49 protein-coding genes and 1 tRNA gene are annotated in these 57671 nt (G+C 69.4%); 25 read left to right on the top strand and 25 right to left on the bottom strand.

The annotated features are described in order from the left end of the window. Positions 1-97: 97 nt before the first annotated feature. A complete protein-coding gene (locus ABH936_RS10705; RefSeq protein WP_144707843.1) occupies positions 98-820 on the bottom strand; it encodes a hypothetical protein in 723 nt (240 codons plus the stop codon). Between the two features lie 181 nt (positions 821-1001). Here ABH936_RS10705 and ABH936_RS10700 point away from each other — a divergent pair, with 181 nt between their 5' ends. The 10 genes from ABH936_RS10700 (at position 1002) to ABH936_RS10655 (ending at position 12572) form a co-directional block, all read left to right on the top strand. Then, entirely contained in the window at positions 1002-1820 is an 819-nt protein-coding gene (locus ABH936_RS10700) for a rhodanese-like domain-containing protein (protein ID WP_338812294.1), read from the top strand. A 202-nt stretch (positions 1821-2022) separates the two neighbouring features. Further along, on the top strand, positions 2023-3795 hold the full coding sequence (locus ABH936_RS10695; protein WP_404603239.1) for an ABC-F family ATP-binding cassette domain-containing protein: 1773 nt from the start codon (positions 2023-2025) through the stop codon (positions 3793-3795). 62 nt (positions 3796-3857) lie between these two features. Then, entirely contained in the window at positions 3858-4031 is a 174-nt protein-coding gene (locus tag ABH936_RS10690) for a CsbD family protein (protein ID WP_006945671.1), read from the top strand. Between the two features lie 355 nt (positions 4032-4386). Then, on the top strand, positions 4387-5856 hold the full coding sequence (locus ABH936_RS10685; RefSeq protein WP_006945676.1) for an amino acid permease: 1470 nt from the start codon (positions 4387-4389) through the stop codon (positions 5854-5856). A 169-nt stretch (positions 5857-6025) separates the two neighbouring features. Further along, the gene (locus ABH936_RS10680; protein WP_404603238.1) at positions 6026-7543 is read left to right on the top strand and encodes an amino acid permease; all 1518 of its coding nucleotides are present in this window, start codon (positions 6026-6028) and stop codon (positions 7541-7543) included. A 187-nt stretch (positions 7544-7730) separates the two neighbouring features. Then, on the top strand, positions 7731-9206 hold the full coding sequence (locus ABH936_RS10675; protein WP_074040599.1) for an amino acid permease: 1476 nt from the start codon (positions 7731-7733) through the stop codon (positions 9204-9206). Positions 9207-9306: 100 nt separating this feature from the next. Further along, positions 9307-9663, top strand: coding sequence for a GntR family transcriptional regulator (locus tag ABH936_RS10670; RefSeq protein WP_404603237.1), 357 nt, complete (start codon positions 9307-9309; stop codon positions 9661-9663). Then, entirely contained in the window at positions 9660-10133 is a 474-nt protein-coding gene (locus tag ABH936_RS10665; RefSeq protein ID WP_404603236.1) for a hypothetical protein, read from the top strand. Before ABH936_RS10670 ends, ABH936_RS10665 begins: the two co-directional genes overlap by 4 nt. Positions 10134-10489: 356 nt before the next feature. Next, a complete protein-coding gene (locus tag ABH936_RS10660) occupies positions 10490-11542 on the top strand; it encodes an SAM-dependent methyltransferase (protein WP_404603235.1) in 1053 nt (350 codons plus the stop codon). 121 nt (positions 11543-11663) lie between these two features. Next, on the top strand, positions 11664-12572 hold the full coding sequence (locus tag ABH936_RS10655) for an aminoglycoside phosphotransferase family protein (RefSeq protein WP_242686772.1): 909 nt from the start codon (positions 11664-11666) through the stop codon (positions 12570-12572). Positions 12573-12702: 130 nt separating this feature from the next. Here ABH936_RS10655 and ABH936_RS10650 read toward each other — a convergent pair whose 3' ends face one another. Then, positions 12703-13398, bottom strand: coding sequence for an endonuclease domain-containing protein (locus ABH936_RS10650; protein WP_050786530.1), 696 nt, complete (start codon positions 13396-13398; stop codon positions 12703-12705). Between the two features lie 929 nt (positions 13399-14327). Between ABH936_RS10650 and ABH936_RS10645 the strand changes: the two genes are divergently transcribed. The 3 genes from ABH936_RS10645 to ABH936_RS10635 all read left to right on the top strand — a co-directional run bounded on the left by ABH936_RS10645 (position 14328) and on the right by ABH936_RS10635 (position 18211). After that, positions 14328-16166, top strand: a complete 1839-nt coding sequence (locus tag ABH936_RS10645) for a phosphoenolpyruvate carboxykinase (GTP) (protein WP_239303127.1) — start codon at positions 14328-14330, stop codon at positions 16164-16166. Positions 16167-16677: 511 nt separating this feature from the next. Next, positions 16678-17313 carry a nucleoside/nucleotide kinase family protein gene (locus ABH936_RS10640; RefSeq protein WP_239303128.1) on the top strand — a complete coding sequence of 212 codons (636 nt, stop codon included), beginning with the start codon at positions 16678-16680 and terminating at the stop codon, positions 17311-17313. A 271-nt stretch (positions 17314-17584) separates the two neighbouring features. Further along, positions 17585-18211, top strand: a complete 627-nt coding sequence (locus ABH936_RS10635; RefSeq protein WP_074045938.1) for a hypothetical protein — start codon at positions 17585-17587, stop codon at positions 18209-18211. Between the two features lie 486 nt (positions 18212-18697). On the opposite strand, the gene ABH936_RS10630 is transcribed toward ABH936_RS10635, so the two are convergent. The 5 genes from ABH936_RS10630 to ABH936_RS10610 form a co-directional block, all read right to left on the bottom strand. Next, positions 18698-19333 (bottom strand): RNA polymerase sigma factor, encoded by a 636-nt coding sequence (locus ABH936_RS10630; RefSeq protein ID WP_074039770.1) that lies wholly within the window; start codon positions 19331-19333, stop codon positions 18698-18700. A 249-nt stretch (positions 19334-19582) separates the two neighbouring features. Further along, positions 19583-20386, bottom strand: coding sequence for a ParA family protein (locus ABH936_RS10625; protein ID WP_006946687.1), 804 nt, complete (start codon positions 20384-20386; stop codon positions 19583-19585). A 118-nt stretch (positions 20387-20504) separates the two neighbouring features. Continuing rightward, positions 20505-22022, bottom strand: coding sequence for a glycerol kinase GlpK (glpK, locus tag ABH936_RS10620; protein ID WP_074045988.1), 1518 nt, complete (start codon positions 22020-22022; stop codon positions 20505-20507). Between the two features lie 58 nt (positions 22023-22080). Further along, positions 22081-22806, bottom strand: a complete 726-nt coding sequence (locus ABH936_RS10615; protein ID WP_006946749.1) for an MIP/aquaporin family protein — start codon at positions 22804-22806, stop codon at positions 22081-22083. A 194-nt stretch (positions 22807-23000) separates the two neighbouring features. Further along, positions 23001-23138 carry a hypothetical protein gene (locus ABH936_RS10610; RefSeq protein WP_006946717.1) on the bottom strand — a complete coding sequence of 46 codons (138 nt, stop codon included), beginning with the start codon at positions 23136-23138 and terminating at the stop codon, positions 23001-23003. Positions 23139-23455: 317 nt separating this feature from the next. Here ABH936_RS10610 and ABH936_RS10605 point away from each other — a divergent pair, with 317 nt between their 5' ends. Beyond that, positions 23456-25183, top strand: a complete 1728-nt coding sequence (locus ABH936_RS10605; RefSeq protein ID WP_006946713.1) for a glycerol-3-phosphate dehydrogenase/oxidase — start codon at positions 23456-23458, stop codon at positions 25181-25183. Between the two features lie 187 nt (positions 25184-25370). Here the strand turns inward: ABH936_RS10605 and ABH936_RS10600 are convergent, their stop codons facing one another. After that, complete coding sequence (locus tag ABH936_RS10600) at positions 25371-25850, bottom strand: hypothetical protein (RefSeq protein WP_404603233.1); 480 nt, start codon at positions 25848-25850, stop codon at positions 25371-25373. A 74-nt stretch (positions 25851-25924) separates the two neighbouring features. Here ABH936_RS10600 and ABH936_RS10595 point away from each other — a divergent pair, with 74 nt between their 5' ends. From ABH936_RS10595 to ABH936_RS10585, 3 genes are all read left to right on the top strand, one after another. Then, on the top strand, positions 25925-26650 hold the full coding sequence (locus tag ABH936_RS10595; RefSeq protein WP_062257047.1) for a response regulator transcription factor: 726 nt from the start codon (positions 25925-25927) through the stop codon (positions 26648-26650). Between the two features lie 153 nt (positions 26651-26803). Further along, entirely contained in the window at positions 26804-28312 is a 1509-nt protein-coding gene (locus ABH936_RS10590) for a sensor histidine kinase (protein ID WP_404603232.1), read from the top strand. Then, positions 28309-28839: a GtrA family protein gene (locus ABH936_RS10585; protein WP_074039765.1), complete on the top strand. Its 531-nt coding sequence runs from the start codon at positions 28309-28311 to the stop codon at positions 28837-28839. Before ABH936_RS10590 ends, ABH936_RS10585 begins: the two co-directional genes overlap by 4 nt. Before the next feature lie 208 nt (positions 28840-29047). On the opposite strand, the gene ABH936_RS10580 is transcribed toward ABH936_RS10585, so the two are convergent. Both ABH936_RS10580 and ABH936_RS10575 read right to left on the bottom strand, forming a co-directional pair. Then, on the bottom strand, positions 29048-30511 hold the full coding sequence (locus tag ABH936_RS10580; protein ID WP_253184065.1) for an NAD(P)/FAD-dependent oxidoreductase: 1464 nt from the start codon (positions 30509-30511) through the stop codon (positions 29048-29050). 367 nt (positions 30512-30878) lie between these two features. Then, positions 30879-30973, bottom strand: a tRNA-Ser gene (locus tag ABH936_RS10575). A gap of 214 nt (positions 30974-31187) precedes the next feature. On the opposite strand from ABH936_RS10575, the gene ABH936_RS10570 reads away from it, so the two are divergent. Then, the gene (locus tag ABH936_RS10570; RefSeq protein WP_006946746.1) at positions 31188-32714 is read left to right on the top strand and encodes an LCP family protein; all 1527 of its coding nucleotides are present in this window, start codon (positions 31188-31190) and stop codon (positions 32712-32714) included. A gap of 170 nt (positions 32715-32884) precedes the next feature. Here the strand turns inward: ABH936_RS10570 and ABH936_RS10565 are convergent, their stop codons facing one another. The 4 genes from ABH936_RS10565 to ABH936_RS10550 form a co-directional block, all read right to left on the bottom strand. Then, the gene (locus tag ABH936_RS10565; protein WP_006946709.1) at positions 32885-33088 is read right to left on the bottom strand and encodes a cold-shock protein; all 204 of its coding nucleotides are present in this window, start codon (positions 33086-33088) and stop codon (positions 32885-32887) included. A 312-nt stretch (positions 33089-33400) separates the two neighbouring features. Continuing rightward, complete coding sequence (locus tag ABH936_RS10560) at positions 33401-34351, bottom strand: DMT family transporter (RefSeq protein WP_404603230.1); 951 nt, start codon at positions 34349-34351, stop codon at positions 33401-33403. A gap of 84 nt (positions 34352-34435) precedes the next feature. After that, entirely contained in the window at positions 34436-36037 is a 1602-nt protein-coding gene (locus ABH936_RS10555) for a glycerol-3-phosphate dehydrogenase/oxidase (protein ID WP_404603229.1), read from the bottom strand. After that, positions 36006-36683 carry a TetR/AcrR family transcriptional regulator gene (locus tag ABH936_RS10550; RefSeq protein WP_165583802.1) on the bottom strand — a complete coding sequence of 226 codons (678 nt, stop codon included), beginning with the start codon at positions 36681-36683 and terminating at the stop codon, positions 36006-36008. The genes ABH936_RS10555 and ABH936_RS10550 overlap by 32 nt, the downstream gene beginning before the upstream one ends. A 103-nt stretch (positions 36684-36786) precedes the next feature. On the opposite strand from ABH936_RS10550, the gene ABH936_RS10545 reads away from it, so the two are divergent. Further along, entirely contained in the window at positions 36787-38487 is a 1701-nt protein-coding gene (locus ABH936_RS10545; RefSeq protein ID WP_165583801.1) for an FAD-binding oxidoreductase, read from the top strand. Further along, a complete protein-coding gene (locus ABH936_RS10540) occupies positions 38484-39380 on the top strand; it encodes a diacylglycerol kinase family protein (protein ID WP_165583800.1) in 897 nt (298 codons plus the stop codon). Before ABH936_RS10545 ends, ABH936_RS10540 begins: the two co-directional genes overlap by 4 nt. 20 nt (positions 39381-39400) lie before the next feature. Here the strand turns inward: ABH936_RS10540 and crtI are convergent, their stop codons facing one another. From crtI to ABH936_RS10500, 8 genes are all read right to left on the bottom strand, one after another. Beyond that, positions 39401-40882, bottom strand: coding sequence for a phytoene desaturase family protein (crtI, locus tag ABH936_RS10535; RefSeq protein WP_165583799.1), 1482 nt, complete (start codon positions 40880-40882; stop codon positions 39401-39403). Next, positions 40879-41598, bottom strand: coding sequence for an isopentenyl-diphosphate Delta-isomerase (idi, locus tag ABH936_RS10530; RefSeq protein WP_239303142.1), 720 nt, complete (start codon positions 41596-41598; stop codon positions 40879-40881). Before idi ends, crtI begins: the two co-directional genes overlap by 4 nt. A gap of 55 nt (positions 41599-41653) precedes the next feature. Next, positions 41654-42862 carry a polyprenyl synthetase family protein gene (locus tag ABH936_RS10525; protein WP_165583798.1) on the bottom strand — a complete coding sequence of 403 codons (1209 nt, stop codon included), beginning with the start codon at positions 42860-42862 and terminating at the stop codon, positions 41654-41656. Beyond that, entirely contained in the window at positions 42859-44604 is a 1746-nt protein-coding gene (locus tag ABH936_RS10520) for an FAD-dependent oxidoreductase (RefSeq protein WP_404603228.1), read from the bottom strand. Before ABH936_RS10520 ends, ABH936_RS10525 begins: the two co-directional genes overlap by 4 nt. Then, on the bottom strand, positions 44601-44918 hold the full coding sequence (locus ABH936_RS10515; protein ID WP_038566746.1) for a lycopene cyclase domain-containing protein: 318 nt from the start codon (positions 44916-44918) through the stop codon (positions 44601-44603). The genes ABH936_RS10520 and ABH936_RS10515 overlap by 4 nt, the downstream gene beginning before the upstream one ends. A gap of 1 nt (position 44919) precedes the next feature. Continuing rightward, a complete protein-coding gene (locus ABH936_RS10510; protein ID WP_040014990.1) occupies positions 44920-45390 on the bottom strand; it encodes a lycopene cyclase domain-containing protein in 471 nt (156 codons plus the stop codon). A 31-nt stretch (positions 45391-45421) separates the two neighbouring features. Next, positions 45422-46447 carry a DUF5914 domain-containing protein gene (locus ABH936_RS10505; RefSeq protein WP_062256476.1) on the bottom strand — a complete coding sequence of 342 codons (1026 nt, stop codon included), beginning with the start codon at positions 46445-46447 and terminating at the stop codon, positions 45422-45424. 79 nt (positions 46448-46526) lie between these two features. After that, positions 46527-47486: a phytoene/squalene synthase family protein gene (locus tag ABH936_RS10500; protein WP_404603226.1), complete on the bottom strand. Its 960-nt coding sequence runs from the start codon at positions 47484-47486 to the stop codon at positions 46527-46529. A 326-nt stretch (positions 47487-47812) separates the two neighbouring features. Here ABH936_RS10500 and ABH936_RS10495 point away from each other — a divergent pair, with 326 nt between their 5' ends. Further along, positions 47813-49027: a glycosyltransferase gene (locus tag ABH936_RS10495; protein ID WP_404603225.1), complete on the top strand. Its 1215-nt coding sequence runs from the start codon at positions 47813-47815 to the stop codon at positions 49025-49027. 37 nt (positions 49028-49064) lie between these two features. Continuing rightward, the gene (locus ABH936_RS10490) at positions 49065-50693 is read left to right on the top strand and encodes a hypothetical protein (protein WP_404603224.1); all 1629 of its coding nucleotides are present in this window, start codon (positions 49065-49067) and stop codon (positions 50691-50693) included. A gap of 115 nt (positions 50694-50808) precedes the next feature. On the opposite strand, the gene ABH936_RS10485 is transcribed toward ABH936_RS10490, so the two are convergent. Beyond that, positions 50809-51525 carry a DUF998 domain-containing protein gene (locus ABH936_RS10485; protein ID WP_241725151.1) on the bottom strand — a complete coding sequence of 239 codons (717 nt, stop codon included), beginning with the start codon at positions 51523-51525 and terminating at the stop codon, positions 50809-50811. 235 nt (positions 51526-51760) lie between these two features. Here ABH936_RS10485 and ABH936_RS10480 point away from each other — a divergent pair, with 235 nt between their 5' ends. Next, positions 51761-53176 carry a tryptophan-rich sensory protein gene (locus tag ABH936_RS10480; RefSeq protein ID WP_404603223.1) on the top strand — a complete coding sequence of 472 codons (1416 nt, stop codon included), beginning with the start codon at positions 51761-51763 and terminating at the stop codon, positions 53174-53176. Then, the gene (locus tag ABH936_RS10475) at positions 53176-53898 is read left to right on the top strand and encodes a CPBP family intramembrane glutamic endopeptidase (RefSeq protein WP_404603222.1); all 723 of its coding nucleotides are present in this window, start codon (positions 53176-53178) and stop codon (positions 53896-53898) included. Before ABH936_RS10480 ends, ABH936_RS10475 begins: the two co-directional genes overlap by 1 nt. Before the next feature lie 219 nt (positions 53899-54117). On the opposite strand, the gene ABH936_RS10470 is transcribed toward ABH936_RS10475, so the two are convergent. After that, positions 54118-54759 carry a DUF3253 domain-containing protein gene (locus ABH936_RS10470; RefSeq protein WP_404603221.1) on the bottom strand — a complete coding sequence of 214 codons (642 nt, stop codon included), beginning with the start codon at positions 54757-54759 and terminating at the stop codon, positions 54118-54120. 322 nt (positions 54760-55081) lie between these two features. Between ABH936_RS10470 and ABH936_RS10465 the strand changes: the two genes are divergently transcribed. Beyond that, the gene (locus ABH936_RS10465; RefSeq protein ID WP_404603220.1) at positions 55082-56266 is read left to right on the top strand and encodes a glycosyltransferase; all 1185 of its coding nucleotides are present in this window, start codon (positions 55082-55084) and stop codon (positions 56264-56266) included. A 208-nt stretch (positions 56267-56474) separates the two neighbouring features. On the opposite strand, the gene ABH936_RS10460 is transcribed toward ABH936_RS10465, so the two are convergent. Continuing rightward, entirely contained in the window at positions 56475-57536 is a 1062-nt protein-coding gene (locus ABH936_RS10460; RefSeq protein WP_404603219.1) for a lipid II:glycine glycyltransferase FemX, read from the bottom strand. Between the last annotated feature and the right edge of the window lie 135 nt (positions 57537-57671).

The following is a 57671-nucleotide window of genomic DNA, read 5'->3' as shown; positions in this document are numbered from 1 at the left end:
CGCGGCGCGCATCGCGTCAGCCGTCCGCCGCCTGAGCCACATGATGCTGCCCGAGTCAGTCAGGACTGACTCGGGCAGCGCCACGTGACGCGACTGATCAGGCAGCCTGCGCGCTCGTGCTCGACGAGGTGGGCGCCGTGGTCGACGAACTCGTCGAACCCGAACCACCCTGCGTCTGGCCGCTCGGCGCGCCATCGTGGCGGGGTCCGTCATGCCCGCCCGGCCCGCCGGGCTTGCCGGCCGTCACAGTCACGGTCTTGAGATCCTTGCTGACGTCGATCCGCACGTGCGCACCCGCCTTCGTGCCGAACGCGTGGTAGGTGCCGTCGCTCTCCTTGTAGACCTTCTCCACGGTGACGCCCGAGTCCTTCGCCTTGACGGCGTTCTTGACGCCGGTCAGGGCGGTACCCGTCACCTCGGTGCCGCGGTGGTGACCGTGGTGGCCGTGACCCCGGCCGGTGCGGACGGTGACCGTCTTGAGGTCCTTGCTCACCTCGACCATGACGCGCTTGCCGGACCTCGTGCCGAACGCGCGGTACGAACCGTCCGGCGCCTGACGCACGCCCTTGACGGTGATCGACGCGTCCTTCGCCTTCACCGCATTCTTGACGTTCGTCGCCGCGGTCCCCGCGACCAGCTTGTCGTGCATGCCGCGCATGCCGTGCCCGTCCTGGCCGGCGGCGCTGCCCTGCTGCGTCGTGGTGTTCGGGGTGGAGGTGCCGGTGCTCACCGTCTGCGAGCTCGCGAGCGCCGCCCCCGAGACCGCGAGGGTGCTCACTGCGCCGACGCCGGCGGCGATCTTGCGACCGTTCTTCGCCATGGTTGACTCCTTCATCCGTGGGCCTCGACCGTTCGTGGCCCGACGGATGCACGCTGACCGCCGCGGCTGTGATGAAGCTATGTGCACTACAAGGCGAGCCCATGCGTTCGCCTGCCGTCAGGTTCGAAGAAGCTGAGAGAATGCCGCCATGCCCGGCGCTCCCTCCGACGATCTCGCACCCATGACCTCTCCCGCTCCGTCCGCCCTCCCGTCGAGTGGCGATCACATCGCGTTCTATCGGTTCGTCGCGGTGCCCGACGTCGACGCCGCCGTCGTGCGGGTGCGCGAGCTGTGCGCTGCGCGCGAGGGTTTGACGGGGTCGGTCCTCATCGCGAGCGAGGGCGTCAACGGCATGCTCGCCGGAGCGCCCGAACAGGTCGACGCCTTCCGCGCGGCAGCGAGCGCCGACGCCGTCACGCGGGCCCTGTTCGACGGCATCGTCACCAAGCGCACCGCGTTCACACGTCCGCCGTTTCGCCGCATGATGGTCAAGGCGAAGCGCGAGATCGTGCCGCTGGGCGTCGACGGGCTCGACATGCCGAACCGCATCGAGGACGTGCGTGCCACCGACGTCGCGCCGCAGCGATGGCGCGAGCTGATCCGGCGCGACGACGTGATCGTCCTCGACAATCGCAACAGCTTCGAGTTCGGCGTCGGCCACTTCGAGGGGGCGATCGACCCGGGCGTCGAGAACTTCCGCGACTTCGCCGACTACGTCGAGGCGCACGCGCCTGCGTGGCGTGAGAGCGGGACGAAGGTCGCGATGTACTGCACGGGCGGCATCCGCTGCGAGAAGTCGAGCCCGTGGATGCAGGATCTGGGTCTCGAGGTCTTCCAGCTTCAGGGCGGCATCCTCAACTACTTCGCGCAGATGCCGGACGCCGACGTCGACTGGCGCGGCGAGTGCTTCGTGTTCGACGAACGCGTCAGCCTCGACACGCACCTGCGCGAGAGCGGCACGGGCGCCGCGGACGTCGACGAGCCCCGCCCCTCCGAGTGACGAGCGCGGGGCGCCTGCCCGACGGCACATGACATGTCGCCCCCGCTGACGAGTGCCCGCTGGGTCGTCGGGGCGTCGCGTCGTCGGGGCGTCGCGTCGTCGGGCCCACTGGCTGACGGACCGCCCAGCCCGCTGAAAATCGGGTGACGCCACCCCGCCGCGCCGCCTAGCGTGAGGGTGTTCCCACCACTCCAGGAGGCCTGTGTATTCATCGTCCTTGCCCTCGGCCGGCGGCTCGTCCGGCAGCCACCTGCGCGTCGACGGCGTGTCGAAGAGCTACCCCGACCGTCGCGTCCTGACGAACATCTCCTTCAGCGTCGCGGGGGGCGAACGCGCCGCCCTCATCGGCGAGAACGGCACGGGCAAGTCGACGCTTCTGCGCCTCGTCGCCGGCCTCGAGCGCCCGGATGCGGGCAGCATCACCGCGCCCGGCAGCGTCGGTCTGCATCATCAACAGGCGCCGTTCGCCCTGACGCTGACGGCGCAGCACGTGCTCGACGACGCCGCTGAGCCGATCCACGCTCTGGCGCGAGCGGTCGAGGTCGCGGGCGAGCGTCTCGCGCGAAACGCCGAGGACGCGCTCGCCGCAACCGAACTCGACGCGGCCCTCGCCGCGGCGGAGCGAGCCGATGCGTGGAACGTCGAGCACACGATCGACGAACTCGTCGACGGCCTCGGCATCGGCGCGATCGCGCGTGACACGCCGATGAACGAGGTCTCCGGCGGCCAGCTCGCCCGCTTCTCCTTGGCGTGGATGCTCATCCGCCGTCCGCAGACGCTGCTGCTCGACGAACCGACCAACCACCTCGACGATCGTGGCGCGCAGCTGCTCACATCGATGCTCCTGACGTGGCCCGGCCCGGTGCTGCTCGCGAGCCACGACCGTGCCTTCCTCGACGAGAGCGTCACCGACCTCATCGACCTCGACCCGCGGCCCCTGCCGCACCGGGTCGCCGCCCGCATCTCCGATGCCTCGGACGCCGGCGCCGCCCACGGCGTCACGCGTTTCACGGGCACGTTCTCCGACTACGTCCTCGCTCGCCACGACGAGCACGAACGCTGGGCGCGCCAGTACGAGGACGAGCAGGCCGAACTCAAACGGCTGCGCGCGAAGATGAGGGACGACCACACCGTCGGGCGCCCCGAACGAGGGCCCCGCACCGAGGCGCGCGGGGCGAAGAAGTTCTACTCGGACAAGAACGCCACCGTCGTCGCGCGCCGCGTCAACGATTCGCGCACGGCCTTGGAGCGACTCGAGAAGACGCAGGTGCGCAAACCCCCGGCCACGTTGCGGTTCAACACCGAGCGTTCCCTCGCGGCGGCCTCACGCCCGTCCGAACTTCCCGGCGGGCCCCTGCTCGTGGCGTCCGCCGTCAGCGTTCCGGGGCGTCTGGAGCCGACGAGCCTGACGGTGTCCGCCGGCGAGCGCTTCCTCGTCGAGGGGCCGAACGGGTGCGGCAAGTCGACGCTGCTGCGCGTCCTCGCCGGCGAGTTGGAGCCCGTCACGGGGTCAGTGCATCGCGAGCGCCGTGTCAGCGTCGGATTGCTCGGCCAGGACACGGCACCGCTCGCGTCCGACCGTCAGCCCTCTGCCGGCCCTGACGTCGACGCCCCGCACCTCGAGCCCGACACCACCGTCCTCGACGCCTACCGCGCCCGTGTCGGTGACGACCTGGCAGCGCGACGTCCGCTTGCGACGTTCGGCCTCATCGCCGGACGCGACGAGAACCGTGCGTTGGCCGATCTCAGCGTCGGGCAGCGTCGTCGTCTCGATCTGGCGTGTCTGCTCGCGTTGCCGCCGGACGTGCTGCTGCTCGACGAACCGACCAACCACTTCTCGCTCCTGCTCGCCGAGGACGTCGAACGGGCTCTTGACGACTACCCGGGCGCCGTCGTCGCCGCGAGCCACGACCGCATGCTGCGCTCGCGCTGGGCAGGAGAACGCCTCGCACTGAGCTCCCAGAAAACCCCCTAGCCACGCTCCGGAAAGCGGCGTAGGGTCGAGGCAACTGTTGTCCAGAGAAAGGAGTTCATGTCATGGGTATCGATGACAAGTTCGACAACGCCAAGGACGAGAAGCTCGGCCAGGCCAAGGAGGCCTTCGGCAAGGCGAGCGACGATCAGGGTCTCGAGGCCGAGGGCAAGGGCGACCAGATGGGCGCCAACCTCAAGCAGGCCGGCGAGAAGATCAAGGACGCCTTCAAGGGCTGATTGCCCGAAGCGTTGCCTACTTGGTCACGGGGCGCATCCTCACGACGAGGATGCGCCCCGTGTCGTATGTCCGCCCGGCCCACCCTGCAGGCTCCCCCCGGGTACGAGCGCAGCGTCGACGGCCGATCGTCACGATGCGGTCTCGGTCGCGTCGCGTCCAGAGCGCTCGCCCAGGCCGCCCCGCAGCGTCAGACCGCGTCACCCACGCGACATTCACAGGCCCCTTAACACTCCCGTAACAATGGGGCGCGAGGGGTGTCACCTCGCTGGCCTACAGTGATGAGCGGCACACCTGACCGGCGACGTGCGTCCCCGCGCGAGGCCGAGGTGTCCTCCTGTTCATGAAAGGCAACGTATGTCCTCGACTCCTGACGCGCTGAAGAATTCGGCCGCGTCCGATTCGCGCGACTCCGGTGACACCGGGTACGCCAAGCACCTGAAGAACCGCCACATCCAGATGATCGGCATCGGCGGCGCCATCGGCTCCGGCCTCTTCCTCGGCTCCGCGGGGCGTCTCAACGAAGCCGGCCCGTCCCTGATCTTCAGCTACGCCATCTGCGGCGCCGTCGCGATGATCGTCGTGCGTGCGCTCGGTGAGATGGTGCTGCACCGCCCGAGTTCGGGTGCCTTCGTCTCCTACAGTCGCGAGTTCATCGGAGAGAAGGGGGCGTACGCAGCGGGCTGGTTCCACTTCCTGAACTGGGCCTTCACTCTCATCGCGGACGCAACGGCGATCGCGACGTTCCTGTACTTCTGGAAGCCGGTGTCCGACGCCTTGCCGAAGTGGGCGCTCGCCCTCATCGCGCTGGCGATCGTTCTCGCCATCAACCTCATCGGCGTCAAGCTGTTCGGCGAGGTCGAGTTCTGGTTCTCCATCATCAAGGTCGCCATGCTCGTGGTCTTCATGGTGGTCGCGATCTACTTCATCGCGACGTCGCACCAGCTGGGCCCTGATACCGCAGGCCTGCGCAACATCACCGATCACGGCGGGATGTTCCCGAACGGGCCGAGCCACATGTGGACCCTGATGTCCGGCGTCATCTTCGCCTACGCCGCCATGGAACTCATCGGTGTGGCCGCCGGCGAGACGGAGAACCCGCGCGAGGTCATGCCGAAGGCCGTGCGCTCCGTCCTGTGGCGCATCCTGATCTTCTACGTCGGCACGATCACGCTGTTCTCGCTGCTCCTGCCGCACACCGCCTACCAGGCGGACACCTCGCCCTTCGTGACGGTCTTCGACCGCATCGGCTTCCACATCGGCGGCGTGAAGATGGCCGACATCATGACCGTGGTCCTCGTGACGGCGGTCGCCAGCTCGATGAACTCCGGCCTCTACTCCACCGGGCGCGTGCTGCGCTCGATGGCCGAGGCGGGCACGGCGCCGCGTTACCTGCGCAAGATGAGCAAGCACCAGGTGCCGTGGGCCGCGATCGCGACGACGGCTGCCTTCGGTCTCATCGGTGTGGCCATCAACTATGCGTGGCCCTCGGATGCCTTCGAGATCGTCCTGGAGGTCGCCGTCCTCGGCATCATCGGCGTGTGGGCCATGATCCTCATCTCTCACATGATGATGGTGCGCAAGGCGAAGCGCGGTGAGATGCAGCGACCCGACTTCCAGCTCAAGGGCGCGCCCTTCCTCAACATCGTCGCGCTGGGCTTCCTCGGCTTCATCCTGGTCCTGATGGCGACGCAGGGTGGCGTGCTGCAGAAGGTCGTCCTCATCATGGGCCCGGTCGTGGCCGCTCTCATGATCGGCGGTTGGTTCCTCGTCCGCAATCGGATCAACGCCGAAGCGTTCGACTCCGAGGACAACGCCATGGTGTGAGCCTCCGCTCATCACGTCTGATGCCCCGTCTACGTTCGTAGGCGGGGCATCACGCGTCGATGGCGTCATCTCAGAGCGGACACGTGTGTGCACGCGGTCACATCGGTGGCCTAGAGTGTGCCAGTCATGTGGCCTGGGCTACGGCCCTCGAGCAGTAAGGCATCCCTCGATGTCCTCCCTCCTCTCTGAGCCTGCGCCCACCTCCGGGTCCGCGGCTCCCGGCGCGAACGGCCCCGCCGACGCCCCGCATTCCCGCGACGCCGGTGACGCCGGGTACGCCAAGCACCTGAAGAACCGCCACATCCAGATGATCGGCATCGGCGGCGCCATCGGCTCGGGCCTCTTCCTCGGCTCCGCGGGGCGCCTGCACGAGGCCGGCCCGTACCTGATCTTCAGCTACGCCATCTGCGGCGCCGTCGCGATGATCGTCGTGCGTGCGCTCGGTGAGATGGTGCTGCACCGCCCGAGCTCGGGCGCCTTCGTCTCCTACAGTCGCGAGTTCATCGGCGAGAAGGCGGCCTATGCCGCCGGGTGGTTCCACTTCATCAACTGGGGCTTCACCGTCATCGCCGACTCGACGGCCATCGCCGGGTTCCTCATCTTCTGGAAACCAATCTCCGACGCGCTGCCGCAGTGGGCTCTGGCGCTGCTGGCTCTCACGATCGTGCTCGTCATCAACCTCATCGGCGTGAAGTGGTTCGGCGAGATGGAGTTCTGGTTCTCCATCATCAAGGTCGTCACGATCATCGCGTTCATGTTCGTCTCGATCTTCTTCATCGTGACGAGCAAGGATCTGTCGTCGGACGGTCAGCACGCCACGGCCGGCCTGCACAACATCACCGACAGCGGTTTCTTCCCGAACGGCGTGTCGCCGATGTTCATGCTGATGTCCGGCGTCATCTTCGCGTACGCGTCGATGGAACTCATCGGCGTCGCCGCCGGCGAGACGGAGAACCCGCGCGAGGTCATGCCGAAGGCGGCGCGCGCCGTCGTGTGGCGCATCCTCGTGTTCTACATCGGCACGATCACCCTGATGACGCTGCTGCTGCCGACCGACCAGTACAAGAAGGGCGAGTCGCCGTTCGTCACCGTGCTCGACCGCGTCGGGTTCCACATCGGCGGCGTCCACATGGCCGACATCATGAGCGTCGTGCTGATCTCCGCCGTCGCGAGCTCGATGAACTCCGGCCTGTACTCGACCGGCCGTGTGCTGCGCTCGATGGCGATGGCCGGCACCGCGCCGCGCTACCTCGCGAAGATGAGCAAGACGCAGGTGCCCTACTGGGGCATCTTCACGACGTTCGCGTTCGGCCTCATCGGCGTCGGCATCAACTACGCGTGGCCGTCGGACGCGTTCGAGATGGTCCTCGAGCTCGCGACGCTCGGCATCATCGGCGTGTGGTCGATGATCCTCATCAGCCACCTCATGATGGTGCGCAAGGCCAAGCGCGGCGAGCTGGAGCGACCCGACTTCAAGCTCAAGGGCGCGCCGTTCCTCAACATCTTCGGCCTGCTGTTCATGGCGGCCGTGCTGCTGCTCATCATGTTCGGCGACGACCCGAAGGCCGCCAAGGCCGTCTACATCGGCGGGCCCGTCCTCGCGGCGCTCATGGTCGGCGGCTGGTTCCTCGTGCGCGGCCGCATCAACTCCGAAGCGTTCGACGACGAAGCGTCACGCATGTCCTGACGATCGAATGCCCGACGTGACGGCGCCCCACCCGGCCGGGTGGGGCGCCGTCACGTCTGTGCACTCCAGACGCCTCCTCGTGACCGGATCGCTCACGGCGATGACGGCCCTGCGTGCGACGACGCCGCACGCCTCCCCTAGTGTGTGCGTGCCCAGGCCGCACCCGGCCTCGACGTGAAAGGGAGCGATGTCGACCTCCGCCGACACCCAGAACAACCCGGCGCCCACCGCGGGACGCCCCGCCGACGCCGGTGACCACGGCTATGCGAAGAACCTGAAGAACCGCCACATCCAGATGATCGGCATCGGTGGCGCCATCGGCACCGGACTGTTCCTCGGTGCCGGTGGCCGCCTCGAGAAGGGCGGGCCGTCCCTGCTCATCTCGTACGCCATCTGCGGTGTCGTCGCGATGATCGTCGTGCGCGCCCTCGGCGAGATGGTCGTGCACCGCCCGAGCTCGGGCGCGTTCGTCAGCTACAGCCGGGAGTTCATCGGCGAGAAGGCTGCCTACACCGCCGGTTGGATGCACTTCATCCACTGGGCGACGACAATCGTCGTCGACTGCACCGCGATCGCCCTGTACTTCCACTACTGGGGCTTCTTCAGCGAGCACGTCCCTCAGTGGGTCATCGCAGCCATCGCTCTCGTCGTGACCGTCGCGATCAACCTCGTCGGGGTGAAGCTGTTCGGTGAGATGGAGTTCTGGTTCTCCATCATCAAGGTCACCGCCCTGCTGGGGTTCATGGCCCTCGCGATCTACTTCATCGTCTCCGGCCACCACGTCGGTGGTTCCGCACCCGGGCTGCACAACATCACCAACCACGGCGGGTTCTTCCCGCACGGTCTCGCGCCGATGTTCATGCTCATGCAGGGCGTCATCTTCGCCTACTCGTCGATGGAGCTCGTCGGCGTCGCCGCCGGTGAGGCCGAGAACCCGCTCGAGGTCATGCCGCGCGCCGTCAACTCGGTGCTGTGGCGCATCATCGTCTTCTACCTCGGTTCTCTCGTGCTGCTGACGCTGCTGCTGCCCACCGATGAGTATTCGTCGACGACGTCGCCGTTCGTCACCGCCCTGGCGCAAGCCGGCGTGCCACACGCGGGGGACGTCATGAACGTCATCGTCATCACGGCCGCGGCATCGTCGATGAACTCGGGCCTGTACTCGACGGGGCGCGTCATGCGGTCGATGGCCGTCTCCGGTTCGGCGCCGCGCTTCCTCGGCGTCATGAGCGGGCGCGCCGTGCCCGCCGCCGGCATCATCGCGACGGCTGCACTCGGCGCTGTCGGCGTGGTCATCAACTATCTGTGGCCGAGCGAGGCGTTCGAGATCGCGCTCAACTTCGTGTCGGTGTGCATCATCGCGGTGTGGTGCCTCATCATGCTGAGCCACCTCGCGTTCGTCGTGAAGTCGAAGCGTGGCGGCGCCCCGCGGCCCGCGTTCCGCCTGTGGGCCTCCCCCGCGAGCGACATCTTCGCGCTGTTGTTTCTCGTCGCCGTCGTCGTGCTCCTGGCGACCAGTGACAACAAGGGCTTCCTGACGGTCTGCGTCGCCTCCCCCATCGTTGCGATCGTCCTTGTCATCGGGTGGTTCTTCGTGCGGAACAGGATCGACCCCGACGCCTTCGACGCCGAGGAAGCACGCCTCGAGGGCCACGAACACTGACCCTCACCTCGGCACCCTGACGAACCCCCACCTGCCTGATGGGTGGGGGTTCGTCGTTGGCTACCGCAATGTAGACAATGGTGATAGTTTTCTTAGCACCATGAGATGGACCATCGACCCAGCAGCCGCGACGCCCCTCGCCCAGCAGATCGCGGCAAACGTGCGTCGCGGAATCACAACCGGCGAGCTGGAGCACGGGGAACGCATGCCGACAGCCCAAGAACTGTCCGAGGTCTTGGGCGTCAACTCCAACACAGTGCTCGCGGCATATCGGGCGTTGCGTGAGGAGGGCACGCTCGAGTTCCGACGCGGTCGTCCCGTTCGCGTGGCGCGGAGCATGGGCGACGCCAAGGTCCTCGAAGCTGCGCGTGAACTCATCGAGGTCGCTCGATCGAACGGCTACACGGCGGACGAGGTGTCAGGGCTCTTGAGCCGTCTCCAGGCGAGGCGGCCGTGACCGCGACGGAAGCCTTCACCGGGATCCGGTACGGACGCTGCGTGGCCACCCTGGCCGCCGTCGCCAGTGGCGCATCTGCCGTGGGGATCAGTCGAGCCGTAGGGGCTCCCAGCGCGCTGACGCTCCTGACGTCGGTCATTGCGCTCGGCGTCTGCGCTGCCCTCGCAGCGCATCTCGGCCGCGTTCAGATTTTTGTCAACGATCAAAGCCTGTCGTACCGCGTTGGGTTGGGGCGGCGTCACCGCGTCAGTTGGTCGGAAGTCACCGGCCTGGAGCGCACATCCGTTCGGACTGCAGCCGTCTTCGGCCTCGACATTCCCCAGACGTCCAAGACGCTGCGTTACGTCGTAGCCCCCGGCCCCGCGCTGCGGGTGCAAACCAAGGACGGCCTTGACCTCTGGCTCAGCATCCCGGACTCACTGACCACGCCCCAACTGACGGTATTCCGCACCCCACCATCCTGCGATTGAGAGGCAGCCATGTCACCACACCCGTCAAAGCCCTGGTTCGGACCCAAGAGGATCGGCTGGGGTATCAGCCCCCGAACTTGGCAGGGCTACCTCGTCACCATCATCGGCTCACTGGTGCTCGCTGCCATCGTGGTAGCCGTGGCCGCTTTGCTCAGCTGACCCCGCGTCGGGGGCTCGAACGCTGCATCTTCGGATCGCGGGCCAGTTCTTGCCCAGGGAGGCCCGACAGTGGGCATGGCAGGCTCCAGTCTCACTTCGTGCCGCACCTCACGGGGAATCGCGGCCCGCCCCATCGGCGAATCGACCGGCCACTGACGCCCGGTCGTGGTCATGTCGTTCGCCACTAGACTGACCGGGTGATCGAGCTTCCCGTGCTGTTCTCCACCACGCCCGACTACTACCGTTTCGCCGTCGTCGAGCTGCGTCGCGAGCTCGACATCGAGAAGGTGACGCGCGTCGGCGAGGACGCCGGGCTCGTGCAGTTGAAGGACGGGGGCCTCGAACGGCTCCACGACCTCGCGACGAGCGGTTACCTGCGCTTCTGCAAGTACCTCGCGAACGTCGAGTCGCACGCGCCGACGAAGTCGCATCAGCACGACGACGCCGAGGAGATCGCCGAATGGGCCCTCGACGCGATGACGACGCGTCTCGAAGCGCTCACCGAGGCGGGCCAGTACCGGGCCGGTGACGCCGTGTCGCTGCACACCTGGGATTCGGGGCAGGCGCCCTGGGCGCCGGGCAAGGTGCGCCGCCCCCTGCTCGAGATGCTCATGGACGAGGGCGTGCGAGTCGTTCCCGGCGGCGCGGAGCACACGCTGTCGCTGTGCCTCGGTGAGGATCGTCTGACGACGGGGGTGACGCCGACGCGGCTCGGCCTGTCCGACTGGGCCGGTGGGCGCATCCGCCTCGCCGCGCGCAAGGAGCAGGTCAGCCGCGCCGAGTTCAAGCTCGAAGAACTCTTCGGCCTCATCGACGTGCCGGGCGGAGATGTCGCCGTCGACCTCGGCGCGAGCCCCGGTGGCTGGACGCGCATCCTGCGCTCGCACGGTTTCGCGCAGGTGCACGCCGTCGACCCGGCCGACATCGACGAGCGCGTCATGAACCTCGGCGGCGTCGAGCACCACAAGACGACGGCGGGCGAGTTCGTCGCGAAGCACGGCGAGCGCGTCGACCTCATCGTCAACGACATGCGCATGCCACCGCAGCTGTCGGCGCACACGATGCTCGAGGCGTCCGACATGCTGCGCCCCGGCGGCGCGGCCATCGTCACCTTGAAGCTCGGCACGAACAACCCCGTCAAGCAGGCCGACGAGGCGATGACGATGCTGACGAAGGCGTACGACATCACCTTCGCGCGGCAGCTGCAGCACAACCGTCACGAGATCACGCTGGTGCTCTCCCACGTGTGACGCGGGCGCTCATCTCCCAACGTTGGGAGAAAATGAGTCGCCTCTTGCCGAGTCGGCTGTAGAACTCCACGTCGGGAGAAAATGCATCGCCGCTCGCCGAGTCGGCTGCAAGACTCCCGACATGATGAGTTCTGAGCCCGACACTGCCGACGCCGTCGAACTCTTGCGTGAACAGGCACCTCACCTCTCGACGCTCGAGGTGCGCCCCAGCGAGACGTCCGGCAGCAGCAACTGGGTCTTCCGGATCGGGGAGCACCTCGCGCTTCGTCTGCCACGCTCCGATGCCTACGCCGACGACCTCGCCAAAGAGGTGACGTGGCTGCCGATGCTCGGAGCTGCCCTGACGACACCGATCCCCCGAATCGAGTTCACCGGGCGACGCAGTGCGGTGTTTCCGCGCCGATGGGCGGTCGTCACATGGCTCGAAGGCCGCACGCCCAGAAATCTTGACGCGCCGATGCAGCAAGCGCTTGCCACCACGCTCGGCGAGTTCACCGCAGAGCTCCACGCCCTCGACACCTGCGGCGAAGTGGGCGGCGCCGAGCGCTGGGGCTACCGCTGCGGGGAGCCGGTGAACGACATCACTGACGGATGGGTCGAGGAAGCAGCCGATGAGCTGAGCGATCTCTTCGACCCGGCTCAGGTGCGCCTGGCGTGGAAGCGGCTGCGCGAGGTCGGGCCCGCGCCTAAGGCTGGGGCCTGGGTGCACACCGACCTGTCGGCCGAGAACGTGCTCGTCGACGCTCGCGGCGCGCTGGCCGGGGTCATCGACTTCGGCGGGCTCGGTGTGGGTGACCCCGCGGTCGACCTGCTCTACGCCTGGGACCTCTTCGACGCTCAGGGTCGCGCAGTGTTCGCACGTGCCGCTGGTGCCGACGAGGCGATGTGGGCCCGTTCACGCGCGTGGGCCTTCGCCGGACCGGGTCTTCTCACCTTGGCGAATTACCGCGACACCATGCCCGAGCGCACGGCGCGTCTCACCCGCATGGTCGAAGCCGTCGCCACCGACGTCGGGGTCGCTCTGCGCTGAAACGTCCAACCTTGGGAGTTTCGCAGCCAGTGCCTGGCCGAGTGGCTGCCGAACCCCCAACGTCAGGAGTTTCACAGCCAGTGCCTGCCCGAATAGCTGTAGAACTCCCAACGTCAGGAGTTTCGTCCGCCTACGCGAGCTGACGGAAGTGAGCCCGCCACTCGTCCGACGTTCGCACCGCGAGGCCCCGGCGTCCGAGGGCTGCGGCCACGGCTCGCACCGTTCCAGCCGGGTCGCGGTATATCCCGTGCGACACGACGCGGATGACCTCCCACCCCTCTGCGCGCAACGCCGCTTCGCGCTCGAGGTCCGCGTGCTTCTGCGCCTCGGTGGTGTAGTGGTGATCGCCGTCGTACTCGATCGCGATCTTCAGCTCGGGGTACGCGAGATCGAGCCGACGACGGCGCCCGCCGGCGACCACCTCGACCTGCGCCACCGGTCGCGGCAACCCCGCAAGGATGAGCAACACGCGCAGCCGCGTCTCCATCGCCGACTCTGCTGCCCCATCGACGAGCCGCACGAGATCCCGCCCGCGCCCCGGCCGCGTGCCGAGCGACTCCGCCCATGCAGCACGAGCCCGCACTGCATCCACCGACCTCAGGCGCAGGATGGCATCGGCGAGAACGACGGCGTCGACGAGGGAGAGCCACGGCAGGCACTCGCGCACGAGATCGAGCGGAGCCGTCGTCGGCAGGCGCCGCCGCACCGACGGCACCCACACCTCGGCAGTCTGCGAACGACCGAGGTGCCGATGCACGACCAACCCGGCGCTGCGTACGTCCCGATGCGCAGGGATGCTGACGCTGACACCCTCGAACGCAGGCACCGGCAATCCCCACAGCTGCGCCGCATCGAGGCGGGAGATGCGCGCTCCCTCCCCGCAGCGTCGTAACGCCGCCGCGCACCGGAGCCCGTGCGCCACCGGAACGCGAGCGTCGACGAATACACCTCGGAAGAGGCGACGGACGTCATCGGAGGCGAGGTCGCTCCGACTCAGGCCCGCCGCGAGCGCCTCCTGCGAGGTGAAGGGCAACGGACCGAATGCGCCCAGCGCGGTGCGTCGCCGCTCGGCTACCGCTCGGCGGGACGCGCGCTGTCCGGACGACGTTTCAGCTGCGGGTGAAGAGGTGGTCATGCCCCCAGACTCGCGGGTTCGCTGCGACCGTGCCGAAAGTTATCCACAGGACCTGGGAGCTTGGCGGGCGCGGCCGTGGAAGCGCCCGAGCTTGGGGTTTCGCAGCCGACCCGCGCCCCCGCCGGCCTTAAACGCCCGAGCTTGGGAGTTTCGCAGCCGACCCGCCACCCCCTGGGCCTCAGACGCCCGAGGTTGGGAGTTTCGCAGCCGGCCCGCGGCACGCGACCGTCGAAACGCCCAAGCTTGGGAGTTTCGCACTCAGCGTCCGCGCAGCGTTCCGAACGCCTCCGAACGAACCCGCCAACAACCCGTGCCACAGGTCACCGTCGTGGGTGGAAATGTTGAGTTAACGGCGAGTTCGTCGTCACTTTCGACATTCGACACTGAAACCCAACAGGTCACCATGCATTTGTGACTCAGCTCACAAGCTTGGTTCGATCGCCCATTTTATCTTGACGTCGAGATACCCGTACGTTCGAAGAGTCCCCATTCGTGCAGCGGAAAACAATCGTGGCCAGCCACGAAACGTCCGCGGCCGGGGTGACCGACGACAGCGATCAGGACGGCACGCGCGGAGATCCCGCTCGAGCCCGATCGCACACTAAGGATGGCCGATCCACATGACGACGATGGACATGCCGAAGGCCGGCGTTCCCACCGAAGGCGGCACGACGCACGAGGGCCTCGCGGCCTGGGTTGCGGAGGTCGCCGAGATGACCACCCCCGACCGCATCCAGTGGGTGACTGGATCGGATGAGGAGTGGAAGCAGATCACCGACAAGCTCGTCGAGCAGGGCACGTTCACGCGCCTCAACGAGGAGAAGAAGCCGAACTCGTTCTACGCCGCGAGCTCGCCGCAGGACGTCGCGCGCGTCGAGGACCGCACGTACATCTGCTCCGTCGACGAGAAGGACGCCGGGCCCACCAACAACTGGATGGACCCGAACGAGATGAAGGACCTCATGCGTGGCCTGTACAAGGGCTGCATGAAGGGCCGCACGATGTACGTCATCCCCTTCGTCATGGGTCACCTCGAGACCGAGAACCCGATGTTCGGCGTCGAGATCACCGACTCGGAGTACGTCGTCGCGTCGATGCGCGTCATGGCGCGCTGCGGCACGAAGATCCTGAAGCGCATCGAGGAGCTCGGCGAGAACGCCAAGTACGTCCCCGCGCTGCACTCGCTCGGCGCGCCGCTCGCCGACGGCCAGAAGGACGTCGCGTGGCCGTGCAACGAGGAGAAGTACATCGTGCAGTTCCCCGAGGAGCGCACGATCTGGAGCTTCGGCTCGGGTTACGGCGGCAACGCGCTGCTGGGCAAGAAGTGCTACTCGTTGCGCATCGCGTCCGTCATGGCGCGTGACGAGGGCTGGCTCGCCGAGCACATGCTCATCCTCAAGCTGATCTCCCCGGAGAACAAGGTCTACTACGTCGCGGCGGCCTTCCCGAGCGCCTGCGGCAAGACGAACCTCGCGATGCTGAAGCCGACCATCCCGGGCTGGAAGGTCGAGACGCTCGGCGACGACATCGCCTGGATGCGTTTCGGTGAGGACGGCCGCCTCTACGCCGTCAACCCCGAGTTCGGATTCTTCGGCGTCGCGCCGGGCACGAACGAGCACACGAACCCGAACGCGATGGCCGCGATCAACAAGGGCAACAGCGTCTTCACGAACGTCGCCCTGACCGACGACGGCGACGTGTGGTGGGAGGAGCTGGAGAACACGCCGGCTCACGCGACGGACTGGAAGGGCAACGACTGGACGCCCGAGTCGGGCGAGCTGTCGAGCCACCCGAACAGCCGCTACTGCACGCCGATCGACCAGTGCGACATCCTGGCCGACGAGTACAACGACCCGCAGGGCGTGCCGATCTCGGCGATCCTGTTCGGTGGCCGCCGCAAGACGACGGTTCCGCTCGTCACCGAGGCCCGCGACTGGCTGCACGGCACCTTCATGGGCGCGACGCTGTCGTCCGAGACGACGGCCGCCGCGACCGGCGCGGTGGGCGTCGTGCGCCGCGACCCGATGGCGATGCTGCCGTTCATCGGCTACAACGCCGGCGACTACTTCCAGCACTGGGTCAACGTGGGCAAGGACGCCGACGCATCCAAGCTGCCGGCGATCTTCTACGTCAACTGGTTCCGTCGTGACGAGGACGGCGGCTTCCTGTGGCCGGGCTTCGGCGAGAACAGCCGCGTCCTCAAGTGGGTCATCGAGCGCATCGAGGGCAAGGCCGCCGCGGTCGAGACGCCCATCGGCCACGTCCCGACGCCCGAGTCGCTCGACGTCGACGGCCTCGGCCTGACGGACGCGCAGCTCGAGAAGGCGCTCGCCGTCGACGTCGAGGAGTGGAAGGCCGAGATCCCGCAGATCGAGGAATGGTTCGCGAAGTTCGGCGACCAGCTGCCCGTGCAGCTGCAGGTCGAGCTCGACGGTCTCAAGGAGCGCCTCGGCGCCTGAGCCCATCACGGAGACGCTCGCCGCCTCGGCCTCGGTGCCTGCATGAGTAGGTTCCGCTTCGGCGGGGCGTGCGCCAGCAGGTTCCGCTTGGGCGGGGCAGACTCGATGAAGCCCAGCAGGGTGCGTCTCCCCCACGACGTGGCGATCCCGGCCGATCGTCACTGGCCGTCGTCGGTCACGAAGCCTCCCGCGTGCTCACCCGAGCGCCCGGGAGGCTTCGCCGTCCCCCCCCGGCGATCCTCGTCCCCGTCGGCGAATCCTGTCCCCTTTCGCGATTCTTGGTCACATTCGCATCGGCGCCCGGCGGGAGCACCTCGGCGTCCGTGGCGGCGTCGAAGGTGGACGAGAATCGCAGATGGGGACGCCGTTCGCAGAGGTGGACGAGAATCGCGAACGTGGACGAAATTCGCAGATGGGGACAGGAATCGCCGTTGAGGACGGGCGCAGGCTCGGGCACGGGCTCTTCCTGAGGGCCGGCGGTAGGCTGCGCCGAGACGAGAGGAATGACCGCATGATCCCCTTGGACGAGGCCAGCGCCGCCGTCATCGAACACTGTCGGAGCGGCTCACGCGTCCTGCTCGGTCTTGCCGGCGAGCCGGGCGCAGGGAAGTCGACGGCGGCCGCCCGCTTGCTGCTCGACGCCGACCAGGCCGGCGTCACGGCCGCCGTCGTGCCGATGGACGGCTTTCACCTCGCGCACAGCGTCCTCCAAAGCCGGGCGATGACGGACGTCAAGGGCGCGACCGAGACGTTCGACGCGCACGGCTTCGTCACGCTCGTCGAACGCATCCACGCCCAGCGACCCGGCGATCCGACGATCTGGGCCCCCGAGTTCCGCCGAGAGATCGAAGACGCGGTGGCCGGCGCGATCGAGGTGCCCGCCGACACACAACTCGTCATCGTCGAAGGCAATTACGTGCTGCTCGACGAGGAGCCGTGGGCCCGCCTGGCGCTGCTGTTCGACGTGGCGTGGATGCTCACTCCCTCAGCCGAGCGACGCCTGGCCCGTCTCATGGCCCGCCACGAGTCGTACGGCAACGACCCGGCCGACGCCCGACGACGCGCCCTCGGACCGGATCAGACCAACGCCGAACGCGTCCGCGCACACTCGCAGCGACCCGGCGTCACCATGGTCGACCCCGGCTGACGACAGCGCGGCCGGTTACCCTCCGCTGCCGAGGGTCATGGGCGCGCACCACGCCGTGGCACCCCACGGGAACTGGGCCCACGGGAAGATGACCTGGATCTCCTGGAGGTCGAGCACCTGCCATCCGGCAGGTGCGTTCGTACCTCCGACGCGGACCGGATCGAAGCACATCCATCGACCGATCTGGAGCCCCCGACCCCACGCCGGATCAAAGCCTGTCCCCGGCGCAGGGGGCGTCGTCGGGCCGGTCGACGTACTCGGCTCAGGCGACGTGGGCTGCGGCGAGGTCGGTTCCGTCGTCGTCGGTGGGTTGACGATGCTCGTCGTCGGCGACGTCGGTTCCGGGCTCGTCGCCGGCGGTGATGTCGGTTCCGCTGTCGTCGGCGGAACGACGATGCTCGTCGTCGGCGACGTCGGTTCCGGGCTTGTCGGCTGTGGAGTCGTCGTTTCTGGCGAGGTCGGTTCCGTCGTCGTCGGCGGGTTGATGATGCTCGTCGTCGGCGACGTCGGTTCCGGGCTCGTCGGCTGCGGTGATGTCGGTTCCGCTGTCGTCGGCGGAACGACGATGCTCGTCGTCGGTGCCGTGGGACGTGACGAAGTCGGCTGGACCGGTGACGTCGGCGTCACGGGCGGCACGGTGCTCGTCGTCGGGGCAGCCGTCGACGATGCGGTGGGGACGTCACTCGTGGTCGACGACGTGGTCGAATGGCTCGTCGCCGGAGGGTCGGCCACGACGGTGCCCGGCCCGGTGGGCATCGACGGCGCGCTCGTCGGCTGCACCGTCGGGACGGCGTCAGCGCTCGGCGCGGCCGCCACCGAGCGCGCGGGCACAGACGGCAGCGACGTCGCGCCGTTAGCTGGTGAACGGCTGGCGCCGGCATCGCTCGCCGCCAGCTGAGCCGTCGACACATCGGACGTACCTGCCCTCGACGACGCCACCGATGCCGAAGACGAATTCGTCGCCTCGGACGACGCCGCGCCCGTCGGCTGCGTCCCGGACGGCGCGCCGGAGGTGGGCGGCGCGCCCTGCGAGCCGGCAGCGCTCGTCTGGGACGCAGCGGTGCGCGTCTCGTACCGCGCCGAATCCTTGCCCATGTAGACGAGGCCGAACGCTGCCGATGCTGCGGCGGTGAGGACGAGGCCACCTGCGGCCCAGGTGCTCACGCTGCCACCCGCGCCGATACCGCCGGACCCACCCGAGCCGCCGGACGAACCAGACGAGCCCGTAGAACCGGAGCCTCCCGCCCCGTGCGGCATCGTCAGGGCTTCGCGCAGCGCTTCCATCTTCGCGACGTTGAGCGTCGCGGGGCTGACGGTGTGGGCCCGCGCCGACAGCGCCTCTCGAAGCGTCGCTTCGAAGGCGGTGAAGTCGTCAGGTCGCAACTCACCCATCGTTGCCTCGCATGGATACCGTCAGTTTCTTCATCGCGCGGGAAGCCTGCGATTTCACGGTTCCTGTGCTGATGCCGAGGGTCTTCGCGATCTCTGCCTCGCTGAGCCCCTCCCAGTAACGCAGGACGAGCACCTCTTTCATCCGCGCCGGCAACGCGTCGAGGTGACGCAGCACCTCGGCGTGCTCGTCGGCGAGGAGGACGGGTTCGTCGGAGCCGGGTGCCGTCTCGGGCTCGGCGACGGCCATGTGTTCGCGCGCGGTGCGTCGACGGCGTAGCGCCGAGCGCGCCTGATTCATCACGGCCGTGCGCAGGTAGGCGCGCGCGTTCGCCGGCGATTCGAGGTTGTGACGGTTGCGGTACAGGCCCAGGAACGCGTCGTGGACGACGTCCTGCGCCGACTCGACGTCGTCGACGAACTGCCGCGCCAGCCGAACCATGTCGTGGTAGGTGTTCGTGTAGAGCTCGTCGAGGTCGAGACCCTCGGGTTCGCCGTGGCCGTCATCCGGCATGCCGGCCGCGGAATCGCGGCGGGACGACGCAGCGTCGCGACGCGCGCGACGGGAGGTCGCGTCCCCGGCCGTCATAGCCCACGGGGGGAGGGGGATGGGCACGACGATCAACGTCATGGCGTCTCCTCCCGTCACGTGTTGGGCGCGTGGACTCGCCCTTCGGCGCGGGGCGCGGGCGCAACCCGCCGGGCTCAGCGATGCATAGGTTCCGACTCTACAGGGTGTCATGGCGGTGGATCGTGGCGCAGCTTCGCCGATCCTCTTGTCGTTCGGCACGCACCCCACGCGCCGTCCGTCCACCCCGTTCATGACCGTATAGACGCATGAGACCCATGTGGGTTGCGCGGGTCGGCGATGAGAAACGCGTCATGCTGACGCGGACGCCCGCCGATCACTGCGACGCGTCAGCCGCGACGCTCGCTCGATGCGTCCGAGGAGAAGCTCGAAGCCCTGGAGCGCCGCGGCGCCACCGGACATCGCGTCGAGGGGTGCGCGTGCTCCCTGAGCCTTCGGGACGACCGCGCGATCGGGCAGCGTCGGCGAGAGCACGAGCGGGCCGAACGCGCGCTCGAGCGCGGCCCGCTGCGCGCGCTGCTCCGCCATCGACGGCTTGTACCGATTGAGGACGATGCCGAGCGGTTGCAACCCGCCGGCCTCGGTGCGGCGGATCTCGTCGATCGCCGCGAACAGTCGCGTCACGGCGTTGACGGCGAACGCACCTGCCTCCGTCACGACGACGGCGCGGTCGCTCGCGACGAGCGCACTGCGCGTCAGGCCGCTCAGGGACGGCGGCGCGTCGATGAGAACGAGGTCGTAGTCGAGCTTGCCGAGCGCGGTGCGCAGCGTGTGCAACTGCTCGCCGTCGGCGTCGGGCCGGTCGAGGTTCGCCGTCGCGTCCGAACTCGGCAGCACGTGCAGATCGGCGTTGCCGCGCGGCCAGCCGGCCGGCACGATGGCGCGCTCGAGCACCTTGCGCTTCGGCCGCTCCAGCACGTCAGCACTGACGGCCCCGGGAGCGTCGACGCCCAACGCGTACGTCGCATCCCCCTGCGGATCGAGGTCGACGACGAGCGTCGTCAGCCCCCTCGCCCGCGCTGCGGCGGCGAGGCCGAGCACGATGGACGTCTTGCCCACCCCGCCCTTGAGGCTGCACACGCTGACGACGAACATGTCTCGAACCTTACCGAGCAACGCCGCCCGCCGGGGACGTTTCACCGCACCGCGACGACCGACGACCGCACCCCCTGCACCGAGGCAGGGGGTGCGGTCGTCGGTCGTGGGCGGGCGATCACTCAGCCCAGTCGAGCGTGCGCTCGACGGCCTGACCCCAGCGCTTGAGCAGACGCTGACGCTCTGCGTCGTCCATCGACGGCTCCCAACGCTTGCCCTCGGCCCACTGACGGCGCAAGTCGTCGAGGTCCTTCCAGAACCCGACGGCGAGCCCCGCGGCGTACGCGGCGCCGAGCGCGGTTGTCTCGTTGATCTTCGGGCGGATGACGTCGACGTCGAGCAGGTCGCTCTGGAACTGCATGAGCGTCTCGTTGACGACCATGCCGCCGTCGACCTTGAGCTCGGTGAGGTCGACGCCGGAGTCGGCGTTCATTGCCTTGACGACCTCCTGGCTCTGGAACGCGACGGCCTCGAGGGCGGCGCGGCAGATGTGGCCGCGGTTCGCGAAGCGGGTGAGGCCGACGATGGCGCCGCGCGCGTCGCTGCGCCAGTGCGGCGCGAACAGGCCGGAGAAGGCGGGGACGACGTAGACGTCGCCGTTGTCGTCGACCTCCTTCGCGTACTTCTCGACTTCCTTGGCGTCCTTGATGAGCTTGAGGTTGTCACGCAGCCACTGCACGAGCGAGCCGGTGACGGCGATCGAACCCTCGAGTGCATAGACGGGCTTCTCGTCGCCGATCTTGTAGCAGACGGTCGTGAGCAGGCCGTTCTTGCTCATCACCTTCTCCTCACCCGTGTTGAGGATGAGGAAGTTGCCCGTGCCGTACGTGTTCTTCGCGGTGCCGGGCTCGAAGCAGACCTGGCCGAACGTCGCGGCCTGCTGGTCGCCGAGCGCGCCGGAGATCGGCACGTCCTTGAGGATGCCGCGGTGACGCACCTTGCCGTAGACCTCGCTGCTGCTGCGGATCTCAGGCAGCATCGACATGGGGATGCCCATGTCCTTCGCGATGTCCTCGTCCCACTCGAGGGTGTCGAGGTTCATCAGCATCGTGCGTGAGGCGTTGGTGACGTCGGTGACGTGGACGCCGCCCTTCGGCCCGCCCGTCATGTTCCAGATGACCCACGTGTCCATCGTTCCGAACAGCAGGTCGCCCTTCTCGGCCTTCTCGCGTGCGCCGTCGACGTTGTCGAGGATCCACTTGGCCTTCGGGCCGGCGAAGTACGTCGCGAGCGGCAGACCGCACACGTCCTTGTACTTCTCGCTGCCTGCGTCACCGGCGAGTTCCTTGCAGATCGCGTCGGTGCGCGTGTCCTGCCAGACGATCGCGTTGTAGACCGGCTTGCCGGTGTTCTTGTCCCACACGAGCGTCGTCTCACGCTGGTTGGTGATGCCGACGGCGGCGATGTCGTCGGAGTCGAGGTCACCCTTTGCGAGGGCCTCGGCACAGACCTTGCGCGTGTTCGTCCAGATCTCGAGGGCGTCGTGCTCGACCCAGCCCGCCTTCGGGAAGACCTGCTGGTGCTCCATCTGCGCGACGGCGACGACCTCGCCGTCATGGTCGAAGATCATGCAGCGCGTGCTCGTCGTGCCCTGGTCGATGGCGGCGACGTACTTCTTCTCGGCCTTGTCAGCCATGTTCACTCCTCGTGCGATCCGTGTTCGATGCTGCTGGTGTCCAGTGTGCGCTTCTGCGTCAGCCGATGTAGGCGTGGGCGGCGAGACCGGCGAGCACACCACCGATGACGGGGCCGACGACCGGCACCCAGGCGTAACCCCAGTTGGAGTCGTCCTTGCGCGGGATCGGCAGGACGAAGTGCGCGAGACGCGGAGCGAGGTCACGGGCGGGGTTGATGGCATAACCCGTCGGGCCACCCAGGCTGACGCCGATCGCGACGACGAGGAACGCGACGTTGAGCGGGCCGGCCTGGCTCGGGGTCTTCGTGAACGCGAGGATCGTGAAGACGAGGATGAACGTGCCGACGACCTCGGTGACGACGTTCCAGAACGGCGCGCGCACGGCGGGAGCCGTCGAGAAGACGTTCGTCGGGGCGTCCTCGTGATCGTCGAACTGCTTCTTGTAGGCGGCCCAGACGACGACGGCACCGATGAAGCCGCCGATGAACTGCGCCGCGAGATACACGAAGGTCGACGCGACGCTGATGTCGACGCCCTTCGCGTACTCATCGGCCCCCGAGGCGAGGATGCCCAGAGTGACGGCCGGGTTGAGGTGCGCGCCCGACTTGTACGAGGCGAAGACACCGGCGAAGACGGCGAAGCCCCACCCGATGTTGATCATCAGAGGCCCTCCCCCGAAGCCTCCGTTGCGGGGCAGCAGCACGTTGGCCACCACTCCGACACCCAGGACGATGAGAATCGCCGTCCCGAGAAGTTCGCTGACGAAGACCTGACCGAGGCTCATGGGTGCCTTTCTCGACGTTCGACGGTGGCATGTGACGACCACCACTCATGCTGCCGATGAAGCCTACGTCAGGCGCACCCCGGCAGGTCGGACGGGGACATGTTCCGCGTCACACCCGTCATCGTGGCCCTGGCACGCGCAAGGGATCAACCAGCCGGGGCGGTTCCCACGCCTCGGGACAGCCGGGGACGACGTCAGCGCTCGGGCGAGGTCTCAGCGATCTCAGGCGTGCGACGCACCTCGGCCGGCGGCGACGTGAGGCACCAGGCCAGGCCCAGGAAGGGAACGACGGCGGTGACGGCCCACAGGACCCACGTGATGGCGTGCTCCATGAGACAGCTCCTCGAGATCGTGTCTACTTCTGCGCCCATGCTCGCACGGGGCCAGCGGCACCTCAACCGATCTCGTCGACCACCCACCAGGTCGATCGGACTCGCGCAGTTCGTCGCGGCCCACGCTGCCGGGAGAGGCCCACGTGGCAGGGCGTGGCCCACGCGGCCCGGCGAGCTGCGCCGCCGTCCGGTGAGGAATGACACCCCCGCAGGCGGTATCGGGGACGAACAGGCGGGTCTAAGCTGAAGGAAGACCAGAGAATCGGCGCGGCTCGGCGCTCTCCGACGCGCCTTCGACCCGGCAGTGGAGGTTTTCGATGACCATGCACCCGTACAGCGCACAGTTGGGCCCCAGCTCGCGCGCCGAGTCCTGGCGCGAACTCACCGAGCGTGAGCTCGACGTCCTCGTCATCGGTGGTGGCGTCACCGGCGCCGGCACTGCGCTCGACGCCGTCACGCGCGGTCTGCGCACGGGTCTCGTCGAGGCCCGCGACTTCGCGAGCGGCACGTCGTCGCGCAGCTCTAAGCTATTCCACGGTGGCCTGCGCTACCTCGAGCAGCTCAACTTCGCGCTCGTCGCCGAGGCGCTCAAGGAGCGCGAGCTCATGATGACGCGCATCGCGCCGCACCTCGTCCACCCCGTCGCGTTCCTGTACCCGCTGTCGCACCGCGCGTGGGAGCGCCCGTACGTCGCGACCGGTATCGCGATGTACGACCAGATGGGCGGCGCCCGCTCCGTCCCGCGTCAGAAGCACCTGACGAAGAGCGGCACGATGAAGATGTTCCCCGGCCTCAAGAACGACGCGATGGTCGGCTCGATCCGCTACTACGACTGCCAGGCCGACGACGCACGTCACACGATGACGGTCGCCCGCACCGCCGCGCAGTACGGCGCGATCGTGCGCAACTCGACCGAGGTCGTCTCGCTCATCACCGAGGCCGACCGTGTCGTCGGCGCGAAGATCCGCGACGTCGAGACCGGCGAGACGGCTGACGTGCGCGCCAAGGTCGTCATCAACTGCACGGGCGTGTGGACCGACGACATCCAGAAGATGACGGGTGGCAAGGGCCGGTTCCGCGTGCGCGCGTCGAAGGGCGTGCACATCCTCGTCCCGCGCGACCGCATCGCCGGCGAGGTCGGCCTGATCCTGCGCACCGAGAAGTCGGTGCTGTTCGTCATCCCGTGGGGCCAGCAGTGGCTCATCGGCACGACCGACACCGACTGGGCGCTCGACGTCGCGCACCCCGCCGCGACGAGCAAGGACATTGACTACATCCTCGAGCACGTCAACACGGTGCTCGCCTCGCCGCTGACGCGTGACGACATCCTCGGCGTGTTCGCCGGTCTGCGTCCGCTGCTCGCCGGTGAGAGCGAGGACACCTCCGCACTGTCGCGCGAGCACGCCGTCGCGCGTCCGCAGCCGGGCCTCATCTCGATCGCCGGCGGCAAGTACACGACCTACCGCGTCATGGCCGCCGACGCCGTCGACGCCGCGGCCCAGGACCTCGGCCCGATCAAGGAGTCGGTGACGGAGGTGACGCCGCTCGTCGGCGCCGACGGTTACGCCGCGATGCTCAACCTCAAGCACGAGATCGCCGCCGAGTCGGGCCTGCCCGAGTGGCGCATCGAGCACCTGCTCAACCGTTACGGCTCGAAGCTGTACGACGTGCTCGCCCTGTCGAAGGATGACGAGTCGCTGCTCGAGCCCGTCACGAACGCCGACGAGTACCTGCGCTGCGAGATCGCGTACGCCGTCACGGACGAAGGTGCGATGCACCTCGAGGACGTCCTCGCGCGCCGCACGCGCATGTCGATCGAGACGAAGCACCGTGGCGTCGACGCGGCCGCCGAGGTCGCCGACATCATCGCGCCGATCCTGGGCTGGACGCAGGAGCAGCGCGACGCCGAGGTCGAGTCGTACACCGAGCGGGTCGCTGCCGAGGTGAAGTCGCAGGAGCTCGACACCGACGAGGCATCCGACGCCGCCCGCCTGTCCGCTCCGGACCCGCGCCCGCAGCTGCGCAAGGTCGTCGCCACCCGCTGACGGCCCGTCCGCAGGAGCCCCGACCACACGTCCCACTTGTCGCAGATGCGCGGCAAGTGGGACGTCGCGTGTCGGGGTTCTTCCCACTCGGTGCAGTTCTACGCCGAGTGGGACGGCGCGGCGTCACGTCTTCCCCACACGGGTGCGCATCTGCACAATGTGGAAGCGTCACGCGCGCCTCGCCCGCTCACTCGTGTGGTGATGCTCTCCGTCGTACTCGAAGGCGAGGTGCCATTGCGGATATGCGAGGTCGAAGCGCCGGTTCACTCCCTCGATGCGTACCGAGTGCTGCAGCACCGGCGTCGGCAAGCCCGCCAGCACGAACAACGGACGCAGGCGTCTCCATCGGCGATTCAGCGCGCCCGTCGGCGAGACGGGCAACCTGGCGCAGGCGTGGGTTCGTCGACCACTCGCTCAGCATGTCCTTCGCCATCAGCTCATGACGCGCGAGCACCGCGTCGGCGAGTACCACGGCGTCGACGAGCGGCACCCGATCGACGACCTCGCCGAGGAGATCGGCCGGCGGAGCCATCGCGATCGGCCCGGCGGCCGTCTCGGCGACGAACGAGCGCGCAGCGCCGCGAGCAACACCACCGCATCCGAATGCGACGTCGACCTCCCCGTCCCGCTCCCACTCGGTGCGCATCGGCGCCATGTGGGACCACACCGCTCGCCGCTCACACAGAAACGTCACAGAAACGGCATTGAAAGGACACAGTCAGGTGGCGCAGACTCGGAGTCATGAGCACCGCTGCCCCTGCCCTGAAGCGTCCTGACGGCTCGAACGTCCGCGTCCTCGTCGTCGACGACGAGTCGAACCTCACCGAACTGCTTTCGATGGCGCTGCGCTACGAGGGGTGGGACATCAAGACGGCGGCCACGGGCAACTCGGCCGTCAAGACGGCCAAGGAGTTCAAGCCGGACGCCGTCGTGCTCGACATGATGCTGCCCGACTTCGACGGCCTCGAGGTGCTGCGGCGCATGCGCGACGAAGACCCGGCGCTGCCGGTCTTGTTCCTGACGGCACGCGACGCCGTCGAGGATCGTGTCGCCGGTCTGACGGCGGGCGGCGACGACTACGTCACGAAGCCCTTCAGCCTCGAAGAGGTGGTCGCGCGCGTGCGGGCGCTGCTGCGTCGCTCGGTGCAGCTCGCCGAGGAGGAGACGTCGCTGCTCACCGTCGGCGACCTGACGCTCGACGAGGACAGCCACGAGGTGATGCGCGCCGGCACCGAGATCAACCTGACGGCGACGGAGTTCGAGCTCCTTCGCTTCCTCATGCGCAACCCGAAGCGCGTGCTGAGCAAGGCGCAGATCCTCGATCGCGTGTGGCACTACGACTTCGGTGGGCAGGCGAACGTCGTCGAGTTGTACATCAGCTACCTGCGCAAGAAGATCGACGCCGGCCGCGAACCGATGATCCACACGATGCGCGGCGCCGGTTACGTGCTCAAGCCGGCCGGCTGATCGCGGCGGCGGGCATCCATCGTCAGCGATCGTTGCCCGAGAACGCGTCGAGCACGACGCGATCACGGGCGAAGATGAAGGCCTGGAGCCCGTCCCCATCCCCACGCGGAGACGACCACCCGCCATCGAGCAGCTGGGAGACAGCGACCCGTCATGATCCTCAACCCGGCCCGGTGGACGCTGCGTTCGAAGCTGCTCGCGTCCGTCGTCACCCTGTTCATCGTCGTGCTGACGCTCATCGGGGCCGCGACGGTGCTGTCGATGCGCACTTCGCTGATGAAGCAGGTCGATCAGCAACTCATCGACGTCGAGCGCGCCGTCGGCGGCGGGCCGGCGGGAACCACGGAGCTGGGCGGGCCGGCGGACAAGGACTCGCACCGTCGCGCACCAGGCCTCGGGGGCAGTGTGCTGCGGCTGACGCTCGACGCGTCGTCGACGCCTGATTCGCTCGTGGTCGACCAGAACTACGTCTCGTCCGCGACGGGCACACAGTTGACGTTGTCGCAAGCGCAGATTCGCAGTCTCGCGACGGCAGACCTGGGCACGAAGCCGAAGACGATGGATTTCGACGGCTCCCTCGGCCGCTACCGCGTCGTGCGTGTGCCGAAGCCCGACGGGGACATCGCGTTCATCGGGCTACCGCTCGCGCCGATCGACGACAACATCCGCGCGCTCGCCGGCAACATCGCACTCATGGGGCTGCTCGGTCTCGTCACGATCGGGGGCGCCTCGTTCCTGCTCGTGCGTCGTAACCTGCGGCCGCTGCAGCAGGTGGCAGCGACGGCGGAACGTGTCTCTGAACTGCCGCTGGGGCGTGGTGACGTGCGCACCGACGAGCGCGTGCCGGTGGCGCTGACCGACGATCACACCGAGGTCGGCACCGTCGGGTTGGCGCTGAACAACCTGCTCGACCATGTCGACTCAGCGCTCGACGCGCGTCACGAGAGCGAGATGCAGGTGCGCCAGTTCGTCGCCGATGCCAGCCATGAGCTACGCACGCCACTCGCATCGATCCGTGGCTACGCGGAGTTGTCGCGGCGCGAGAAGGAGCCGGTTCCCGTCGGTGTCACGCATGCGCTGGGCCGCATCGAGTCGGAAGCGGGACGCATGACGACACTCGTCGAAGACCTGCTGTTGCTCGCCCGACTCGACGCAGGGCGCGAGCTCGAACGCGAACCGGTCGACCTGACGCGCGTCGTCGTCGAGACCGTCAGCGATCTGCACGCGGCTGGGCCCGAGCACGTGTGGCATCTCGACCTGCCGGAGGATCTGGAGGACTTCCCGGAGGTCATCGGCGATGAGGCGCGCCTGCGTCAGGTCGTCATCAACCTCTTGGCCAACGCGCGGCGTCACACCCCGGCGGGCACGACGGTGACGGCCGGCCTCGCGCGGCGCGATGACGACGTGCTGCTCACCGTCACCGATGACGGCCCTGGCATCCCGCCCGAGTTCATGCCGCACCTGTTCGAGCGGTTCACGCGCGGGGACGCAGCGCGAACGCGTACGGAGGGCTCGACGGGGTTAGGGTTGTCGATCGTCGATGCGGTCGTCGCGGCGCATCACGGTACCGTGCGGGTGGAGAGCCGGCCGGGACGCACGTGCTTCACGGTGTCCCTGCCCCTCGAAGATCCGCGGCCATCGTCTCAGGAGGACCGATCGTGAACCCGACGCCCGGCGCGGACACCGCGCACCGCTCGACGACCGCGCCCGTCTCTACTGCTTCGACCTCATCGGGTTCGAGCGACGAGTCGATGACGGCGAACGCTCCAGGCAGCAGCCGCCTCGACGCGCTGCGCTCCCCCGGAGCGGCGCAGGCGATGCGCTTCGCGATGGTCGGCATCGCCTCGACGGTGCTCTACACGGTGTTGTTCGCCGTTCTCGACACGCGAATGAACCACCAGATCGCGAACATCTTGGCGCTGCTCATCTGCACGGTGCTCAACACGTGGGTCAATCAGCGGTTCACGTTCGACGCGGCCGGCCACGAACGCGGCCGTGACGCTCACCTGCAGAGCCTCGCCATCCTCGTCGTCACGCTCGCCGTGACGAGCGGAGCCCTCGCCCTCGAACATCACCAGTGGCCGCACGCCTCGACGCTGTGGGACACCGTGACGGTGACCGCCGGTAACGCCATCGCCACCGTCATCCGCTTCGTGGTGTTCCGCCGTATCTTCGCCGCCCGGGACTGAACGGGCGCGGCGCACGGTGCGCCCGAGCCATCGAGGCCCGTCTAGTCCGCCCCCCGATCTACAGGTCCTCGCTTCACCGGGTGCTACCGGTCATTGCGTCGATGCTCCAACTTCGTGATGCATTCAGCACCGCACTCGGCCGTCCGGCCAACCTCTGCGTCCAACAACAGGTTCCACCGCCCGTGGGATCCGTCTTCGCAGTTCCGCTTCAGGCGAAGACGACGTCCGTCGTCACGTCCGGGCGGCGCATCTCGCGCGCCTCGGCGAGATAGTTCTGCCGCATCGTCCACGGCGCGGCGTCGCTGCGACGCGGCATGATGTCGGCCGCGCGGCGCAGATAGCCCGAATCCATCTCGAGCAGCGGGCGCCGGCCGAGCCCTGACGGCGGGACGGGCGTCGCGCTGCGGTAGCGGCCGTCACGCAGATGCTGGATCATCCGCGCGACGAACCGGTGCGACAGGTCACCGCGCAAGCTCCACGACGCGTTGATGTAGCCGACGCAGAGCGCCGCGTTCGGCACGCCCTCGAGCATGCAGCCGCGGTAGACGAGACGCTGCGAGACGTCGACCGGCTCGCCGTCGATGCGCAGGCTCGCGCCGCCGAGCAACTCGACGGCCAGACCCGTCGCCGTGACGATGACGTCGGTCTCGAACAGCTCACCCGAACCCGTACGCACCCCGCCCGGCTCGACGCTCGCGATCGTGTCGGTGACGACCCTGGCACGCCCGTGCTTGACCGCCTTGAACAGGTCGCCGTCAGGCACGATGCACAACCGCTGATCCCACGGCGCATACGGGGCGGTGAAGCTGTCGACGTGCTCCGCACCCGCGCCCTGACGGACGTTCGCACGCAGCACCGCACGCGCCGCCCGCGGCAGGCGCCGCGCCGTCTGGTACGAAGCCCACTGCGCCGCAACGTTCTTCGCCCGCATGACGGCGTGCTTGCGCTGCGGGCTGAGCCGCTCGTCCGGGATCTTCGCCAACGCCGCCGCGAGCGGATCACGCGACGGCTGCGCGAGCACATACGTCGGCGTTCGCTGCAGCATCGTCACCTCCGCGCCGAGATCGGCGAGCGCCGGCACGAGCGTCATCGCCGTCGCACCCGAGCCGATGACGACGACGCGCCGGCCCGCCACGTCGAGATCTTGCGGCCAGAACTGCGGATGCACGACCTGGCCCGCGAACTCCGCGAGACCGGGGATATCCGCCGCATACGGCTCGGCGTAGCTGTAGTAACCGCTGCACGCGTGGATGAAGCCGGCCGTCGTCTCGACCTCGCCGTCAGGCGTGTCGACGCGCAGCCGCCACACCGCGTCAGCACTGCTCCAATCCGCGCTGACGACCTTGTGCCGCAGACGAATCCGCTCACTCACACCGAACGCGTCGGCCGTCGAACGGATATAGTCGAGGATGTCCTCACCCGCCGCGATCGCCTTCTCCTGATGCCACGGCGCGAACGGATACGACATCGTGTACATGTCCGAATCCGTTCGCACCCCCGGATACCGGAACTGATCCCACGTGCCACCGAGCGCATCCCGCGCCTCGAGAACGACGTAATCGACGCCCGGATTCGCCTCCTGGATGCGACACGCCGCCCCGACGCCCGACAACCCCGCACCGATCACGACGACATCGACGTGCTCCACCTGCTGCTGCACACCCACCGACACGACGAACTCCTCACTCCACGAACACACCACCTGCGAGGCTAACGACCCCGACGTGGGCGCGTGGCCCGTTGAGACAGGTGCGATACCGAGGGGTGGGGTGCCGTGGCGCCCGGGCGGGCGGCCGAGCTGTCGGAACGGGCGGAGGGACTCCGTCGGCGCGACGTGCGCTCACTTCGCTCTTGTGGCGGCCCGGGCGAGTTGTTGAGCTGTCGGAACGGGCGGAGGGACTCCGTCGGCGCGACGCGCGCTCGCTTCGCTCGCGGGCGTCGTGCCTCCTCCTCAAATCCCCCGTACCCATTCAGCGAGAGTGACGAGGGCCCCGCCGGGGCGACTTCGTCGCGCCCGGCGGGGCCCTCGTCACTCTCGCTGGCGGAGGCGGAGGGATTTGAACCCTCGATGGGGCTATAAACCCCAAACCCGCTTAGCAGGCGGGCGCCATAGACCGGACTAGGCGACGCCTCCTCCGCGCAGCTTTCGCTGCAGCCCTGAAAGGTTATCCGACCCGCCCCGCCACACCAAACCGCCTCCCCCCGACACGTCAACACAGGAGACTCACACCTGGGCTTCGGCCGGCGTCGAGCTTCGTCACCAGATTGAGACATTTCCTCCTTCATCCCTCATGATGGAGTGTCAGGGGCAGCTTTCGGTGCCCTCACACGCAACAGAGAGGGCCACGATGGCGAGGCAGGCGGAGCACGAACCATCCGGTGCGCACGCACCGTCCGACGTGACCCGCTCGAGCGAGCGTCAACGCCGCCGTGCGACGCTACGCCGCTCTCTGTCGTTGACATTTCTGAGCACCCTCGTCCCCGGCCTCGGGTTGATGTGGACGAAACGTCGCACCGTCGGCGTCATCCTCCTGCTCATCGCCGTCATCGCCGGCATCGCTCTCAGCATCTTCCTCCTGAGCGGTAACGTCCTCACCGGCGCCGCCAACGTCCTCACCTCGACCGGCCTCAAGCTCGCCCTCGTCGCGCTGGCCGCTGCCCTCGTGCTGTGGTTGACGTCGATCGTTCTCACCGCGCGCACGACGCACACCGACGGCTGGTCGCACCGCGGCGACATCCTGTTCAAGGCCTTCACCGCCCTCATGTGCCTCGCCGTGACGATGCCGCTCGCGCGCGCCGTCAGCACCGTCACCGTCACGCAGGACGCGTTCGGCACCATGTTCATCGAGAACGGCAAGGGCGCCGCCTCCACCAAGGAGAACGCGTTCAAGAAGAAGGCCCGCGTCAACCTCATGCTCGTCGGTTCCGACGCGGGTAGCGACCGCACGGGCATCCGCACGGACTCGCTCATGGTCGCCTCGATCGACACCCACACGGGTGACACGACCCTCATCAGCATCCCGCGCAACTGGAACTACGTCCCGTTCCCCGAGTCGAACCCGCTGCACAAGCTCTACCCGAACGGCTTCCACTGCCCCGAACGTGGTGCGGGCGACCCCTGTTGGATGGATGCGGTGTGGAGCGAAGCTGACACGCAGCACCCGGAGTTGTTCCCCGGTGAGCAGTACGCCGGCCTCAACGCGACGCGCGACGTCGTGCAGGAGATCATCGGCATGCCGATCGACTACTCCACCGTCATCAACCTCAAGGGCTTCCAGGACCTCGTCGACGCCATGGGCGGCGTCGACATGACGATCCCTCCCGGGGGCATCGCCATCGGCGGCAAGATCGAGGGCGGCGCGATCGTGCCCGGCTCGATCACCGGCCGCATCCCCGAAGGACGCCAACACCTGAACGGTCAGCAAGCCCTGTGGTACTCACGCAGCCGCGTCGAGACCGGCGACGGCGACCGCATGCGCCGTCAGCGCTGCATGGTCAACGCACTCATCGACCAGACCAACCCCATCTCACTGGTCAACCAGTTCCCCTCGATCATGAAGGTCGCCAAGGAGAACATCCTGCTCGACCTGCCGCAGAGCGAACTGCCCGACCTCGCCGACCTCGCGAACACGATGAAGAAGGGCCAGACGAAGAGCGTCAACCTCGCCTACCCCGTCATCAGCGACAGCCACCCCGACTACGACAAGGTGCGCGCCCTCATCAAGAAGGGCATGGATCGCTCGACGCCGGCCCCGAAGCCGAAATCCAGCTCGAGCGCTTCGTCGTCGACCGCCCCGAACTCGTCGTCGAGCAGCGCGAGCACCAGCTCATCGAGCAGCGACCAGGCCATCGACGACACCACGGCCACCTGTTGATCGTGCGCACGACTGAACGCAGACTCGGCTGCGCCGCCCACCCCACGAGGGACGGGCGGCGCACTCGTCTGCGTGACGGGCCCCGCCCGAGCATGACGGAGTCGGCGCACGACGAAGCCCCCAGCCGAACGGCTGGGGGCTTCGTACGAAAACGCTACGAGATCAGATGATCAGGCAGCCGTGACGTTCGAGGCCTGCGGGCCCTTGTCGCCCTGCGTGATCTCGAACTCGACGCGCTGACCCTCGTCGAGCGAGCGGTAGCCGTTGGTCTGGATGGCGGAGAAGTGAACGAAGACGTCGGCGCCGCCGCCGTCCTGCTCGATGAAGCCGAAGCCCTTCTCAGCGTTGAACCACTTCACAGTGCCCTGTGCCATGGGAAATCCCTCAATCTGTTTCTCTGCGTTGAGCCTGCACTTTTTGCAGGCTCAGGCTGATGTGCATGCCGTGAACGCCTGAGGTGATGTACAACAGGGGTAAAACCGGGTTCTGCAAAGCAACCACCCTCACGCTAACACGAGCGGCCCTGCGGGCTTCATTCCACGCGTCCCGCGAAGGTGAATAGTTGGTGACCCGCAGCAGCTGGAGCAGTGGGCGAGAGCGTCACTTCCAGCCCGAGCAGGACCTCGAGCGCGCATCGGAGCATCGAGCCGGGTAGGTGTGCGCCGCCGGTGTCACTCGTTACGCATCTACAGCGGTGTGGCGCCGCCGTCCATCGCTGCCGCGAGTTCGGCCTCGGCGGCCGCGCCCTGGGCGGCGCGCACCGAGCTCAGCTTGACGACCGAGTACAGCAGCAGCGCGAGCCCGGCCACCTCACCGGCGACGGCGAGGGGCGTGTCGCGCAGTTGGTCGCCGTAGACGCCGACACCGATGAGGACGCTGAACAGCGGATCGAGCGAGGCGACGACGGGCAGCACGACGTTGAGAGGCGCCGCCGCGAACGCCACCTGGTTGAGCGCCAGACCACAGGCAGCGAGCGCGATGAGCACCCACAGCTGCCACGACGTCAGCACCGCGTCGAGACCGAAGAGGTGTGAGATCTGCGTCGTCGACTTCATCAACCCGGCCGTCGTCGCGTAGACGATGGCGACGGACGCTGCGAGCGCCCGGGCACGCATCCGCGGGCGCATCGAGCGCGTGCCGAACACCGCGCCGAGGACGAACAGGCCGCCCACGACGGCGAGGATGATGGCGGGCACGCGACGACCGATGGCCGTCTCTCCGTGTGCGGAGATCGCGTCGGAGACGAGCAGGAACATCACGAGGCCGGCGACGAGCGTCAGCGAATGGAGGATCTCCGAACGTGTCGGGCGCGTACGCAGCATGACGTGGTTGAGCCCGAGGCTGATGACGAGCGACATGCACAGCACCGGCTGCACGACCGAGAGGCTGCCGTACTTGAGGGCGAGGATCTGGAAGACGACGCACAGCCCGTCGAACACCATGGCGATGGCGAACGTCGGGTTCGCGACCCATGCCACCGCCGCGGCGCGCAACCCGCGCCGGGGGAGCTTCTCACCGTCCGCTCGCTCGTCGACCGCCGGCTGCTCCACGGCATGCTGTGCGGCGCGGTGCTTGAACACCGTCGACAGCGCCGCACACGCACTGGAGGCGACAGCCAGCAGCAGGACGAGCAGCATGCGACCTCCGAGCGACGACGTTTTCGGACGCCACGGCATCGGCCTCCCGGCCTCAGGGTACTGGCCGAGGGCGGTCAGGGACGTTCAGGCACGGTGGTGCGCGACTGGGAGTTCTCTGAAGGTGTCCAGACCCATCTCGCGCCGCAGAACCTCCGCCGCAACGGCGCGAGCCGGCTCGAGGTCTGCGTCGACAAAAGCCAGGCGCGTGCGGCGCTCGACGAGATCGTCGAGCGTCATGGCACCCTCGTGCCGCACCGCGTGGACGAACTCGGCGACCAGCGTCGACGATCCGGGCACGACGCGCTCGGCGTAGAACGACGATTCGTCGGCGATCGCGGCCACCGACGGGGCCAACGTGCCGTAGCGGCGCACGAGCCGCTCGGGCGCCGCGACGCGAGCGAGGACGTCAGTCGGGGCTGCGCCGAGAAGCGGAAGCTCACGCGTTCGGCACGATGCGACCACGCCTCCGACGCGCCGGGCTACGGCGTCGACGGCGTCCTGCGCCATGCGGCGATACGTCGTGAACTTTCCTCCCGTGATGGTGATCGGGGCGCCCGGCTCGTCGAGGAGCAGGTGCTTGCGCGAGGCGTCCGCGGTCGCGCCTTGCCCGCTCGAGGCGTCGGCGCGCGTCACGAGCGGTCGCAGACCAGCGAAGCGCCCGACGACGTCGTCACGCGTCAGCGGACGGGCCAGGACGGCGTTCATCGTCGCGAGCAGGAACTCCTCGTCTTCGTCCGGGACGGAAGGAGCGAGCGGGTCGGCGTCCGGGTCGGCCTCGTCCGTCAGCCCGATGAGGACGAGCCCGTCGACGATCGGAATCGCGAACACGTAGCGGCCAAAGTGCCCGGGCACCGGTGCGACGAGCTGCGCCGAAGGGTTACCCACCGCGCTCGCCCGGACGACCAGGTGCGAGCCACGCGAGGGCGTGACGGTGAGACGCTCGTCGTGCTCGCCGCTCCACACCCCCGTCGCGAGCACGATGTGGCCGTGGGCGACGAACGACTCCCCCGTCAGCTCGTCGGTGAGCTCGACGGACTCAGAGTCGAGCGGACGCGCCGCACACCGCGTCACGACGTCGGCGCCGTGCGCCGCGGCGGTGCGCGCGAGGGTCGTCACGAAGCGCGCGTCGTCCTCGAGCTGGCCGTCGGTGTAGCGCAGCGCCGCGCGGCCGCGCACTGCGCCAGGGACGAGCGACTCGACGTCACGCACCCGAATGCGGCGCGGCGCGGCGAGGACATTCGACGGCGTGCGGCTGACGCGGCGCAGCCCGTCCGAGAGGGTGATGCCGAGGTTCGAGACGGCCGCCTCACCGATGCCGGTGTCGAGCACCACCGTGTGCAGCGGCCGCACGAGATGCGGCGCGATGCTCGTCATCAGATGATGACGCTCGCAAGCCGACTCGTAGGCGACGGCGAGGTCACCCTTTGCGAGATAGCGCAGGCCGCCATGGATGAGCTTGCTGCTCCACCGACTCGTCCCTGCCGCCAGATCGACGCGCTCGACGAGTGCCGTGCGCAGCCCGCGCGACGCCGCGTCGAGCGCCACGCCGACACCCGTCACCCCGGCGCCGACGACGATGACGTCGTAGCGCTCGTGGGCGAGGCGGTGCAGTGCCGCAGCGCGTTGGGTGGGGTTGAGGCTGCCCACGCTGGGGTCACTGGCGGGGTGGCCGGGGGTGGTCGACATCAGGAGCGGCCTTCCGTGGGGTGGTCCGGTGGTCAGAGGCTGCCGGGCTGGGCGCGAGGTACCCGTCGAGCAGATGGGCCGCCTCGGCGAGCCACACCTGACGAGGGGCGATCTGCTCGAGCGGTCGACGGCTGACGAGGTAGGGCATGAGCGCCTGCATCGCGCCCATCGCGAGGACGTCGGCCGGCGCGTCGCGCACCGAGCCATCGAGCTGCGCGAGGGCGATCGCGGCGCTCAACGCGTCGAGAATGCTGCGCTGGCTGCGCCCGACACGTTCGACGAGATAGGGCAGGAGCAGTTCGGGGTCGTGCTCGATCAGCGCCTGCGTGAACTCCGTCGAGAGCGCCTCGAGCGTGGTGATCGCGGCGCGGACGATGACGTCGCGGGTGACGGCGCCCGCCTCGCCGTCGGCTGGTTCGCTTGCGGTTTCGTTCGAGGGAACCTGGGGCAGCGCGTCGCTTGCGGCGGCGGCGAAGTCGGCGACGAGGGCCTCGCGCACGAGGTCGTCGAGCGTCGCGCCACGTCGGTAGAGGGTGGCCCGACTCATGCCTGCGCGCCGGGCCACCGACGTCATCGTCGCGCGGCGAAAACCGTAGGCGATGACCTCCGCCCGCACTGCGGCCAGCATTGCATCGTCTTGCGTCATGCGTCCTCCTCGCTGTGTGGTCGCCGCCACGACGGGCCCGTCGGAGCAATGAAACATTGAGACAAATCGTGACTCAGTGTCTCACGCACGGCATGATGGGGTCATGAAGGATGACGCGAACCTCGTCGAGACCGCCCCGCGCTCGGTGTGGCACGGCTGGGGAGACCCGCAGCTCAAGAAAGAACTCTCCCCGCTCGTCTGGCGCGGGTTGAAGCTCGCCAAGGGCATCGAACCGGCTGAGCAGGACACTCCGCCCGTCGCGCTCGACGACGTCGAGCTGCCCGCCTCCACCCTCGACGACGACGGCCTCGCCGCCCTGCGCACACTCGTCGGCGACGCGCACGTCAGCGTCGAACGACGCGAGCGCATCGAGCACGCCGGGGGCAAGAGCTACCCCGACCTGTACCGGCTGCGCACCGGCGACGGCAGTCACGCGCCGGACGCCGTCGCGTTTCCCGCCGACGGCAGCGAGGTCGTCGAGGTGCTGCGCCTCGCCGCGCAGCGTGAGATCGCCGTCGTCCCGTTCGGCGGTGGCACGAGCGTCGTCGGCGGTGTCGACCCCGTGCGCGGTCGGTTCGCGAGCGTCATCAGTCTCGACCTACGGCGCCTCGACGCCGTCGTCAGCATCGACGAGACGTCGCGCACCGCAACGCTCCAGCCCGGGCTGCGCGGCGCCCAGCTCGAAGCCGTGCTGCGTCCGCGCGGACTCACGCTCGGACACTTCCCGCAGAGCTACGAACAGGCAACGCTCGGCGGATATCTCGTGACGCGCAGCTCCGGGCAGGCGTCCTCCGGGTACGGACGGTTCGAGCAGAACGTCGTCGCCGTCACCCTCGCCACGCCCGAGGGCGAGCTGACGCTCGGCGGGCGGACTCCCAGCTCCGCGACGGCCGCCGGGCCGAAGCTCATCGACGTGCTCATCGGCAGCGAGGGCACGCTCGGCGTCATCACCGAGATGACGCTGCAGCTGCACGAGGGACCGACCGAATTCGCTTACGAGACCTGGGCGTTCGACTCGTTCACCGACGGGTTGGACGCGTTCCGGGCGCTCGCGCAGGATCTCGGCCACGGCGTCATGCCGGACGTCAGCCGCCTCTCCGACGGTGAGGAATCACGCACGATCCTGGCCCAGTCGGCGCAAGGGCTCGCGGCGATGGCGACCTTCGCCGCGCGCGGCGCCCGCGAGCCGTCGCTCGGGGTGCTGCGCTGGGAGGACACCGATCGCACCACCCTGCGTCGGCGCCGGCGACAGGCGCACCGCGTGCTGCGCGCGTCGGGCGCGCGACGTGCGCCCGCGTCGATCGCCGAGCACTGGATGAGCCACCGTTTCCGCGGGCCCTACCAGCGCGACCACCTCATGGATCGCGGCATCTTCGTCGAGACGCTCGAGACGGCGACGACGTGGGCGAACCTGCCGACGCTCTACCGCGCGGTGCGCGATGCGATCAGTGCCGAGGTCGGCCCGCACGCCGTCGTCCAGTGCCACGTCTCGCACCTCTACGACGGCGGCGCCTCGCTCTACTACACGTTCTTCTGCCGCGAGGAGAGCGACCCGCTCGCCCAGTGGCGCCGCGTCAAGACGGCCGCGAGCGACGTCATCGCGGCGCACGGCGGCACGATCACGCACCACCACGCCGTCGGCACCGACCACCGCGCCTGGGCCGCTGACGAGATGGGCGAGCTCGGCGCGCGCATCCTGCGCGCGGTGAAGAACGAGCTCGACCCGGCCGGAATCCTCAACCCCGGCAAGCTCGTTCCGCCGGTCGACGACGCCCCCGACGCGTGCGAGGCCGGGGCGTCATGACGCGGACCGTCACCCTGGTCGTCAACCCGGCTGCGCGCAAGGGTGCGACGCTTCGCATGATCGATCCGGTGACGGACATCCTGCGCGCGCACGGTTGGCGCGTCGACGTCGTGGTCACGCGGTCGGCGGATCACGCGTCGCAGGTCGCCGCCGACGCGAGCGTCGACGACCTGCTCGTCACGCTCGGCGGCGACGGGCTCTACGGGCGGGTGGCCGCGGGCGCCGTCGTGAGCGGCTGCCTCATGGCGCCGTTGCCCGCGGGGCGTGGGCACGACCTCGTCCGCGCGCTCGGGGGCCCGGGCGACGTGCGACGCGCCGCGCAGCTGCTCGCCGTCGCGCGCGAACGCCGCCTCGACGTCGGACTGGCCGGCGACCGCGACCCGTCGACCGCCACGGTCTTCCTCGGTGTGGCGACGCTCGGCTACGACTCGATGGCGAACACGTACGCCAACGACGCTCCGCGCGCGGTGCCGAGTTCGCTCGTCTACGCCTACGGCGGCGCTCGGACGCTCGTGCACGCGCAGCCGCGACCGTTGATGCTCGTCGTCGACGGGGTGACGCACGAGTTCACCGGGTGGAACGTCGCGATCGGCAACTCGGGGCGATTCGGGGCCGGGATGCGCGTCAACCCCGACGCGTCGATGAGCGACGGGTTGCTCGACGTCACCGTCGTCACCGACATCGCGCGCTGGCGCTACCCGGCGATGCTGCCGCGCCTGTTTCGCGGCACCCATGTCGACGGTGTACGCGTTCGAGCGCTGCGCGGACGCGACATCCGCGTCATCACGCCCCACGTCGGGGATGTCTATGCCGACGGCGACCTGCTCGAGGCGTCGCCGACGACGTTCCGGGCGCTGCCCGACGCCCTGCGCGTCCTCGTGCCAGCGCCCTGAGACGCCTGAGCGTCGAGCCGTCAGCGCCCGACGTAGGCCTCGACGCGCGCCGCGGCGAGCTTGCCGCTGACGAGCACCATCGGCACGCCGACACCCGGCACGGTGCCGGAACCGGCGAAGAATACGCCGGGGCGGCGGCGTTCGACGTTCGGCGGGCGGAACGGGCCGGTCTGCAGGAACGTGTGGCTGAGCGCGAACGGCGTTCCCGCGGCCATACCCTGCGCCTGCCAGTCGGTGGGATCGACGAACTCGTCGGTGACGATCGTCGTCGGGTAGCCGGCGTCATCGAGGAAAGCGAGCAGCTCCTCCTTCATGCGCGGCCGCTCGGCCGCCCAGTCGACACGCCCGACGTCGAGGTTGGGTGCGGGCTCGAGGACGTACAACGTCGAACAACCCTCCGGCGCGGCGGTGGCGTCGTCACGAGACGGAATGGTGACGAGCCGCGACGGGTCCTGCATCCGCGTGCCGCGCACGAGCAGATCGTCGAACGACTCCTCCCACGCCGTGCCGAAGTGGATGTTGTGGTGCGCAACGTCGCTCGGCACACCCTTCACCCCGAGGTGCCAGACGACCGCGGACGGCGAGTACGTCGCACGCTTCAGGACGGCCGGCGGTTCGAGGTCGTCGAGCAGCGTCCGGTAGGCGATGGGCAGGTCGGTCGTGCAGACGATCGCGTCACACGGCAGGCGCTCGTCACCACTCGGGCCGGACGTCTCGACCCCGGCGACGACGCCGTCAGCGCGGGTGAGGATGCGCGTCACGGTCGTGTCGTAGCGCTGTTCGACGCCTGTGCGCCCGAGCGCACGCGCCATTGCCTCGGGCACCTCGCGCATGCCGCCGGCCGGGAACCAGACACCCTCGATCGAGTCCATGTACGTGATGACGGCGTACAGCGCGAGCGCCTTCTCCGGCGCGAGACCTGCATACATCGCCTGGAACGAGAAGATGCGGTGCAGGCGTTCGTCGTCGAAGCGCTCGCGGATGACGGGTCCGAGGCGACGGAACCCGCCGAGCCTCACGAGCCGCGCGGCTGCAGCCGGGTTGCGCAGCAGGTCGAGGGGTGAGTCGAAGTTCGCGTCGATGAAGTGCGGCATCTCGACCTCGTACAGCCGCCGCAGCCACGCGACGAAGTCGTCGAACGCCGCCGCGTCCTTCGCGCCGCACTCGCGCGCGATCTCCTCGCGCATCGCCTCGTGGCCGTGGCGGACGAAGATGGTCGAACCGTCCGCGTAGCAGGCGCGATAGGCGGGGTCGAGCAGCGTCAGGTCGAGCACGTCGTGCACGCCGACGCCGATCTGCGCGAGGGCCTCGTCGACGAGGTCGATCATCGTCAGGACGGTCGGGCCGGTGTCGAACGTGAACCCGTCCCGCTCGAGGCGGATGCCGCGCCCACCCGCCTGCGCCTGCTTCTCGACGATGACGACGTCGTGCCCGGCGCCGCGTAGATGACAGGCTGCGGCCAGGCCGGCGAGGCCGGCTCCGATGACGACGATGCGACTCATGCGAGATCCTTCCCATCGAGGGGTTCGTGTTCTTCGTGCTGCGTGTGCTCGTGCGCGGTCTGGTCGTGCTGGGGCGCGAGCGTCAAGAGGCCGTTCTCCCCCAGCTGCTCGGCGAGCAGCACGATCTGCTCGGCCGCCCACGGGCTGAGCAGCGCCGGAGTGCGACGCGCGAGGTGGACGGCGTCGGGCCAGGCGATCCAGGCCCACTCGCACACCTCGTCGGGGTGCGGTGCGAGCTGCGCGGGGTCGATGCGCCCGACGAGCACCGGGCAGATCTCGTGCTCGACGATGCCGGACGCGTCGACCGCGCGGTAACGGTAGCTCGGCAGGACGACGCGCAACTGCGTCACATCCAGCCCGAGCTCTTCACGCACGCGCCGGCTCACCGCGTCCTGCGTGGGTTCGTCGGGGCGCGGATGCCCGCAACAGGTGTTCGTCCACACACCCGGCCACGCGACCTTCGTCAGCGCGCGACGGGTGAGCAGCAGGCGACCCGCGTCATCGAACAGGTAGCTCGAGAAGGCGCGATGCAGCGGCGTGTCATGGGTGTGCACCTCGGCGCGCGGGCACGTGCCGATCGCGGCGCCGTCATCGTCGAGCAGGACGACGACGTCGTCGGTCGCGGCCGGCACACCCGTAGTAGGAGCGGCGGGCGCGGCACCGAACGTCGCTTCCGCCGGCTTGCCGGGCGCGTCGGTCATCGGCGTCTCGCGCATCGGGGGTGCTTCTTTCGAGTCGTCGGCCTGAGGTGCTGGATGATCCTGACGACGTTCACGCATCGCGCACCGCCAGTTCGTCGGCGAAACGCGTGAGTTCGTCACGCACCGCGCCCTGCGGCAGCGCCGCGAGAGCATCGAGGGCATCAGCGTGGCGCTCGGCGATGCGGGCGACGGCCTGCGCGCGCACGCCCGCCGCGTCGAGGCGCTGCAACCAGGCGTGTGTCTCGGCCTCGTCGAGTGGTTCGCGACCCGGCGCCAGGCGTCGCGTCAGCTCGCCGTCGAGGGCCGAGTCGGCGAGGCCGAGGACTGTCGTCGGCTTGCGTTCGCGCAGATCCTCGCCCGCCGGTTTGCCCGTGACGGCGGGTTCGCCCCACAGGCCGATGATGTCGTCGGCGAGCGCGAACGCCTCACCGAGCGCGGCGCCGAATCGGCTCAGCCACGCCGGTGGCGCGCTCTCGCCGGCGAGCAACGCGCCGATCTCGAGGGGGCGCTGCACCGTGTACGCGCCCGACTTGGCGTGCGCGACGCGGCGTGTGCTCACCTCGTCGAGGCGTGCCTCGGCGGCGAAGACGAGGTCGAGCCGCTGCCCGGTGACGAGCTCGACGACCGCTGCGTCCCACGCGTCGGCCACGTGCTCCGGCAGAGCGCGGACGAGGCGGTTCGCGAGCGCGAACGCGAGATCACCGGCGAGGACGGCGACGCTGTCGCCGAGGCGCGCAGCGTCGGAGCCGTCGGGCTGAGCTGCGGCGGCTCTCACCTGGCGGTGCGCGGTCGGAGCGCCGCGTCGCGTGTCGGAGGCATCCATGACGTCGTCCTGCAGCAACCCGAACAGGTGCAACAACTCGAACGCCGCAGCGACACGAACGACAGCGTCGGTGGTCGCGGGGTCGTCGTCGGGGTTGGTGCACTCGCGCGCCGCGAGGTACCCGAGGCGGACGAGCCGGGGCCGCACGAGTTTGCCGCCGGCTGCGAGAAGATCACGCACGAGCGTCTCGAGCGACGATGCCTCGACCAGCGCTGACGAGGGCAGCCCGGCCGTCACCACACCGCCGGCGTCGGCCGCGAAGGCAAGGCTCTCGGCCAAGCGCGCCTGCACGGCGTCGAGAAAGCTGGCGGCATCGGTGAGACGGCACGCGTCGCTGCGGCGTCCTCCATCTCGACTCTCGGTGTCGCAGCGTCCCGCGGCGCGCCGCTCGCGCCCGCGTCCTTCGCGCCCGGAACGTCCGGCGTCGAGGGCGACGTCGTTCTGCCGTCCGCTCATCGGCCACGCCCTGACGAATCGCGACCTACCGTCGCGAGGCCACGCTCGCGCAGGCGCAGAGCCGCACGGGCGGCGCGCAGCGACCGCGGGAACCGCGCCTGCGTCGGCACGCTCCACAGCTCGTGCCCGGGCAGCCCCCAGTGGCGCAGCAACGCGTTCGCGGCCTCGAAACCGGTCGTCGCCGCCCGCTCCATGAGCGCGACGGGCAGCTCGCAGCGCACGCCGTCACCGGCGAGGACGAGCTTCGGCTGCGGCGTGACGACGCCCGGGCGCGCGGCCCACTCGTCCGTACCGGCGAGGGGGCAGTCGGCCTCGACGAGCACCTCCTCGTGCACCGGCTCGCACCCGGTGAGCTCAGGGTGCAGGCGCTCGAGCTGATGTCGTAGGTCGGCGAGTACTTCGTCATCGGTGACGTCGCCGGGCACCGCGTAAGCATGCAGTTCGACGACGCTGCCGCCGCACCGCGTGGCCCACTGCGCGGCGCCGTCCTCGAGGTCGTGGACGAGCGAGACATTGTCGAGATGGCCGTACGCGGCCGTGCCGACGAACGGCGCGCTGCCCCCCGCGACGGGGCGGTCGAACCACAGTCGCTGCACGATGAAACGAGGCGCCATCTCCCCGGTCAGCACGGACGCACGCCAGGCCTCGTCGCCGAGGTCGGTGCCGTCGACGAGACGCTGCAGCACGTCACGACTCGTCGCGATGACGACGGCGTCGGCGCGGAGCGAGCCATGGGCATCGTCACGGTCAATGGCGAAGTCAAGGCGGCCGCGACTCGCCTCGTCGGTACCCGCCGCACCCGCAGCCGCGCCGGCGCTGACACGGAAACCCTCGCCGTCGCGCTCGATCGACTCGACGCGACAACCCGTCACGACGTGCGCGCCGAGGTCCTCGAGGTAGGAGCGCAGCGGTCGCCACATCGTCGTGTCGAAGTCGTCGCGGCTGACGTCGAACAGCAGCCCCTCGCCGGAACCGAGGAAGTACATGTGGAACATGGCGACGAGTTCGCCGGCGGAGAAGTCGCGCGGGCCGGCGAAGAAGCTGCGTGCGAACACCTCGAGCGCGAGCGAGCGCATGCGTTCGGGGAACCGCAGCGCGTCGAGGGCGTCGGCGGCGCTCACCCCGTCGTAGCGCGAATACGTGGCGGGGAAATCGACGTCGAGCAGGTCGAGGGCGCGGTCGGCGTCAACGCGCGTCAGGTCGCGCAGACCGAACGAGGGGCTGCGGGCGACGAACGACAGGAAGTTGAGCGGCGGCCGCGTCGCGATCTGCGTGAACGAATCCTGCGTACCGTCCGCGTGACGCAGCGGGTAGTCGTCGACGGGGCGCAAGCATTCGAGGCTCGGGTCGACGCGGCGCAGCAGCGCGCGCAGGTTGTAGTACTGGCGGAAGAACGCGTGAAACCCGCGGCTCATCGTCGCTCGATCGTCCGGGGCGCCCGACGCGTCAGCGCCCCGGGTCGGCACGTCGACGGGCCAGCTGCGCACTCGGCCACCGAGGCTGCTCTCCGCCTCGATGAGCGTGACGCGCACGCCGCGCTCTGCCAGCCCGACGGCGGCGCTGATGCCGGCGATCCCACCACCCACGACGACGACGTGGGGGGCCGCGGCGTCCGCCACCCTCGACGCAGCAGGGCCGCCCCGACCGTCAGGCTCATGCCGTTCGGCCGCCGCATCACGTCCGGGGCGCCACGGCGGCACCCGTCGCAGCCCCGTCGTGAAGGCCTCGATCGTCGCGCTCATCGTGCGTTCTCCTTTCGGCGGCGGCCGTGGTGTTCCCACAGCAGGATCGTCAGCGTCACCATCGAGAAGCCGAACCCGAAGTCCTCGATCGGGATGTCCCACGGAAAGCGGATGCCGAGGAACTGATCGCGCCCGTAGAGGACGATCGGGTCGCTCAGCTTCGTCAGCCAGCCGTCGACGAGGATCTGGAACGCGAACACGATGACCATCGAGCACCAGTAGCGCGCCGAGGTGAAGATGCCGGTGCGCCAACGCCCTTCGAGAGCGACGACGCCGATCATCGACGCGACGGTCAGCACGGTGTACTCGGGCACGTCACACCTCCCTCGACGGGCGATGATCGCCTCGCGCGGACGAGCCATCAGCCGCCACATGGCGTCCCTCGCCCGCCCGCCCGTCCGAATCGACCCGGGCGAGAGCACTTCTCGCGCTCCCGCTCGAGCGCCACGAGGCGAGCAGGCGCAGGCAGAACCCGACGGCTCCGTACGTCAGCAGCCCGCAGATCGGGATGACGACGAAGAACACGAGCTCCTCGATCGGCATCGGGGTGAGCGGCACATCCCAACCCGACGTGAACCGCGGCGAGTACGACCAGTGATCGCGCACGATCCCGACGATGTCCCACACACTGAACAGCACGACGACGGGCAGCAGCGCCGCGAGCAACCGTCGCGGGCGTGAGTACACGCGGGCGCGCAGGACGAGTTCGAGCGGCAGCGTGATGAGCAGGCATCCACCCATGAGCAGCAGGTACTGATAGGGATCCCAGGACGCGGGCAGGCTCATGTCGCCCACCCCACCACGACGTCGGCCGCCGTCACGACTGCCCGTCCCTCGCGAAACCCGAACGCAGTTCGTAGCGACGCTCCGCGTACTCGAGGTCGTCGACCCACAACTGGCCCTGCGTGCGCAGCACGAGCGGGCGGATGAGCGGCGCGAATGCCCGCGCCGCACGGAAACCGGGGCGCTCGGAGTGCGCGATCGTCGCCTCGTGAATGACGCTGCGAGCCGGCTGCTCGGCGCTCGCCGGCTGCACGCACGTCGCGTGGGTCTCGACGGTGCTGCCGACGCCCTCGCCGTCGATGATCGTCATCGTGATCGTGCGGCTGTCGGCGCACGTGAACGCCGCGCGCACCGGAACGCCGTAGGTGTGGTTGAGGCGGAACGTCACGTCGGTGACGAGGCAGTCGTCGTCGCTCGCGTCCTCGTCGACGACGAGGTGGCTGAACGCGTATGGGTGGAACCAGGCCCCGTGCCACGGGTCGAGGCGATTCGCGATGACGTCGGACGTCTCGCAGCGCGCTTCACGCGTGTAGACCGCGACGAGCGCCTCGTCGAGTGGAGCGCGCGGGGGCAGCACCGGCGCATCGCTCGGCGTCTCGCCGTCGCTGGGCAACCGCACCCAGAACAGGACGCCGTCGTCGTGCGCGGGGTAGGTGAGCCATTCGCCCGGCCACTCGCTCGGCAGCCGCAGCCCGTGCCAGCGGCACAGCACGTCGCCGTCATCGGTGTGGCAGTTCTCCAGCAGCGCACCCATGTGCGGGCACGCGCCCGGCCCCGCGAGCGCCGAGCCGTCGGTGCCGCGCCACAACGCGATCTCGCGTCCGAGGATCGTGCGCACCGTCGAACGCCCCGCGACGACGTCCGTGCTCGCCGCCGCGACGTGCCAGCCACCCGCGTCCTGGGCGAGGGCGCGCGCCAGCATCCGCTCGATGCGGGGCACCGCGGCCTGACGCCACGTCGAGCGAATCTGCTCCTCCGGCGGCTGCGGGACGCGTCGGATCGGGTTGCGCCGCGCGATCTCGGCACGCAGTTCGGCGCGGTTGCGGGGCGGGCGTCTCATCTGCGGCTCCTTCGGCGAGTTTCGGTGGGCGAGGGGGTGCGGTGGGTCGAGCCGGTCTCCATCGTCGGGTGCACCTCGCTCATGACGCGGATGACGTCACGGCCGGCTCGTTCGCCACGGCCGATGACGAGGGCGCGACCGGCGCCGCAGTTCGGGCGCGTCCGGTGACGACGACGGCTCCCGCGATGGCGCTCTTGCGTGCTGCGGAGACGCGGTGGCGCGTGCTGAACACGTCGTAGTCGGCCGCCTCGATGAGGCACAGGATGCGTGAGTACATCGCGAGCGCCGCGCCGACGCACCGTCGCGACGAGGCAGGCAGGTGCGGCAGACCGGCTTCGGCGTCGTGGAACAGCGCGCGGTTTCGGGCGATCTGCTCGGCCATGAACGCGCGCCACTGCGGGGTGACGCGGCGCAGCCACGGGTCGGCGCCGTGCGCGGCGAGTTCGTCGGCGGGCAGGTAGACGCGACCGCGTTCGAGGTCTTCGCCGACATCGCGCAGGAAGTTCGTCAGCTGGAACGCGAGCCCCAGCGCGCGGGCCGGAGCGAACGCGGCCTCCCGCGAGCGCGGGCGCAGCACAGGCAGCATCATCTCGCCGATGACGGCGGCCGAGCCCTCCATGTACTCGTCGCGCAGCTGAGGCCACGACGCCCACGACGTGCGGACGAGATCGAGCTGCATGGCGCCGAAGAAGCGGTCGTAGCAACCGGAATCGAGGTCGAGACGCCGGGCGGTGTCGACGATGGCGGCGAACAACGGGTCGTCGCTGCGCCCCGCGGCAAGGTCGGCCTGGAAGCGCTGTTCGAACTGCGCGAGACGCTCCCCCGGCTGCAAGGATGCGTCGAGGCCGTGCCCGGTGGCCTTGTCGGGCTCGTCGACGATGTCGTCGGCCAGGCGGCACAGGGCGTACAGGCCGTAGACGTCGCGGCGCTGCTGCGGCGGCAGGAACAGCGTCCCCCAGTAGTACGTCGTGCCGTGCGCGCGGGTGATCTCGCGCGCCTGGCGGTAGCCATGCGTGAGGAGGGCCTCGGGGTCTGTCACGAGTGCCTCCACGGGTCGCGGGGTGTGAACGTCCATCGGCCGGTCGCAGGGAGGGTGAGCTGCCCGCGGGTCCGAACCATGAGCATAGCCGCCGACGCGCCGATGCGAGCGCCCCGGAGGTGTTGGAAAATCACGGAATTCGACCATGGGGGTTGGCGTTCGCGACCGTGCCGCGGCGACTCTGCGGGCCCGTTCGTGCCGTCGTGGCGGCACTACGATGAGGGCACCCGTCCGGCTATTCGAAGGTGTGCCATGCGATTCCGACGCCCGCGTGAACGCGACGCGAGCACCGAAACCCCGTGCGTTCACCCGTCGGAGCGGGCTGCATGAGGGTCGTCATCGCCGCCGCCGGCAGCCGCGGCGACGCCGTACCGTTCGGGGTGCTCGCCGCGCGTCTCGTCGCCCGCGGGCACGACGTCACCGTCGTCACCCACGCGTCGCTCGCGCACGTCATGCCGGACGGCCCGCGCGTCGTGACGGTGACGAGCGATCCGGGCGCCCTCCTCGCCGGCCCGGCGGGCACCGCACTGCGGCGTGGTGATCTGCGCGCGCTCAACCGCACGCGCAACGTGTTCGCCGAGTTCCTGCAGTCGTTCGGGCCGACCACGCGTGAGGCGCTCGCGGGCGCCGACGTCCTCGTCGCCTCCAGCTTCGCGATCGCCGCCGTCGACGAGGCGATGCGCGCCGACGTCCCCGTCGTCCGCGCGCACCTGTGGCCCGAGTTCGACACGCTCGACGGGCCGATGCCGCTGCTGCCGTACGCGTGGACGCTGCCCACCGGTGTGCGGCGTCGCGCGCGTGGAGCGCTGCGGCGCGTCGAACCGTACTTCGCGGGCGTCGACGGCGGATGGGCCGACGGCCGACTCGACCTGCGCGCCGCCCACCCCACGGGACTGACGACGGCGACCCTTGGCTCGCTGCACGCGTACAGCCCGCTGCTCGCCGAGCCAGTGGACGACTCCCGCACCGTCGTCACGGGGTGGTGGCGCGAGACGCCGCACGAGGGCTTGTCGGAGCGCACCCGGGCGCTGCTCGCCACCGGCGACGAGTGGATCGCCGTCGGGTTCGGCTCGATGCACCAGAACTCACCGGGCCGCGTCGTCGACGTCGTCACCGAGGCGTGCCGGAGACTCGGCGTGCGCGCGCTCGTCCAGCTCGACGGTGCGCCGCGCGAGGCGGATGGCGTCGTCGTCGGCATCGATGACGAGCCGCACCACGCGCTGTTCGCGCAGGTGCGCGCCGTCGTCCACCACGGCGGGTCGGGGACGACGGGTACCGCGCTCGCCGCGGGCGCGCCCAGCGTCGTCGTCCCGCACTTCGCCGACCAGTACCACTGGGCGCACCGCCTCCACACGCTCGACCTCGCACCCGCGCCGCTGCCGCGCCGACTGCTCACCGCGGGGTTGCTGACGCGTCGGCTGCGCGCGGCGATGAGTGCTGGAATGCGCGAGCGTGCAGCGGATCTCGGACGTCAGGTGGCGACCGAGGACGGCGCGGGCGTGGCCGTCGCCGCCATCGAACAGTTCGTCGGCGGGGCATGACGTGACGCCGTCCGCGTCGAGTTCATCGAGGTGGCGTGTGTCGGCGCGGTTCGTCGAGGCGCAGCCGTGGTGGCGCCCCGGTGCTCCGGCAGCGCTGGCCGTCATGATCGTGCTGCTCGCGACGGCTTCGCGCCACGGTTTTCACGGCGACGAGCTGTACTTTCGCATGTTGCCGCCCGCGTGGTGGTACGACGATCAGCCGCCGCTCACCGTCTGGCTCGCGCACGCAGCGGCGTCGGTGAGTGACGCGGTGTGGGTGCAACGGCTGCCGGCCGCGCTCGCGGCGGGGGCGGGCGCGCTCGTCGCGGGGCTGTTTCCGCGGCTTCTCGGCGCTGATGTGAGGGTGCAGCGCATCGCCGCGTGGGCGCATGCGTTCACCGTCTACCCGCTGCTCATGGGGCACGTCATGCTGACGGCGAGCCTCGATCTGCTCGCGTGGCAGCTCGTCGTGCTCGGTGTCGTCGCTGCGCTGACGGGGCGTCGCCATGCGCTGACGTGGGCCGGCGCGGCGGCTGGGGTGGCATGTTGGAACAAGCTGCTCGTCCTCGTGCTCGTCGCCGCGGCCTTCGTCGCGCTCGCCGCGTGCGCCCGATGGGTGCTGCGCACCCGTGACGCCTGGTGCGGCGCCGCGTTGCTCGTCGCGGTCGGCGGGTTCCAGGTGGGGGCGCAGATCGTTCATGGCGTGCCGATGCTCGACGTCTCGGCCGACCTCGTCGCCCGCCATGGCGCGCTCAGCCGGTGGCTCGTCGTGCCGCTGCTCGTCGTGTTCGTCGGACCGCCGTTCGTCCGGGTCGCATGGCGAGGGTTGTGGTGGCACCCGGGAAGTCGTCGCGCCGCCCACCCCGGAGCTGACGACGGCCACGACGACGGTCGGCACGTCGAGGCGGACGGCTGGCGCAGCGCTCCCGCTGACGACGCCCGCGTCAAGGCGTTCGGCGGCGTCACGAACGATCCTTTCTCCACCGACGACGGTCACGCCGGCCGCATCGCCCCGGACCCACCACAACAGCGCACCGGGCCGGTGCTCGCCGTCATGGCCGCGATCGTCCTTGTGTTCGCGCTCGTCTCCCCTGCGCAGCCCTACTACGCGGTCGCGGTGTTCTTGCCGCTTGTCGCGGTCGGCTGGGCGCGGGCGGCTGCGGACGAGGAGCACGTGTGGCGACGGGCGCCCATCGTCGTGACGGCGAACGCCGTCGTCGCAGCCCTCATCTGCCTACCGATCGTGCCCGTTTCGTCACCGGCGTTCTCCATCGTCTCCGCCCTCGACCCCATGCAGCGCGACCAGACCGACTGGCCGTCACTCGCCGCTCAGCTGGCGGCAGCCCGTCCGCCGGGTGCGGCCATCGTCACCGATTCGTATGCCCTCGCCGGAGCTGCACATCAGTACGGCCCTGCGCTCGGGGTGCCGCGTGCCGACGTCGCCTCGTGGCACAACGCGCTCTGGAGCCTCGGGCCGCCACGCAGCGACGGGGGCACGCATGACGTCCTCGCCGTCGGCGGGGACGAGCACCGCATCCGTGCGGCGTTCACGCGCTGCGACCCCGCTGGGCGGCTCATCGCGCCGCACGACCCGTTCGGCCTCGACGGCACGACGATGCTGCGATGTTCCGACCCGCGAGGAGGATGGGGCGCCGTCTGGCCGACGTTGCGCCGCCTCGGCGGTTGAGGCGCACTCCCCTGCTCCTCGTGTCGCGCGGCGCGCGTCCAAGGCCGCGATGTTGCCCGCTTCTTGGGGCGCGTCGCCGTGGCACCCCGAGCAACATCGAGGGAGGCGGGGTGTGTCAGGGTGCGGTGATGTCGCGCGGGCGTCGCAGCAGGTCGAACGCCACGACGACGAGGGCAACTGCGAGCACCAGCAGCGAGACGCCCTCCGCCACCCCGCGCGGGATGGGCGCCGGCGCCGGCATGACGTGGTCGAGACTCATGAGCGACGACACGGCACCCAGCGCCCCGAGCACGCGCGTCAGCGTGTGACGGGGCTCGCGCTCGCTCGCGAACCGATCGCGATCCCCTCGTGAGCCGGCCGACCGCACCCCCACCAGCCCATGTGCGAGCAACAGGACGGACGGCGCCGGCAGCGCGAGAACGCCGCCCACCATGTGCACCCCGATGGCTCCGTCAGCGGGAAAGACCGCGACCCACACGAGTCCGACGCCGAGGCAGACGAGCGCCGCCGTCACGAATCGTCCGAGTCGATCGCGCGTCAGAACGCCCGCCGTCAGGATGCAGGCTCCTGCGATGCCGACGGCGACGTTGAAGAGGTCGGCGCGCGGCGAGCAGACCCAGAATCCGTGCCAGTCGCGGCAGATCGTGCGTCCTAGGTCGCTGATCATCGCGCGCCGCCAGGAGAACGCCGCGCCCCGAGCATGCACCGCCGCGACGTACGCGCCCACGCACAGCACGAGCCCGAGGACGAGCAACCCAGCCGCTCCGAGCCGAGCGCAACGTCGCTCGGCTCGGAGCGGCGGGTGCGAGGGCTCGCCCTGAGGTTCGGACACGTCGAGGAGTGTAGGCCGCAGCCGCCCAGCCCCCTCTGGGCGCCGGCAGGCTGGAATGACGGCGAACCGCTCCCCACGCACCGCGGCGCTCAGGTGCGCCCGCATGAGCGGCGCAGCTGACGCCCGCGCTGAGCGACCCCGCTGTGACCGGCGCCGCTGACGCCGACGTCAAGTACGACTATCCTGAAATTCCAACGTGATCCACGCGCATTCCTCGATGAAACGGATGGACCTCATGACCTCTCGCCTCGCCCTCGTCACCGGGGCCACCGGATACGTCGGCGGCCAGGTGGCCGCTGAACTCGTCGAGCGGGGATGGCGCGTGCGCGTGCTCAGCCGCAGCGAGAAGAAGGTGCGTGCGCTGCCGTGGGGCGAGCACGTCGAGGTCGTCGAGGGGGACGCGTCCGAGGCCTCCGATGTCGCGCGCGCCATGGAGGACGTCGACGTCGCCTGGTACCTGCTGCACTCGATGAGCACGTCCGACGACTTCGTCTCCGAAGAGAAGGAGATGGCCTCGACGTTCGCCGACGCCGCCCGCGACGCCGGCGTCTCGCGCATCGTCTACCTCGGTGGCCTGCACCCGGACGACGAGGACGTCGAGCAGTTGTCCGACCACCTGCGCTCGCGCGTCGAGGTGGGCCACGTGCTCATCGACTCCGGCGTTCCGACGGCGGCGCTGCAGGCGGGCGTCGTCATCGGCGACGAGTCGTCGTCGTTCATCATGCTGCGCAACCTCAGCGAGCGCCTGCCCGGCGCGATCGCGCCGAAGTGGATCAAGAACCGCATCCAGCCGATCGCCGTCGCCGACGCCGTGCACTATCTCGTCGGTGCCGCCGACCTGCCCGCCGACGTCAGCCGCACCTTCGACATCGGCGGCCCCGAACCGATGCCGTACGGCGACATGATGAAGCGCTACGCGAAGGCGACGAAGCGCTGGCTGCCGCGCATCGTGGGCACCGCGCCGGTGACGACGGCCGGACTCGCCGGGCACTGGATCGGCCTGGTGACGCCCGTCTCCAGCACCCTGGCGGCGCCGCTCATCGGCAGCCTGCAGCACGACACCGTCGTCCACGAACGCGACCTCGACGACCTCGTCGGCGCACCTCCGGGCGGTCACACGTCGTTCGAGGATGCCGTCCGCGCGGCCGTGAAGGACCTCGACACCTCGCGCTGGGTACGCACGCTCGGGCTGACGTCCGCCGCCGTCGCCGCGACCGCCGTCGCCGGCTCGCTGCTGACCGACCCGAAATCGGCGTGGTACCGCACGCTGCGCAAGCCGGCGACCCAGCCGCCGCCCGCCGCGTTCCCGATCGTGTGGAGCGCGCTCTACACCGACCTCGCGCTCATCTCGAGCCTGACGATCGCCGACCTCGCCGAGACGGGCCGCACCAAGGAACAGCGCGCGTACATCGCGGCGCTCGCCGCGAACCTGGCCCTCAACGTCGGCTGGAACGGCACGTTCTTCGCCGCGAAGAAGCTGCGTCCGGCGGTGCTGGAGGCTGCGGTGCTCGCCGCCAGCTCGGCCGACCTCGTGCGCCGCGCGCACAAGGCCTCGCCGCAGAAGGGCGTCGTGCTCGCGCCGTATGCGGCATGGACGGGGTTCGCCACCGTCCTCAGCGCCGTCATCGCCCGTCGCAACCCGGGACGCTGATGGCGACATCGCACCGCTCACTTCGCCACGTCTTCGGCGCCGCGCTCGCAGGGGCACGCGACGTCGAACTACGTGACGCCGGGGCCGATCCCGTGCCCCAGCATCGTCTCGGCGCGACGAGGGTCATCATCGGAGCGACGGGCGTCGCGGCCGCCGTCGCGCTGTCGTGGTCGCTCAATCTCGAGCCGGGGCAGGCCCTGTTCTACCCGGCGACGTTCCTCGTCGCCGTCATCTACGGGACGGGGATCTTCGCGGCCGGGCGGGTGGGCGCGACCAGGCTGCGCTGGCGCGCTGACGGACGCGAACTGCTCGAGGCGTTCGGCGTCGGCATCGCGCTGGCGCTGTTGTTCGTCGTCGGCGCGTTTCTCGTGCGCTTCATCCCGGCGCTGCGTGACCCCGTCTCGCACCTGCTCGACCATGCCCGAAAGGGCAGCTTGCCGATCGTCGCACTGACGACGGCCGTCAACGGCATCGCCGAGGAGGTGTTCTACCGAGGTGGGCTCTGGCGCGTGCTGTCGCCGAGGAAGCGCGTGCTGTGGACGACGGTCGCTTACACCGCCGTCACGGCCCTGACCGGCATTCCGCTGCTCGCACTCGCCGCAGCGATGCTCGGCTTCGTCGTCGCCGTGCTGCGTCAGCAGTCGGGCTCGCTCGCGGGGCCGATCGTCACGCACCTGACGTGGTCGATGCTCATGCTGTTCGTCCTGCCGCACGTCGTGTAGTGAGATCGGCCGCTCGACGCCCTTGACGTGGGGTGTCCCTCGGACGGCTTGACTGCCGGCGAGCGCAGGTGAAATCCAGCCAGACGAATGTGGACGAAGATCGCAGATGTGCACGGGGGACGGTCGCGGCGGATTTCGAGCGATACGCCCCGTCGTCAGTCTGAGCGTCAGCGATTTTCGCCCGAGATCGCGTCGGCAGTGACGCGATGTCGGGGAACATCACGACGAGGGGCCCTCCCCAGCGTCAGCACGAATGTCATCGTCAGCGCCACCGTCGGCAAAGATGATCCTGACGGGCCCGCGAGCTGTCTCGTCGACGGCCTTGCCCTCCTGGGTGACGAGCACCTCGCCGGCCGCTCGCATTCGATGCGCCACGGCGCGGACGGCGGGCATGAGGTCGCGCCACCCGTCATCGCCGTTCGTCGCATCGCTGCCCCCGGTGGTGGTCGACTCGCCTCCGACTCGGGTCGCCCTCTCGTGGCCAGGCGCCTGCGAAATACCGTCGCCATGCACGTCAGCGTGCGCGCCGTTGCCGACCACGCGCGCGACGTCGCTGGGGCAGATGCTCTTGCCGGCGCGATGACGCAGCAGCGCGCGGATCGTCGCTTCGATGCGGACGTCGCGTTCGTCGTCGGACGGAGTAGTCCACCATTCGTAGCCGCGCTCGCCGAGAGCAATCTTGGCCTCCTGCACGCGCGGTCGGGCGTGCTCGGCGTCCGTGCGCACGAGGCGACGGGCGGCCATCAGTTCATCGACGAGTTCTTGCCGCAGCTTCGGCGGGATGCCGGGGTCGGACGCGCGCCAGCGTCGACCGTTCACGACGATGTAGCGACCGTCCGGGGTGCGCTCGGGTTCACTCACCCGCCCACTGTGACGGCCCACGCCGCCGCGTGTCCACCGGAGCCCGTCTGACATGCCCGCGCCGATGAAGACGGGTCTGCCTCGTGCCGCCTCCCCGGGGCCCGGCTCATGTCGGCGGCACCGTCTGACTGCAGATGCGCGATGCACTTGTCAGGCCGAGGGACGATCGTTGCCCGGATTGGCGTCGAACATGACGCGAATCCGGGCAACGACGATCCGTCAACGGGCGAGCCGGCGGGTAGGGTGACGGCGCTCGCCCTCGGTCGCGTTCACTGTGTCGTGCTCAGTGTCGTAGCCGATGAGATCGCCTCCAGGAGAAGCCATGATTCGTGTCGCGTCGGTTCCGGCCGATCACCCCTACGTCGCGCACCTCTCCCCGACCGGCGAGACACCAGGCGACGGGTGCGACGAGGTGATCCGCCTGCCCGACCCGCCCGTCATCGCTGACGACGGCTCGACGCGCTGGTGGCCGCCGCGCATCCTCGATCCGGCCTGGCTACGCGAGCATGCCGGCGAATTCGACGTGCTGCACGTCCACTTCGGGTTCGAGTCGTTCAGCCCTGAGCACCTGCGCGAGGTCGTCGACGTGGCGCACGAGCTGGGCAAGGGCGTCGTCGTCACGGTGCACGACCTGCGCAACCCGCACATCAAGGACCCGGCGGCGCAGCTCAGCCGACTCGACGCGCTCGTGCCGGCGGCTGACGCCGTCATCACGCTGACCCAGGGCGCGGCTGATGCGATCCAGGCTCGCTGGGGTCGCGACGCCGTCGTCGTGCACCACCCGCACATCGTGCCGCTGGACGTGATGGCCACGCTCCTGCTCGATGACACTTCCTCTCGGACGAACTGCGCCGACGCGCGGTCGAGCGACGACAGCACAGCGGCGCCCGCGCGAAATGATCGTCGGCGAATCGGCTTGCACCTCAAGAGTCTTCGCACGAACGTCGACGCAGCGGGAGCGCTCGACGCGCTCGCCCTCGTCGCCGATGAGCGGCCTGACGTCGAGATCGTCGTGACGATGCACCGCGCCGTTGCGGACCCAACCGATCGCGGTCACGACGCCTGCGTCGTCGAGCGCGCCGAGGCGCTGGCGGCGCGCGACGCCATCACGCTCGTCCTGCACGAGCCGATGGATGACGGGACGCTGTTCGCGTTCGTCGGCGGCCTCGACGTCAGCGTCATGGCGAACGTCTGGGGCACCCACTCGGGGTGGATCGAGATGTGTCACGACCTCGGCGTGCGCGTCGTGGCACCGAACATCGGGTTCTACGGCGAACAGCACGCGCCCGTCCTCTACGATCTCGCGGGCCGGGGCGATGAGGCCGAGGACGGTGATGCCGCCAGTGACGACGCCACCGTCGACGCTCGCAGGCTTGCCGACACGATCCTGGTCGCCGTCGACCAACGGCGCGCTGTCCCGGCCGACGTCGCCGAACGCCGCGACGAACGCGATGCCGGAGCACGCGTTCACTCCGAGATCTACCGCGCCAGCATTCCCACTCGTTGACGCGACGTCGCCCCTGGCGCGTCTGTGAGCGACATACGTCGCGTGCCTGAATGTGCACGAAATTCGCGATCTTCGTCCACCTCTGCGAGCCGCGTCCCGGTCTGCGAATCCTCGTCACATCGGCGATGTCGTGGTCACCACCGCTGCCCCGTCGCCCCCCGCGGACTCTACGACGCCCCAGTCGCGCCGTTGACCCGTCGGCCAATCGTCAGTGCGGCACCGTGCTGTTCTCCGCTGACGCCGTCGTCGGCACGGTGCTCGCCACGGGCGCCGACGAGTCCGCGCTGTCCTGCGGGCCTCGAGCCCGCTGCGTCTGACGACGTTCCGCGAGATGCTCGCGGGCTTCGAGGGCACGTCGCGCTCCGGGCACGATGTCGCGTTCCCAGGTGCCGAGGTGGGTGACGTCCTCGCCACCGAACGAACGCTTGAAGGCGCTGAATCCCGCCCAGGGATGGTTCGGCTCGTCCGGTGGTGCGAGGCCGAACAGGTCAGCGGTCCGAATGCCTGCGTCGTGGGCGTCGAGCAGCGCGCGCGTGATGAGGGGCTGGTTCGGACGCAGTTTTCGATGCTCCACGGGCATCGCGGCGTGCGCGAAGAGCCGCTGGGTGGGGCTGTCGTAGACGAGGGTGGCGCACAGCGGGGCGCCGTCCTTCCACGTCGAGTAGAGGGTCGCCGCGTCCACCGGCATCATCGCGGAAGCCACTGCGTGCAGGTAGCTGGCCGAGCGGGCGACGATGTGCTTGTGCCCTGCAGCCTGCGACAGGAACGCGGCGAGGATGGTGACGTCGTCCGGGTTGCGGCTCGTCCGCACCTCCAGGCCCTTCTTCGCGTGGTTGCGGTGAATCGTGCGGATGCTGCCCGTCGCCGCGGCAAGGATGGCGTCCGGGCCCGCAGTCAGGTCGATGAGGCGAGTGTGCTTCGGTTGGTGATCGTGCAGCGCCGGGTGAAATCTGTCGGCCTCGAGCACGTCCCGCCACAGCGGCAGGTCCGACCAGAGGGCCTCGCGTTCGCTGCTGCGCGGCTCGACGCGAACCCACCAGGCTCGCCGTCGACGAGCATGGGCGTGGATGGCACGCAAGGCGTCGTCGAGTGCGCCCGCGTCACGGCAGATCGGCCCGTACGGCACGTACAGGTAGGAGCCGACCGCGCGCTTCTCCTCGACGCACAGTGCCGACCACCCGTCTCCCTGCAGTGTCGACGTCGGCTTGCCGAGCTTGCGTTGGACCTTGGCCCATGCGTCGGTCTGCAGTGGCGATTCGAGCGAGAACATTCGAGGTTCCGATCATCGGGGCGATAACGCTCAGGCGATGTGAAGCGCCCTGGGTCTGATGGAGACTCGCGCTATTTGATTCCGATCAGCAGATTGCTGTCGTTGGGGACAGCATAGAACGCGTTCTCGAACTCG

The organism is Dermacoccus sp. GAS27A, assembly GCF_044909235.1.
In the GTDB taxonomy this organism is placed as follows: Bacteria; Actinomycetota; Actinomycetes; order Actinomycetales; family Dermatophilaceae; genus Dermacoccus; species Dermacoccus nishinomiyaensis.
Note: the sequence above shows the minus strand (reverse complement) of the source record. Positions and strands in the feature narration are given on the sequence as shown.

Coding starts and splice junctions, on each gene's coding strand:
- ABH936_RS10705 (WP_144707843.1), bottom strand. CDS start 820: ATGGCGAAGAACGGTCGCAAGATCGCCGCCGGCGTCGGCGCAGTGAGC.
- ABH936_RS10700 (WP_338812294.1), top strand. CDS start 1,002: ATGACCTCTCCCGCTCCGTCCGCCCTCCCGTCGAGTGGCGATCACATC.
- ABH936_RS10690 (WP_006945671.1), top strand. CDS start 3,858: ATGGGTATCGATGACAAGTTCGACAACGCCAAGGACGAGAAGCTCGGC.
- ABH936_RS10685 (WP_006945676.1), top strand. CDS start 4,387: ATGTCCTCGACTCCTGACGCGCTGAAGAATTCGGCCGCGTCCGATTCG.
- ABH936_RS10680 (WP_404603238.1), top strand. CDS start 6,026: ATGTCCTCCCTCCTCTCTGAGCCTGCGCCCACCTCCGGGTCCGCGGCT.
- ABH936_RS10675 (WP_074040599.1), top strand. CDS start 7,731: ATGTCGACCTCCGCCGACACCCAGAACAACCCGGCGCCCACCGCGGGA.
- ABH936_RS10670 (WP_404603237.1), top strand. CDS start 9,307: ATGAGATGGACCATCGACCCAGCAGCCGCGACGCCCCTCGCCCAGCAG.
- ABH936_RS10655 (WP_242686772.1), top strand. CDS start 11,664: ATGATGAGTTCTGAGCCCGACACTGCCGACGCCGTCGAACTCTTGCGT.
- ABH936_RS10645 (WP_239303127.1), top strand. CDS start 14,328: ATGACGACGATGGACATGCCGAAGGCCGGCGTTCCCACCGAAGGCGGC.
- ABH936_RS10640 (WP_239303128.1), top strand. CDS start 16,678: ATGATCCCCTTGGACGAGGCCAGCGCCGCCGTCATCGAACACTGTCGG.
- ABH936_RS10630 (WP_074039770.1), bottom strand. CDS start 19,333: ATGACGTTGATCGTCGTGCCCATCCCCCTCCCCCCGTGGGCTATGACG.
- ABH936_RS10625 (WP_006946687.1), bottom strand. CDS start 20,386: ATGTTCGTCGTCAGCGTGTGCAGCCTCAAGGGCGGGGTGGGCAAGACG.
- glpK (WP_074045988.1), bottom strand. CDS start 22,022: ATGGCTGACAAGGCCGAGAAGAAGTACGTCGCCGCCATCGACCAGGGC.
- ABH936_RS10615 (WP_006946749.1), bottom strand. CDS start 22,806: ATGAGCCTCGGTCAGGTCTTCGTCAGCGAACTTCTCGGGACGGCGATT.
- ABH936_RS10610 (WP_006946717.1), bottom strand. CDS start 23,138: ATGGAGCACGCCATCACGTGGGTCCTGTGGGCCGTCACCGCCGTCGTT.
- ABH936_RS10605 (WP_006946713.1), top strand. CDS start 23,456: ATGACCATGCACCCGTACAGCGCACAGTTGGGCCCCAGCTCGCGCGCC.
- ABH936_RS10595 (WP_062257047.1), top strand. CDS start 25,925: ATGAGCACCGCTGCCCCTGCCCTGAAGCGTCCTGACGGCTCGAACGTC.
- ABH936_RS10590 (WP_404603232.1), top strand. CDS start 26,804: ATGATCCTCAACCCGGCCCGGTGGACGCTGCGTTCGAAGCTGCTCGCG.
- ABH936_RS10570 (WP_006946746.1), top strand. CDS start 31,188: ATGGCGAGGCAGGCGGAGCACGAACCATCCGGTGCGCACGCACCGTCC.
- ABH936_RS10565 (WP_006946709.1), bottom strand. CDS start 33,088: ATGGCACAGGGCACTGTGAAGTGGTTCAACGCTGAGAAGGGCTTCGGC.
- ABH936_RS10560 (WP_404603230.1), bottom strand. CDS start 34,351: ATGCTGCTCGTCCTGCTGCTGGCTGTCGCCTCCAGTGCGTGTGCGGCG.
- ABH936_RS10555 (WP_404603229.1), bottom strand. CDS start 36,037: ATGTCGACCACCCCCGGCCACCCCGCCAGTGACCCCAGCGTGGGCAGC.
- ABH936_RS10550 (WP_165583802.1), bottom strand. CDS start 36,683: ATGACGCAAGACGATGCAATGCTGGCCGCAGTGCGGGCGGAGGTCATC.
- ABH936_RS10545 (WP_165583801.1), top strand. CDS start 36,787: ATGAAGGATGACGCGAACCTCGTCGAGACCGCCCCGCGCTCGGTGTGG.
- ABH936_RS10540 (WP_165583800.1), top strand. CDS start 38,484: ATGACGCGGACCGTCACCCTGGTCGTCAACCCGGCTGCGCGCAAGGGT.
- crtI (WP_165583799.1), bottom strand. CDS start 40,882: ATGAGTCGCATCGTCGTCATCGGAGCCGGCCTCGCCGGCCTGGCCGCA.
- idi (WP_239303142.1), bottom strand. CDS start 41,598: ATGCGCGAGACGCCGATGACCGACGCGCCCGGCAAGCCGGCGGAAGCG.
- ABH936_RS10525 (WP_165583798.1), bottom strand. CDS start 42,862: ATGAGCGGACGGCAGAACGACGTCGCCCTCGACGCCGGACGTTCCGGG.
- ABH936_RS10520 (WP_404603228.1), bottom strand. CDS start 44,604: ATGAGCGCGACGATCGAGGCCTTCACGACGGGGCTGCGACGGGTGCCG.
- ABH936_RS10510 (WP_040014990.1), bottom strand. CDS start 45,390: ATGAGCCTGCCCGCGTCCTGGGATCCCTATCAGTACCTGCTGCTCATG.
- ABH936_RS10505 (WP_062256476.1), bottom strand. CDS start 46,447: ATGAGACGCCCGCCCCGCAACCGCGCCGAACTGCGTGCCGAGATCGCG.
- ABH936_RS10495 (WP_404603225.1), top strand. CDS start 47,813: ATGAGGGTCGTCATCGCCGCCGCCGGCAGCCGCGGCGACGCCGTACCG.
- ABH936_RS10480 (WP_404603223.1), top strand. CDS start 51,761: ATGACCTCTCGCCTCGCCCTCGTCACCGGGGCCACCGGATACGTCGGC.
- ABH936_RS10475 (WP_404603222.1), top strand. CDS start 53,176: ATGGCGACATCGCACCGCTCACTTCGCCACGTCTTCGGCGCCGCGCTC.
- ABH936_RS10465 (WP_404603220.1), top strand. CDS start 55,082: ATGATTCGTGTCGCGTCGGTTCCGGCCGATCACCCCTACGTCGCGCAC.
- ABH936_RS10460 (WP_404603219.1), bottom strand. CDS start 57,536: ATGTTCTCGCTCGAATCGCCACTGCAGACCGACGCATGGGCCAAGGTC.